Below are 43,529 nucleotides of genomic sequence, written 5' to 3'. Positions count from 1 at the left end.
TATAGTAGAAAGACAAGCAAAAACAGAGAAAGGTGAAATTGAGTACGCTCAATTTCACCTTTCTCACTATTTGAGCTAGTTATGGCCCAGCCTCTATTTTTTTCTTTTTCACGTTACAAACCTAACATTTGCCAAATTAGGATGAACACGGGCCGCATACTAGTATGGGATATCTGGGTAAGTAATTAGAACTTTGTTGAACCCAGTCTTCTTCACCAAGATTGCTCGCCCTAAACCTTTGGTCAGGGGCCCACACATGACACTCTAGACATTGGGCTTCGGAACCTTTTTTCTATCACAACAATGAATAAAGATATTTCTTAGTTGATATCCCTGCTGGACCAACGTATAGTTGTGCATCTTGGCCCATTTTTTAGCGGAATTTGCAGTTGCTGGTATAAATACTTTACTTATTCGTCTATCGTAACAACTTTGCCATAACTTTGTTTCCGTTATGTGAAATCATTCGCAAGCACCTGTTTATCTTTAAAAATAATCATATAATTACAGTGTAAAGATAAATAAAACAAAACACAAAACAAGGGGAGAACAGATCATGTTCAAATTTTTAAGGGAAAACAAGATAGCAGCCATTATTCTTACAGTCTTACGTGTATATTTCGGATATGCCTGGCTTACAGCAGGCTACCATAAATTAACAGGAGGATTTGATGCAGCCGGCTTCCTGAAAGGCGCAGTGGCCAATCCTGTTGCTGGTCCAGATGGAGTCGTGTATGGATGGTATGTAGAGTTCTTGAAAAACATCGCCATCCCTAACGTGGATATTTTCAACGTATTAGTTCCTTGGGGAGAGTTCTTGATCGGTCTTGGATTGATACTTGGATGCCTGACAACAGCAGCTGCATTCTTCGCAATGTTCATGAACTTCAGCTTCTTGCTTGCAGGAACAGTATCTCATAACCCAACCGACATCATCCTGGCAGGCATCATCCTGGCAGCTGGATACAATGCAGCACAATTCGGATTGGATCGTTATGTGCAGCCACTTCTAAAAAAAGTAACAAAGAAAGAGCAGACAACAGAGGGCTAATACCCTCTGTTTTTTTATTCAGCCACGGGGAAGGGGAGTCATTACTAAAATATGAAAATTACAGATAACCGGTGTTCTATATAATTTAAATTACTCCTTTTGAAACAAGGTTGATTCCTTTGACCATGTATTCTGGTATATAAATAGGGTCATCTAAATGTCACCGGATTCGGGCACAACCTGCACAGAATTATGCAAGGAAGAAATACCAGGTTACAAAAGATCCAGGGTTATTATTTATCTGCTTTCTCGTGCAGTCGATGCAAGTGATGATAATAATTAACAAAAATGACTATTTTGTATATTCCATTTTATCCGATAATTTGGTTAAATAGAATTATCGGAACGTAGCTCAGCTTGGTAGAGCACTAGCATGGGGTGCTAGGGGTCGCAGGTTCGAATCCTGTCGTTCCGACCACTGTAATAAACGATTGTTTTCGATTGTGAGAAAATTGTCATTTACCATGGATTTTTTTAAAATCGCTGAAAGCACAGACACATGAGAGAGAATGATTCAGAGCTGTGAACCGTTGATATGGAAAAACCTGAGGGCTTCCTGGAAAGGAGGCCCTCTTTTTCTATGAAAAAATATTGGCTTATTACAATAATAGGACTTTCATCGAACCTCATGATCAAGTACTTCACCGTACCAGCAATCTCCCTCATTCCCACTCCCATCATCATTCATATTAATGGAAAAACCATAGAGAACATGTAAAAACTAAATCACATTTTGTAAGTCATTGACGGGGCAAACTGCGGAGAATAAGATGTGAGAAAAAGAGCCTTTTCCAAATAAATGACAGATAAAAATCACAGAATCCAATTTTGGTAGCGCTATCATTGATTAGTCCGATCCAGAAAACCGGGAAGCATGCTAACCAGCTTCAAATACAAAAATCGATCAAAGGGAGAGGAGAAACAATGAAAAATGTTAAAAAGGGTTATCGATGGCTGATCTTCTTATGCGGTATCTTTTTGGTGTCGTTATTGCCCAACACAAGTTATGCCAAACAACCAGAATCATCTTATTGGTATCCCGAACAATTATTGAATTGGACACCAGAGAACGATCCGGATGCTGTCTTTAACCGCAGCCAAATTCCATTGAGGAAACAGGAAGTGTTATACAAAGTAAATGACAATGCCCAGTCAGAAGCAAGGTTGGTTGCTTTGTCTGCACTCAACCCTACAACAAGCGGTGTACCTTCCCAAGGAGGGAAAGCATTCTTGGCGAATACATTCAGTTATTGGCAATACGTTGACCTTATGGTGTATTGGGCAGGTTCTGCAGGTGAAGGGATCATCGTGCCGCCAAGTGCGGATGTCATTGACGCGGCCCATAAAAACGGCGTGCCAATTTTGGGGAACGTTTTCTTTCCGCCAATTGTGTATGGGGGAAAGGTGGAGTGGCTGAACGAAATGTTAATACAACACGAGGACGGGTCCTTCCCAGCTGCGGACAAGTTGCTTGAAGTTGCTCGCTATTATGGATTTGACGGCTGGTTTATAAACCAGGAAACCGAAGGCGGAGATGCCAATACCGCTCAAAAAATGAAGGATTTCCTTACTTATCTTCAGCAGAATAAGCCAGAAGGCATGCAAATCATGTGGTATGACTCGATGACAAAAGACGGGGGGATTCGCTGGCAAAATGCATTGACAGATCAAAACAGCAGTTTCCTCCAGGACGGGAAAACCCGTGTTTCCGACAGTATGTTTCTAAACTTCTGGTGGCGTGACCAGCAGTCTTCTAATAATAAAGCCCAGGAACTTGGCAGAAGCCCGTATGATTTATTTGCCGGGATTGATGTTGAAGCAAATGGGACAAGCACAAAGATTGCCTGGGATGGAATTTTTCCAGAGGGGAAAGCACCCCTGACATCCTTAGGAATCTATCGACCGGACTGGGCGTTTAAAACGGCGGCCACCATGGAGGATTTTTACCAAAAGGAAAATGAATTCTGGGTTGGAAAGTCCCAAAACCCTGCAATAACTAACGACAACGGTGCATGGAAAGGGATGGCACACTATTTTACCGCTAAAACAGCAATCCAGGAACTTCCTTTTATCACTCATTTTAATACAGGCAGCGGCAAGTTTTTCGCGGCAGATGGAAAAGTGGTAAGCACTCAGTCCTGGAATAACCGCAGTCTGCAGGATATCCTTCCGACATGGCGTTGGCTGAAAGAAGGCTCGCAAACTGTGGACGTGGACTTCGATTGGGATACGGCCTTTTACGGTGGAAGTTCATTAAAGCTGTCAGGAACGATTGAAGCGGACAACCCAACTCATATCAAGCTTTATAAAACCAATTTGCCGATCCAAAAGGATACGGAAATTTCAATGACTTACAAAACAGATTTGAAAAAAACAAATATAAAATTGGGAGTCAGCTTTACAGATCATCCCGAGAAGTTCTCTTTTCTTGAAGTGAAAAAGCAAAGTCATAACCAATGGACTACCGACACATTTAAACTGAAAAAATACAGTGATAAGAAGATAGCAGCCATCTCACTTTGGATTGAAAGTGATAAGGAAGTAAAGGATTTTACGACGAATATTGGAGAAATCAAGATTTATAACAAACACGCAGAACACAATTCCATCCATTCGCCGAACGAAGGAAAGGTAAATAAAATTGAGTTCAACAAAGGAATCTATGCGGACATCCCCCTTTCCTGGAAGCCGTCTGATTCCGATGTGAGCCACTATGAAATTTACCGCAAGCTACCTAACAATGAAAAAGAGTTTGTTGGCGCTACCCCTAACCAGGCATATTACATTTCAAATCTGAAACGGAATGGTAAGGAAAGCAGCACAACATTAGAAATTGTTGCTGTAAGTAAAGAGTATAAACGCAGCAAACCTGAAGAAATTTCGTTTGAATGGCCGGCATATCCGAAGCCGGAAGCAGACTTTGGTGCAGATAAAACTGTTGCGGCTCCAGGGCAGGAAATTCAATTTCTAAATCAGTCAACAGAAGTAACGGAAGAAGTGGAATGGCAGTTTGAAGGTGGAACTCCTGCTGTGAGCCATGAACAAAATCCGATCGTCACCTATGACAAAGAAGGTGTTTACTCGGTTACCCTGATTGCGAAAAACAGCGAGGGTGAAAGTGTCCTGACAAAAAAAGAGATGATTACGATATCTGAAGCAGTTAAGGACATTAAAAATATAGCAATGAATAAGACAGCCAGCGCAAGCGGACAATGTGCTCCGGCTGAAGCGGCAGCTTACGCATTAGATGGCAAAGTAACAGATAACAGTAAGTGGTGCGCATTAGGAAATGCTCCTCACTGGTTAAAGGTAGATCTAGGCGCTCAGTATGCGATTTCAAAGTTTGTTGTTCACCATGCACAAGCGGGAGGGGAACCGCAAGCCTTTAATACACAGGCATTAAGAATTGAAGTAAGCACAGACGGAGAAAACTGGACAGAAGCTGTTAAGGTCACCGACAATACAGTGGCGGTTTCGGAACACAGCATATCTTTAACAAATGGACGCTATGTACGTTTGTGGATTGATAAGCCAACTCAAGGCAGCGACCAGGCCGCAAGAATCTTTGAATTTGAGGTTCATGGATTCCTAGCCCCATAAGAAGCACTGGAAGGGTGTTCGACCTAACGTTGGCAGACAAGCATATTGTGAATGATTGCAAAGTGGCCTGCAACAAGCTACATCCGACATTAAGGAAACAGGTTACAAACTATGACCTCCTAATTCAAGCCATGGACCGTATGAAGCATTTGAAGAAACAATCATAGGAGACCTTCTCATTTGTATTCCTGATAAGGGGGTTAGCACTCCGCAGATTTTGCGCAGCGGAGGGCTAGCCCTTTTGTATGATTTGCATTTTGCTTGTGAAAGAAAGTGTCTTTAAAAAGCCTTCTCAAACCGTCCTCTCCCCTTGAGCTTCCTCTGCAATCAATGGATTAATTTAATATCCACTGTAATAACTTTATGACTTGCCTCCAGTCTATTGCTAGTTTAGGCAGGTTTTTTTATTGTAGGTACGAGGGAATTAAAAATTTTAAAAAATGACAGCGTTTTCTCGCTCTACATACCTTATTTCGAAGGAGGGGATGTCCTATGAAAAAGACTGCCCATATTATCTCCCATTCTCACTGGGACAGAGAATGGTATTTACCTTTTGAGAAACATCGCTATTACTTTATCAAGCTCATGAATAATTTAATCGACCAATTTAAGAAGGAAGGAAATGCATTTGAGTCCTTTCATCTCGACGGCCAAACCGTGCTTTTAGAGGATTACTTCGCCGTTCATCCGGAAAATCGCGAAATCATTAAACAACTGATTGAAGAGAAAAAACTCCATATTGGTCCTTGGTATGTACTGCAAGATGCCTTTTTAACCAGCTCCGAAGCTAATATACGAAACCTGCAGATCGGCTTGAACGATACGAAAGCCTATGGCCATGCGGCAAAAATCGGCTATTTCCCTGATACATTCGGCATTTACGGGCAGGCGCCGCAGATTTTAAGACAAGCAGGGATTGATACAGCTGCCTTTGGACGGGGGGTTAAACCAACAGGATTCAATAACACGGTGTCCGACTCGCCAAACTTTGAATCACCGTATTCCGAGATGATTTGGCAATCGCCTGATGGTTCCAGCGTTTTAGGCATTCTTTTTGCCAACTGGTATTCTAACGGAAATGAAATCCCGGCAGATAAAAAAGAAGCCAACGTGTTCTGGGATAAGAAGCTCCAAGATGCCGAAAAATATGCATCAACAAATCAATTGCTGTTCATGAATGGCTGCGACCACCAGCCACTTCAAAAAACGATACCTCAGGCTATTGAAACAGCAGCCGCCCTGTATCCGGATTATACCTTCAAGCATTCCAGCTTCGATCAATATACAGAGGCATTAAAGGAGTCGCTTCCCGAGAAACTGCAAGTCATTGAAGGCGAGCTTCGCAATCAGCGAACAGACGGCTGGTCTACGCTTGTCAACACCGCATCCAGCCGTATTTACCTAAAACAATGGAACAACTATTGTCAAACACTGCTGGAAAAGGTTGCAGAACCGCTCGCAACCATCAACTTTTTAGCTGGCGGTACCTATCCTCGTGAATATCTCCGCTTTATGTGGAAATCACTGATGAAGAATCACCCCCATGACAGTATTTGCGGATGCAGTGTGGATGAAGTCCATCGTGAAATGGTCACTCGTTTTGAAACGGTTTCGCAAATGGGAGAAGTATTTGTAAGGGAAAATGCGGCTGAGCTTGCTGAAAGAATTGATACATCGGAAACACCGGAAGGCGGAATTCCGCTTGTTGTTATCAATCAAACAGGATGGAAAAAAAATGATGTCATTACCAAGGTAGTCGATCTTGAAAAAGTGTATTTTTCACAGATGCATTTCGAAGATATACCATTCTACCTGCAGGACAAAGAAACACCAGGTTACAAGCTTATCAATGATCAAGGCGAGACCATCGAATGCCAGCTGGGCGACCCTGTAGTTGAGTTTGGTTATGAATTACCAGATGATAAATTCCGCCAGCCGTTTTTTGCCAAGCGGGCCAAACTTTCATTCTTTGCGGATGGGATTCCATCCTTTGGGTATAAAACATTTTACCTAGTGCCGGCAGAGACTCCGGAACAGTTCACAGGGCCAGACAAAATGGAAGAGAAATCTATTGAAATGGAAAATGAATATGTCCATTTACATTTCCATGAAGATGGCAGCTTTGATTTAATACATAAGGAAACCGGGGAGTCATTCCAGCGTCTTGGCATTTACGAGGACACTGGTGATGTCGGAAACGAATATATGTACAAGGAAGCAAAAGGACATGGTGCCATCACCACAAATGGAAAAACAGCTGAATTTAAATTTCTTGAAACAACCAATCTTAGAACCGTACTTGAAGTTACTCAAACGTTATCAATTCCGGCTTCCGCAGATGACCGGTTAGCCACCGAACGCAATCAATTAATCTGGCATAAAGATCGAGTGGCAGGCAGATCAAGTGAAAAGACAACCATCACGCTTCGTACCGTGGTGACACTCGCAAAAGGAATGAAAGGTCCGGCCTTTAGGCTCACCATCGATAACCAAGCAAGGGACCACCGTCTTCGCGTGCTGTTCCCAACAGGACTTAAAGCAGATACACATAGAGCCGACAGTATTTTTGAAATCGTGACCCGCCCTAATATGCCGGAGGAAGAATGGGAGAATCCGAGTTTTTGCCATCACCAACAGCGGTTTTGCAGTTTAGCAGATGACCATATAGGTTTAACAGTGGCAACTGATGGTCTGCAAGAATACGAAATTCTTGCGGATGGGACGATTGCCGTGACCGTGCTTCGTTCGACAGCCGAGCTTGGGGATTGGGGCAACTTCCCGACACCTGAAGCACAATGCCTGGGAATTCAGACAGCAGAGTGGCAAGTACTGCCGCATGAAAAGGATGTGATCCAGTCACAGGCTTATGTAGATGCCTACGAATACAAAGTGCCGATCGTTGCTGTTCAACCAAGCATCCATAAAGGTTTATGGCCGACAACACACCAATTCGTTGAATCAGAAGCAAACGGACTTGCATGGTCATCCATGAAAGTGGCGGAAGAACAAGATGATGTGATGATCCGATGGTTTAATCCAACCCCAGAAAAGATGAGTCTAAAGGTATCCATTAAGGATTACCAATCTTATAAAAGTACGATTCTCGAAGAAAGAACAAATCAGACAGAGGAACAATATAAGGCAGGAAAATCCGAAATTATTACATTAGGTTTTTATCAAAAAGGATAGGAGTGGAATAAATGACTGTTATCATTCCCGAATCAATGCAAAAGCTCATCAATCATGTGAAGGAATTCTTCCCGGAGGATGAAAAATTACAACGGATGTTCGAACAATGCTTTGTTAATACGTTTACAACCACATTGAAAAAAAAGGAAGATGGGAAGACTTTTGTCATTACCGGTGATATTCCCGCAATGTGGCTGCGCGATTCAGCTGCCCAGGTCCGGCCTTATTTGTTGGCGGCAGAAGAGGATGAGGAAATGGCCGATTTACTTGAAGGGGTGATCCGGCAGCAGTTTGCTTTCATTCTGCACGATCCGTATGCGAATGCCTTTAATGAAAGTGCAAATGGAAAAGGGCACCAAACCGATTTGACAGAGATGACGCCACATATCTGGGAACGGAAATATGAAATTGACTCATTATGCTATCCAATCCAGCTTGCGTACCTGTTTTGGAAGTCCACAGGACGAACAAAATTTATTGAGGAAACGTTCCAGGAGGTCATTGAAACGATTCTTCGGGTGTGGCGAATCGAGCAGGACCACGAAAATCTTTCTCCGTATCAGTTTGAACGTGCCGAGGTCCGCCAGTCTGATACGCTAATCCGAGATGGGAAAGGAGGGCTTGTCCAACCAACAGGAATGACCTGGAGCGCCTTCCGCCCAAGTGATGACGCCTGCACATATGGATACCTTGTACCTGCTAATATGTTCGCGGTGGTCGTGTTGGGATATGCATCCGAAATCAGTGATCAGGTACTAAGCCAGCCATCATTGAAGGAGGAATGTTTGACGCTTCGCGACGAAATTCATAAAGGGATCGAGCAATATGCCAAGCTTGATCACCCGATTCACGGTGATCTGTATGTCTATGAAACTGACGGAGATGGCCGTGTGAATTTAATGGATGATGCCAATGTTCCCAGCCTTCTGGCTGCCCCCTATTTAGGCTATCTGCCATATGAGGATGCCGTATATGCCAATACACGTCAATTTCTGTTAAGCCGGGATAATCCTTATTATTACGAAGGCAAATATGCAAATGGAATCGGAAGCCCGCATACCCCCGATCATTACATTTGGCATATTGCACTGGCCATTCAGGGAATGACGACAACTGATGAAAAAGAAAAACAGCAAATTTTGGCTTATTTCAAGAACACTGACGGTGGGACAGAGTATATGCACGAAGGCTTTAATGCCGACAGCCCGGAAGAGTTCACAAGGGATTGGTTTGCCTGGGCGAACACCATGTTCAGTGAATTTGTCTTAAGTTTAACCGGCATAGCGGTGAAAGGCAGTCCTCTTTATCACCATTTGTCGAAGAACAGCAGCGTCGAAGCATAAGAAAACTGGGTTTGAGGGGATGACGGAATGAAAAAAGTACCATGGATGATTGTTGTTTGTGAATGGATATGGAGAGGAATACTGGCCAATTGGTGCTGGTTTGTCTTTACGGTCCTAGGGATGGGGGTTTTGGGCTTTTTCCCTGCGTCTGTTGCCCTGTTTGCGATTGTACGGAAATGGATGAGGAAAGATCGGGATGTCCCTGTCTTGAAGACATTTAAGGAGATTTATTTTAAAGAATGGAAGAGAAGTAATGGAATAGGCCTTGTTTTCTACGGCATTGGCCTTTTCCTTTTCATAGACATCCGGATTGTAGATCAAGCCATGACAGGCTTTTTGGCTAATATTCTTTCATTCTTCTTATACTTTCTGGTATTGGTCCTTTTATTGGCGGTGGGCTACTTCTTTGCCATTTATGTCCATTACGAACTGTCCATCAAGGGGTACATCAAACAGTCATTTCTCTTTGCGCTCACCAGCCTCCCATCCACGATTCTGATTGTCATTGGCCTGACGCTCATTGGCTATCTTATTAATCAATATCCAGGCCTTATCGCGTTTATATCCGCGGTTGCTCCCGCTTTTTGGATGATGAGAGTCTGTCTCACCCGCTTTAAGGCATTGGAAAGACGAGTATTGCAGCATAATTGAATTTAGGAATAACAGGGGGTGTTTTTTTGAAACTGTATTTAAAGGGAGACCTTTCTTCGGTCGAAAAGGGTCTTAAGATTTTATCCAGACATTTAAATATTGAGCTTTCAATGGATGGTCATCCTATTCAAGTAAAGAATGAAAAAGGACGATTAAGGGCAGCCAATCAAAACGGCCAAGGTGAAATTACGTTCGATCAACCGATACACTTCTTCCGGGCTTTAGGTTTATGGGTGGAGAATTATCAGAAAAACAAAGAATTCGATGTATCAGAGATTCCGCAGTTTACAATGAGCGGCGTGATGCTCGATGCGTCAAGAAATGCCGTCCCAACTGTTCCGGAAGTGGAAAATTTGCTGCAAAAAATGGCTGTCATGGGTCTCAGCACACTGATGCTTTATACGGAGGATACGTACGAGGTGAAGGAGCATCCTTACTTTGGATATATGCGGGGACGATATACAGCTGAGGAGTTAAGGGCATGTGATCAGTATGCCAGTCAATTAGGAATTGAAATGATTCCGTGTATTCAAACGTTGGGCCATTTACGGGAAGCGCTCAAGTGGAACTACGCGTCCGACTTTAAAGATACGGACGATATTCTTCTGGTGGATGAGCCTAAGACCTATGAATTCCTTGAAAATTGTATCAGAGCCGTTTCCGACGCCTTTAAGACCAAGCGTATCCATATCGGAATGGATGAAACGTTCCAGCTGGGATTGGGGAGGTATTTGGAAAAGCACGGATTCGAGAATCATATCGCGATCATGAACCGCCATTTGCAAAAGGTTGTGGCAATTACCCAAAAATATGGCTATAAACCAATGATCTGGAGTGATATGTATTTCCCGTTATTCCCAGAGAACAGTAAGTATCGTGATGAAAAAGGCCTGATCCCAACCGATATTCTTGCCGGTATTCCGGATGTGGAGCTTGTGTACTGGAATTATTATCGCAAAGAGGAGGAAATCTATAAAAAGGATTTCCAGCATCATAAGGAGGTTGGACGAACGCCGATTTTTGCCGGCGGGGCATGGACCTGGAATGGAATGGCTCCTAACTATGGCAAAGCAATTGCCACGACTGAGGCGGCGATGTCTGCTTGTAAAAAGGAAGGAATCAACGAGGTCTTCGTTACGCTATGGGGCGATAATGGGGCGGAAACGCCATTCTCAACAGCTTATCCCATCCTGCAATTGTTTGCCGAGCATACCTATCATCAGGAAGTGTCGTCTGAACAAGTGGCCCGGCGCTTTGAATTTTGCTGTGAGGGATACTTTGATGATTTTATGCTTTTGAAGCATTTGGATGAAACACCAGGAGTCATGAAAGATAATATGAATACATCGATGACTTCGAAAGTGACTTTATATCAAGATATTTTAATAGGGTTATATGATGAGAATGTCCGGGGTCTAAACCTTGGGGAACATTATCAGCAGCTGGTCACATTGCTTGAAAAGGCCAGGCAGGTGAATCCAGCATGGGAAGCTCTGTTTGGTTTCTATGGACAACTAGCGAGAGTGTTAGGGGACAAGGCGGAAATCGGCATAAGGATCAAAGAAGCATATGAAAAGAACGATTATGAGCACATGAAAACCATTCTTATTACGTTGGATCAAATCCAATTCAATGTTGATCTTTTAAGGAAAAAGCATCGAGACATCTGGTTTACAGCGTACAAGCCATTTGGCTGGGAAGTGATCGATATTCGTTATGGCGGCGTAATTACCCGGATTGACTCAGCCAAATATCGGATACAGGAGTGGCTTGAGGGAAGGATCACCCGAATGGAAGAGTTGGAAGAAAAACGTCTGCGCCATGATGGGCCGTGGGAAATCGTTGACGGCCTGATCGGCGGCAATATCTATCATCGGATCGTCACCGCAGGCAGCTTTTCATTATAAAAATAGTCATGACGAGGTGAAAACATGTTTTTGACGGAAAGAAAATTTGAAGAACGCATTAAGGAATTAGAAGGATATCGATATCGGGACCTTGTGTCAATTAATGAATTTTTCACACATGAGGATGACGGTGCAATTGGCGCCAACCCACCTGCAGCCTATAATGAACAAAATGTGATGAGTATCGGCGACCACTGGAAAGGCCGCGACCGCTATATTTGGCTTCATGCAGAGATTGATTCTCATTTGCCATATGCTGATCAGCAGGTTGTCGGCCTATTCTCGTTCGGAAAAACCGGCGGGGGCAATAATTCAGGCTTTGAATCCCTTCTATTTGTCAATGGGAAACCCTATCAAGGAGTCGATTCCAACCATGAAGAGGTTCTTTTCGATGACCAAACCGCTAAGGGACCGATCCGTTTGGACTTCAGGCTATGGTCGGGACTTGAGGGTGGAGGGGTTCCAATCGAAAATGAATTTAAACTGCAATTGGCAACGATCGGCTGGCTTGATCGCCGGGTTGATAACCTATATTATACGCTTTTAGCCGCTTTTGAGGTGTTGAAGGAAACCAGTGAGTACGACTCATCCTATATGGTTTTGAAAAAGTTGATTTCTGATGCCCTTCAGCTCATTAATTGGACCGAGCCTGGAAGTCCTGAGTTTTATCAGTCATGTTATATGGCGGAGGAAAACCTTACAGTGGGGATTCAGTCCGTCACCAAATCATCAGATATTACCATCCACACAGTGGGCCATACCCATATTGATGTGGCTTGGCTTTGGCGTTTAAAAAATACAAGGGAGAAGGCTGCCCGTTCCTTTTCAACCGTCTTGCACTTAATGAAGCAATTCCCTGAATATTTATTCCTGCAAACTCAGCCGCAACTCTATGACTATATCAAAACAGATTACCCTGAGATTTACACTCAAATAAAGGAAAGAGTGGCAGATGGGAAATGGGAAGCAGGCGGTGCGATGTGGCTTGAGGCTGACTGCAATATTCCCAGCGGTGAATCACTTGTCCGCCAAATCCTTCACGGAAAAAACTTTTTTAAAGAAGAGTTTGGCATTGATTGCCAGTACTTATGGCTGCCTGATGTTTTTGGCTACAGCTGGGCGCTGCCCCAGATTTTGACGAAGTCAGGAATCAAAACGATGATGACGACTAAAATCAGCTGGAATCAGTATAACCGGATGCCGCATGATACCTTCTACTGGAAAGGAATCGATGGGACGGAGATACTCACGCATTTTATTACCACACCAGAGCCGTGGAATTCCCCGGACTCTTGGTTCTATACGTATAACGGTTACATTACCGCAAAAACGGTGAAGGGTGCTTGGGAAAGCTATCGTGATAAGGATTTGTCCAAAGACTTGCTCCTATCCTATGGGTATGGTGACGGAGGCGGCGGAGTCAACCGCCATATGCTTGAAATGCGGCGAAGATTCGATTCGCTGCCTGGTATGCCAAATGTTAAAACATCTACAGCTGGAGAATTTTTTGACAAGCTTCATCAAAATGTTTCGGAAGCCAATGGCTATATCCATAAATGGGATGGAGAGCTGTACCTGGAGTACCATCGGGGCACCTATACGAGCCAGGCGTTTATGAAACAGATGAATCGCAAATTGGAGCTTTTATACCGGCGTACAGAATTCCTTACTTCATGGCTTTCCGAAAATGGTCAATGGATGGGAAATGAAGAACTGAAAGATGGCTGGAAGATTATTTTGCGGAATCAATTTCATGATATTATCCCCGGTTCATCTATTCATGAAGTGTATCAGGATGCCAAGGAAGAATACAAGGAAGCGCACCAGTTGGCCCAAAACCTAGAGGCTCGTATCGTCCAGAATGGAATTGAACAGGGTGACAGCTCCGTTGTGCTATTTAATACTACGCATAAAAAGGGTAAGAAAAATGTGACGGTGCCTCAATTTGCTGACTTTGAAGGAGGAGTTTGGAAAAACAGTGACGGGGAAATTCTAACCCATCAAAAAAGGGATAACGGCTGGCTCATCGAGGTCGATGCACTTCCATCTTTTGGTGCCAAGACTATATTTTTTGAGCCAGTGGGAACTGTACAGGAGACTAGATCGAACTTTATCTACGACAACCGGAAATTAGAAACGCCGTATTACTTTGTTGAGTGGGATGAATCTGGTCAAATGTCGTCCCTTTTCGATAAGGAAGCCAATCGTCAGGTTCTCGTTGAAAATCAAAAGGGGAATATCCTGCAAATTTTTGAGGATAAGCCGCTTGCCCATGAAGCTTGGGATATCGATATCTTTTATCAAGAAAAAATGGAAGAGATCCGTGATTTAACTACGTTTGAAGTAGTTGAAAATGGTGAATTGACTTTTGCGATACGTGCCAAGTGGACTTATCATCATTCTGAAATTACCCAGCGGATTGTATTTTATCACAATGACCGTCGAATTGATTTTGAAACAACAGTGGATTGGCATGAGAAGCGAAAATTACTGAAGGCAGCCTTCCCTGTGGATGTCCGATCGACCGAAGCCACCTATGATATTCAATATGGAAATGTGAAACGCCCGACCCATTGGAATACAAGCTGGGATATGGCCAAATTTGAAACGGTCGGCCACCAGTGGGCTGACCTTTCTGAACCGGACTATGGGGTAAGTTTGCTGAACGATTCCAAATATGGCTATGACATAAAAGAAAATACCATGCGGATCACCTTACTAAAAGCTGCTGTACATCCTGATCCACAGGCAGATCAGGGGGTACATTCATTTGTTTATTCGCTGTATCCACATATTGGGAAATGGAGACAAGCGAAGACTGTGGAGAAAGCATGGGATTTAAACGATCCTGTCTTTGCTGTCGAAGGGAATTGGGCAATAGAAGAGTCTTTCCTTGAAATGGATTCGGACCATGTCTGGGTCGATGCCATAAAGCCAGCCTATGATGGTAACGGAATTATTATCCGCCTGCATGAATACGAAGGTCGCAGAGGCATGGTTTCCTTAGATGTTCTCAAAGGCCCCACATCGTGGGTGGAGACGGATCTGATGGAAGAACCGATTGGAAAAGAATCTACATCTCCCATCCAGGTTGAAATCAAACCATATGAGATTAAGACTTTTAGAGTTTTAGAAGTTTGACAATCCAAGAGTAAGTGATGAGCAGTGATTGCTTAAAAGAGGTTGTAAGACCGATTCGTTATTAATCGTTGCCGATGGATCTAAAAGAGGATGAAGAGCGGGGCTTATCTGGTCAGAGGGTGAGCGCTCGCTTCTTTCTATTGGAACCGTCTATAGGATAAACAAGGAGTGTACATGGATTCCGTATGGTGAGCGAACTCAAGATCCGATTTAAGTGTTAACTGACTCCTATTAATCAGCTTTCAAGGCGGTATATATTTTTGTATGGTCACCGGGATAAAAAATCGTCCTTCTTGATACGCAAGGAGTTTGCCGGGATGATGTGTAGACAAAACCCTTTAATGCAAAGGAGGAGTCTAATGAAGTTAAAGAAAATTCTAAATAACAACGCTGTCCTAGTAACTGATGGCGATGGAGAGAAGGTTGCGTTTGGAGCTGGCATCGCTTATGGAAAGAAGAAAAATGATCTGATTCATTTTCAGAAGGTCGAAAAGTTGTTTGTCATGAAGGAAAATGAAAAGTTCCAACAACTAGTGAGTCGTATTCCGGAAGAACACTTTATTATTTCAGAAGAGATTATCTCCTATGCAGAACATTACCTTGGCAGCAAACTGAATGAGCACATCCATATTGCTTTAACCGATCATGTGTCATTTGCCATCGATCGCATAAAGCAGGGCATTTATTTGGAAAACAAATTATTAAACGAAATAAAAATATTATATAGACGTGAATATGAAATCGGGCTTTGGGCGATTAGCCGGATTAAGGAAAAGTATGATATTGACATGACAGTTGATGAAGCGGCTTATATAGCTCTTCATATCCACACAATGAAGCCACAGGGAGGTAATTACAGAACTACGATTAGGCAAACCACTATTATTAAAGATATTGTTCAGATTATTATAGAAAACTTTGGGATTTATCTTTCAGAGGATGATTTATCCTACCAACGGTTAATTAGTCATTTGCGCTTTGTCCTATCAAGAGTTAGTCATTGTGAGTTTCCTGTGATGGATAAAGAAATGCTAGGGATGATTCAAAAAAAGTTTCCCTTATCATACAACTGTGCAAAAATCATTGAAGAAAAAATAAACAAACGATATGAATTTAAACTTCCGGAGACAGAATTAGGATTTATTTCCCTTCATATTGAGAGGCTAAGAAAAAAAGCATGACGCTTTCCTTAGGTGTACCGACACTTAATTCCTCACCAAGTATGTAAACGCTTTAAATCTTCTTCGTAGGCTGTTATAGCTGATGGTAGTAATGGCCGATCCTTAAATCCCAAAGAATATAAACGTTAAATTTTTCTTCTAATAGTTTGATTTGGGAGAAAAAGCAAAAAACATAAAGGATTATTATATCATTTCTTTCTTTTACAGTTACAGATTTTGTAACAGTGGTTTCGGTCATTTCAGTTTGTTTATCATTAAGTTCTTTATAAGGCGGATCTTCGACTGGTGATTACAGATACCAAGAAGCAGAAAATAGAGAAGAGGGAGATTGTTTTCATCAAATCTCCCTCTTTTTCGCTTTCTTCTATTTTTTGAACAAATTGTTCTATATCAAATCGATGATAAGCCTAATAAATTCAATCAGTTTATTTACAATTTCTTGGACAAGAGTCTTGGCCTGTTTGTTCCTAGGGGGGTTATTCAGGAGAAATAGAACTTTAATGAAACTTTAAATTGGAAATAAAATGGGTCTATCCCAAGTTTCATTTATCAACTACAATTAATAGGTTGTCTGTACATCTTCGAGGATGTATACGTCCACATAAAAATTAACCATCATAGAGGAGACCATATACACCATGAAAAAACAACTAATTGTAGGAATGATGATCGTAGGTTTATCCCTTACGGCATTAACAGGATGCTTCGCACCGAAACCAACCGAAACAGTGGAAGATTTCATGACCGCTATCCAGGAGAAAGATTTTGAAAAAGCCGCCACCTTTGTTGATCCAAAAGGGTCCGAGGATTTTGATTTTAAATCTATGAGTGAAGAAGCAGAAGCAATCGATGGCTTTGACCCTCAGGTAGTATTCGATGGGATCTCAAATGGCTATAAATTTGAAAACCCTGAAGAAGTGAAAAATGAAGGTGACACCGCGCAAGTTAAAGTGATAGTAACTTCAATCGATTTTGCTGCTGTGATGACCAGTGTAATGGGTGATGTAATGCCTATGGCATTTGGTATGGCCTTCAGTGAGGATGAAGCGGCTGCAGAAAAGGCTATGGATAAAATGATGATGGCTTCTCTTAAGAAGCATTTAAACGCAGAAGATGCGTCCATGGCTACACGTACAGTTACATTGAATTTAAAGAAGGATAAGGATGGAGAGTACAAGATCCTTTCTGATGACCAGCTAATGGATGCGGTCCTGGCAAATGCGTCTGAAATGGAAGAGATTTTCGGACAATAAACAAGGAAGATTCAGCATCGGATCCTTGCCTGGAAAAGAACATGACCAAAGAAAGAATTTGGAGTTATACGATCATGGCAGAAATAAAACAGGGGGCGCCCAAGTATGGCAAGGAAAAAGAAAACTTTAGCACAGAAGCTTTTAAAAATGGCTTTTAAGGAATTAGCGACAGCAGGCAAAAAAGGCGGTTTTAATTCTTGGCGAAGTACTGAAGGGAAATTTAAAAATACTTGGAAAGTTAAATGAGATCTAAACCCCCTCTATTCAGGTACCTATTGGGTCACATTGGAGGAAGAATAAAAAAGAGGGCCGCGAATCGCGGCCTTTCTGCTATATTCATTGGTCCGGGAGTGAAAATAAAGGTTAATGGCTATAGCAAATTTTTGCTTTTTTTTGCCTTTCTTGATAGGAGAAAAACTGTGACATTGACAGTCAAAACAAAGTGGGGCATCGACCACACGAAAGAAGGCATGTTTTGATAAGATAGACCAAGACATGCTCCTTCTCTTTGTTTTATGTCAGGGTACAAAAGCGTGAGTATAGTTTCTTGCACCTACTTTAAGGACATAATCTCATCTCTTAATACATCAGTTGTTGCTAAAAAAGGTTCAGCAAATTCCCGTTTTATTTTCTTCCCGGATTGCGCATGAACTTCGTTTTCAAGGGCTTTAAATCCATTCAGTACCTTCTCTCTATTGTCTTGGTTCTTTTGGATATAATCAACTTTGGCAAGCAAACTGTTCCATATACCTTGATTAGAAATGAAGCCTTGCTCATAAGCCGTTTCTATTTTCTCATCCAAGGTATTTAATTCAGTTTCGATAAATAATTCTTTTCGAACAAGGGCATCTATAGCATTTAGAAGGTTTTCACTTGCTGCATTTACTTCATCTTGCGTTGCTCCATCTGCGGCAAGAACTTCCTTAGCTTTTTCTAAAGCCTGGACAAATGAATTCCAGCTTTTAACGGTATAGTCTGATTCTACTTTTTCAGTTGCATCAGTTATGGCCTTATCAAGGACTGTTTTATCCAGCTTTGGCTTTTCGTATTTCGGTGGTAATTCGACATTCCCTTCAAGTCCCATCACTTCAAACTCATAAATACGAGCTGCCGTATCATTACCTTGTGTTGCTTTGTCAACCATAAGGCGAACGTAACGTCCTTTGGTGGCAGGAACTTGGTCCTTGGTCATTCCACTTTTATTGTCAGTGACCTTGACTAATTCCTTAAAATTCACCCCGTCTGCACTGATGAGGACAGTGTAAGCGGCTGTGTTACTAGCGGATGGCTCCCCACCTTCTTCAGCATGTTTGATTACAATCTCACTTACTAAGTGTATTCCTCCTAAATCAACGGTTAAATTGTGGGTTCCAGAACCATTGCCACACCATTTTGTATTCAGTTTTCCATCAACAGCATATTGAGGTTGTTCCGTTGGAGCACAGGAACGAGATGCTGATGCTGATTTACCTAGGCTCAGGTTAATTGGATCTTTTTTAGCGTGATTGGTAACCGTGATTAAATCTTCTTTAATCACTTCATCCTGGCCAAGCGGGTTTTTTCCCACAAGTTTAACGGTATAAATTCCTTCCTTTTCATAAACCACCGTTGGGTTTTGTTCTGTGCTTTTCTCGACTTTGGCACCTTCAAAGGTCCATTCTATTTCTTCGGTCGTCATTGAACTCGTATTTTGGAACCTTATCGCTTCCCCGGGAGTAACTAAGGTTTTCGAAACCTCAAAAGAAGCAACAGGCAATGGGTCATAATCAAGGGCCTCTTTAATAAATGCTAAAGCCGTCTCTTCCGAAACTCTATTACCGCTATTAAGTGAAGGTAAATTCGCTTCAATTTCATTTTTTAGTTCATTATATTTATCAGTCTCTGAATTTTTTTAGCTATTACCATATCCAATGCCAATTGATCATATTCCCCTAGTAGTCTTAGTTTATTTAAACTAGCCAAAGCCTCACTTAGGGTCTCTTGCGGCAATCCTTCCTTTAATTTGTCAGCTGCCTGGACCATATTAGCAAACTCTTTCGTCAATAGAGTTACTTCTTGGGACGTATCTTGTCTTTTAGACAACTTTAACCAAAATTCATCCATTGTCTTTCGGACCTTTACAGCATCTCCACGTCCGACACTCCATCCGCCAGTCATACGTGATGAATGATCGGCAAACGTTTTCATCTCAGGGGCAAGATCATTAAACAGGAGCTCGATCGACCAATTCCATGATCGATCTGCATCATAATGAGCGGTATTCCAAGAATAATCGGCTCCTGTTGCCAAACTGATTTTAGAAAGATTTGCATGCTCCATAGGGTTCATGGTAAAGAAATCAAGTTTTCCTTCAAGGCTGTTATCAATATCAATTATAGGCCCAAGGGCGAGTTTTGATCTCAAATAATCGGATACCGGATAATTCCACCAGACTCCAATCCGATCTCCATCTGTTCGCATAAATTCCACATTTTCCAATGGAAGTGCTTCTGAAACAACAGCCTGACCTGTCCACATGACCTTGATATCTTTATCAAGAGTCTCAGAGAAGGCCTTTGTATAAGGACTTAAGTCACCAATAGGTCCCATCACGTGAGTGTTATATTCTGTGGGAACCGTGATAAGCGGACTTACATCACTTTTTGTTTTGATAAATTCCTCGTTAAAGCGATTTAATAGGTTTGCTTGTTTATCTCCCTGTTTATTGGCAATGTCATCAAACAAAATGGCAAAGCTTCGCACTCCCATGTCATACAGCGATTCGCTTTTTGCTAACAGGGCGTTAAAATCTTCTTCGCCACTTTGACCATCAAACTCAATATCAATACCAGGAGAGAGGGCGAATACAAAATCCACCTTGTTTTTGTTGGCGGTATTGATTAATTCTTCCATCCGCTTCATCTCATTTTCCGGATAGGGAAGGCGCCATTTTTCACGGTGATAAGGATCATCTTTAGGCGCATAAATGTACGTATTCAGTTTATAGTCTCCATAGAACTCAATCTGGTCTAAGCGGTCTTGGTGGCTCCAGGGGTTACCATAAAAACCTTCTATGATTCCTCTGACACTCATTGAAGGTTCATCCGAAATCATCACGTTTTTCATTTCAATGGTATCATCCTCTTTCTCCGCAAGCTGAATGAGGGTTTTTACACCGTAAAAAGTACCATCACCATCTTTTCCTTTGATTAAGATGGTGCCATTTTTGCTAAATTCATTCTCTCCGGAGTTAACTGCTAAAGTGTAGCCTTGAGCTTTTTGTTCAGCTCCATTCGGCAGTCCCAGCTGATTTTCTAAATTCCTTATCTCTGGATTGAGTTCTCCCTCTTCACCGATAGCAATCGTGGTGGAAGTGTTATCAAATTCTTCATTGATACCAATATGATTTGACTTCAGGAATTCTGTTAAAGTAGTGAGGGCCTCTTGATCTGCAGCCTCTTTCCCTAAAAGGTTTACAGAGTTGCTTAGTATTAGGGACCCGCTTTTAACATCCACTTTCCGAGGCATGGGAACCAACTGTTTGCTAAGATCATTTGGGGGAGATTCCGATTTTGCAAGTACTTCAGATTGACCGTCAAGTGATAAACTGCATGCCATCCCAAAAGCCAAAACCGCATAGACTATTTTTCTCCACATATAAAAACCCCTTTCCATTTTTTAAGCAAATATTAGTAAAAAAATAAATGGTTCAACACGTTCGAACACCTCCTAAACGGGAATAAGGTTTCAATCACTGAGGTATTCATGCCACACTCACTGGTAGGCCAACAAAATAAGGTGATTTTCCAGATATTCGCTTCCTTTGGAAAACACGGTGAAGAAATAAAAAAAGGCATGGGGTGACGAAAGGTACATACCCTTCAATCTACCACCATGCCTAATCGAATTAGTAACATGTGACACATATAAAATTACGTAAAGAATAGCATGTGCACCTTGAGATGTCAACCTATTTAGAAAATTACATTATCAAAAAGAATTACTGTACTACTTTTAATAACTCATTCGTTTGTTAAGTGTTTTAACCTTATAGGGTGGAGGGTGGAAGTAAAGGAGAGTGGAATTTATTTTATAATTACATATTTTCAGAAAATGGTATTATAGACCCTATGAACTTTACGTTACAATATTTATAATTCATCGTAAGGACGAATATCTAATTCGCATGTTACTGACTCGATCAGGCAGGGCGACGCTTTGTAAGGAGAGTTACCTCCTTGCTTGGTGTTGTCCTGTTTTTTTGTCAAGACCGTGTAAACGGTGCCACACCTTAGGGATTGAAGGTTCGTCCAGAATTATTCCAATCTACAAAAGAAGAGGTGGAGAAGGTGGCAAAAAGGAAAGCGTTAAAGGCCGTCATTTCGGCATGTTTGGTGACTGGATTTCTGGTACCGTTGAATGCTCCAGTCACAGGGAATGCAAAGGCAAGTGGGCCGTCCGAAATAATTGTTTCCCCTATCCCGAAATCGTTAGAACAGACAGACAAAGGCTTTCCACTAAATCCAAAAGTAGGCTTAGTTACCGAAAAGGGAACCGATCCTGCAGCTGTTGCTGAATTAAAGCAGCTCCTGCAGAAGGCGGGTGTAACAAGCATCGTAGAGAGTGATATTAAGAACCCTAAGCTCCAGGAGCCTGTCATCATTTGGCTAGGGGAATTCTCCGAGCAGGACGAGTTGAAAACCATTCGGCAGCAGACTGGCATAGAGAATTTGGAAGTGACTAAAAAGGAGGGATATATCGTCGCCTCCAAGCACGGTACCAAGAATAAAAAACATATTGTTATTTCCGGACATGATGAGGCAGGAACGTTTTACGGGACTCAAACCTTTGAACAAATCATTGTCGATCGAAAGGGGACTCATTGGATTCCTGAGGTAGAAATTAAGGACTGGCCCACAATGCCGATCAGGGGCTCAATTGAAGGTTTTTATGGTGCCCCATGGTCCCATGAGGATCGCCTCAGTCAGATATCATTTTACGGGGAGCATAAAATGAACAGCTATATTTATGCTCCGAAGGATGACCCTTATCACCGGGAGAAATGGAAAGTGCCATATCCTGAGGAAAAGATACAGGAGCTTGCCGAACTAGTCCAGACAGCACAAGAAAACCATGTCATCTTTACATTCGCTATTTCGCCGGGGAATACAATCACTTATTCCAGTAAGTCAGATCTTGATGCATTGATCCAAAAGGCCGAAGCCATGTGGGATGTCGGTGTCAGGTCGTTTGCCTTATACCTTGATGATATTGACCCAAGCCTCCGTTCCCCTGAAGACAGGGCAATGTTTGGCGGCGACCCTAACCCGCCGGCAGCAGCGCAGGCGTATTTATTAAATCGCTTTAACGAGGAATTTATAAAAAAACACAAAGGAGCGGAGCGCTTAATCACGGTGCCGACGGACTATTATCAGGCAGGAACCACTTCTTACCGGGAACGCTTTGCAGAGTTGGTCCAGTCGGACATTATTGTTCAATGGACCGGAATTGGCGTTGTTGCTCCAACGATTACGTCACAAGATGCCGATGAAACACATGAGATTTTTAAACACGATTTGTTAATTTGGGATAACTACCCGGTGAATGATTTTGATCGCAACCGATTGTTCCTGGCGCCGCTGACCGGCCGGGATTCGGATTTGACACCTGAACATGGTGTGATTGGGTTAACGGCCAATCCAATGAATGAGGCGGAAGCTTCAAAAATCCCATTGTTTACGGTTGCAGATTATACTTGGAATCCTGAAGCCTATGACCCGGCAGATTCGCTGAAGCGGAGTCTGAAGGAATTCTCCGAAGTAGCCTATGAACCTCTGAAGCTCTTTGTGGAAGCCTCGTATGCTACGAGTCTAAATAACAACCGGGAGCCAATTGCGGAAAGAGTAAAGCCGCTGATCGAGCAATTTTGGATGGCTGAAGAAGCAAAGGACAATCAAGCCGTTTCGACGGCCGGTAAGGCTTTATTACAGGAGTTCAGCAAAATGAGGCAGGCCGTTAAAGAGCTGCGTGATCAAGTGGGTAACGAGAAATTTTTGATAGAGGTCGCCGGGTATTTAAACAAGCTGGAGTTATATGGGCAGGCAGGTGAGACGGCGGTAGACATGGTGCTGGCTCGACAGAGTGGAGATACTGCTAAGGCTGCTCCTAAGCGATTGGAGCTCCAGCAATTGAGGACCGCGATTGACAAAACCCCTCAGAAATTGAGTATAGGCGTGGTTCCAACCTTCCTGGAGCGGGCGATTAACGGGAAAAATCTAGCGGAAGGAAAAAAAGCTGCCGCTTCTTCCAGTGAAGTCAGCTGGCTGACGCTTGATCTTGCCGTGGACGGTAACAACAATACACGCTGGGCCTCCTTGTACACGGATGATCAATGGATCAGCGTCGACCTCGGGCAAGTGTATGCCATTGATAAAGTAAAATTATACTGGGAATCTGCCTATGGAAAACAATATAAAATCCAAGTGTCAAAGGACGGCAGCCAGTGGATGGATGTTTACACAGAGCTAAACAGCAACGGAGAAACCGATGAAATCCAATTCCCTGCCGTCGAAGCTCGTTACGTTAAAATGCAGGGCATAAAACGTTCAAGCAGCTGGGGTTATTCTCTGTACGAATTCAGCGTCTATGAATCACAAAACAAGTAGGGTAACGTTGGGGAAGGGTTTGTTATCACCGTTCTTCTATAATGGACCTTAGGACATATCTATAAACGGGTACTAGGAATTGTTGAGCCGCTTTTTAACCGACTTGGGCCTCCAAGCCGGTTATTTTATTTTGTTGACCCTTTTCGCTCAATGGTTGTTAAAATTCTAAGATTTTTGCACTTAATCCCAAATAAGTCAACTATGAATAGGTCCCTTTTCCCTTTAGAATAAATGTATGGAAGTGCTTACATTACAGAAGGGGGGAGGAGAAATATGAAAAGGATATTAAACGATCTTAATAAAAATCGAGTTTGGCTGCTTATGGTTTTACCTGGAACAATATGGCTTTTGTTATTTTCATATTTACCGATGTTTGGACAAGTTTTGGCTTTTAAAAAGTTCCGGATTGATCCCGATGGTTTTTTTGCAAGCGTCATCAATAGTGAATGGGTTGGCTTGGACAATTTCAAATATTTATTCAGTACCAATGATGCATGGATTATCACCAGGAACACCATATTTTACAATCTCATCTTCATTGTATTAGGTCTGATAACGGCGGTTGCTACTGCCGTCTTGCTCAGTGAGTTAATCAATAAGAGGTTATCAAAGATTTATCAAACTTCTATCTTGTTCCCGCATTTCATTTCTTGGGTTATTGGCAGTTACTTTGTCTTCACTTTCTTGAGTACGGAACACGGTTTGCTGAATCTTATTCTTGGCTGGTTCCATGTTGACCCTATTTCCTGGTATAACGAATCAAAATATTGGCCGTTCATCCTTGTATTTATGAGCATTTGGAAAGGTGTAGGGTACGGCAGTATTGTGTATTTGGCATCAATCGTTGGAATCGACCGGACTTATTATGAGGCAGCAATGATTGACGGTGCTTCAAAATGGAAGCAGATCAAACACGTTACCTTGCCAATGCTTAAACCATTAATGATCATACTGACGATCATGAATATTGGCCGAATATTCAACTCGGATTTCGGTTTGTTCTATCAAGTGCCAAGAGATTCAGGATCACTATATGGAGTTACAAATGTCATTGATACATTCGTCTACCGCGGACTTATGAACCTGGGGGATATTGGAATGAGTACAGCAGCGGGTCTATACCAGTCGGCTGTTGGTTTTATCCTCGTTATCATCACCAACTATATCGTACGGAAAGTAGATGAGGATAGTGCGTTATTCTAATGTTTATTTCTATAGGAAGGGAGGAAAGGTCGCCCGGCGGCTGATTATATGCCAAAACTAGAACAAACCCAATCATCACTGGCTATTCCAAAATCTGCAGAAGGAATTAAAGGCGGAGAGGCTCACATACCCACTAAAAGGTATCGCGATCCACAACATCTGCATCCGGCCGCTAATGCCATTATCAGTGTACTGCTTGGGATCCTCGCCTTTACTTGTGTCTTTCCTTTTCTCTATGTGATCGTCATTTCCTTTACTAGCGAGGAAAGTATTGTAAGGAATGGTTTTGAACTGATCCCGAAGGAATGGAGCATGGATGCTTACCGTTATCTCTGGAGTATGAAGGAGGCATTACTCCGCTCCTATGGTGTTACGATTCTTATTACGATTCTCGGCACCATTATCAGTGTGTTCATGATCACTTTTTATGCCTATGCTATTTCAAGACCGCAATTTAAGTATCGACGATTTTTCACCTTTCTGGCATTCTTTACCATGCTTTTCAGCGGTGGGCTGGTGCCGACTTATATCGTTGTTACCCAATTTCTTGATTTGAAAAATACCATCTGGGCATTGATCCTGCCCCTGGCGATGAATGCGTTTTATATCATCATCATGAGGACGTTCTTCCTAAAATCGGTTTCTGAATCGATTTTAGAATCTGCCAGAATAGATGGGGCAAGTGAATGGAGAATCTTCTTCCAGATTATCTTCCCGTTATCCTTGCCGGGTATTGCAACAGTTGCATTATTTAGTACACTGGGTTATTGGAATGACTGGTTTGCAGCATTGCTTTATATCGATGACCCAAACCTGGTGCCGCTTCAGGCCTTGCTCATGAAAATAGAGGCAAATCTTGAATTCATGAGGCAAAACATGGATGTTGCCATCATGCAGACTAGTTTATTTGATACGATTCCGCAAGAATCCGCCAAAATGGCTATGGTTGTGATCGCCACCTTGCCAATTGCAGTCTCCTACCCGTTCTTCCAAAAGTATTTTATCAGCGGACTGACCATTGGTGGCGTTAAAGAATAATCAACAGAAAGAGGAGAAAAAAATGAAGAAAAAAAAGTTAGGGGTTATTCTCGCATCCGTTCTCGCAGCAGGCACCCTTTTGTCTGCCTGCAGCAGCAAAGACAGTGGCACATCAGAACAAAGCGGTAAAAGTGGGGAAGCATATGAAATTAAATGGTATACCATAGGAACCCCGCAAAAAGATACCGAAAAAGTCTTTACAGAAGTCAACAAGTATACTAAGGAAAAAATTAATGCCACCGTAAAAATGACTCAAATCGACTGGGGTGACTGGGTCCAAAAGTCTCAGGTGATGATCAATTCAGGGGAATCATTTGATATTATCTTTACAAATGGTACCTCCTACGTTCAAAATGCTCAAAAAGGGGCATTCATGGAGATTGATGACTTGTTGGAAAAAGAAGGTAAGGAACTTAAAGAAGTCATCAACCCTGATCTGTTGGAAGGAAATAAGGTTGATGGGAAACTCTACGGAATCCCTGCTAACAAAGAGGTTGTCAGACAAGATGTTTATACGTTCAACAAGCGTCTCGTTGACAAATATAAATTTGACCTGACAAAGGTAAAAACGTTGCAAGACCTTGAGCCGATGCTGAAAACGATTAAGGAAAATGAATCTGGTGTTACACCAATCGCAACCTTTAAAGCGCCTGTACGCTTCGACTATGTCTTTAATAATGAAATGCCTTTCGCCTTCCCATTTGAAGGGGAAACAGACAAAGTGATCAATCCATTTGAATCAGATACCGCCATGGAACAATTTAAAACCATGCATGAGTATTATAAGGCAGGCTACCTAAAAGAGGATGCAGCCACAAGCAAAGACAGCTGGCCAATGGATGTAGAAAACTGGTTTGTCCGCATGGGCGGCTCACAGCCGTATGCTGATTTACTATGGTCCCGTTCTGCCAAGTATGAAGTCGTTTCCGTTCCAGCTGAAGAACCAACCATAATAAATGATTCTGTATCTGGTTCGATTCAGGCTATCTCGGCAACATCAAAAAACCCTGAAAAAGCAATGGAATTTTTGGCTTTGCTTAACACAGACCCGTATCTTCGCAACCTTGTCGATAAGGGAATTGAAGGAACTCATTACAAAAAGAATGACGACGGCACCATTGAAGACCTGCCTGCCCGAATCGACGGATATAACATGCCATCCTACTCTTTGGGCAACCACTTTATCCTGGATCTGTATAAAGAAGATCCTAAAGATAAATGGGAAAAATTCCAGGAATTCAACGCTTCAGCTGTAAAGGCACCATCCCTTGGATTCAAATTTAACAGCGATCCTGTCCGTTCGGAGCTTGCATCTATTACCAACATCTCGAAAGAGTTCTACCCAGCATTGGCAACGGGTTCTGTGGATCCGGAAGAATACCTGCCGAAATTCAATAAAAAGCTAGAAGAAGCTGGCGTTGACAAGGTATTAAAAGAAATTCAAAAGCAATTCGATGAGTGGAAAAGCTCTCAGAAATAAGCAGGGAAAATCAAGCTGGGGCTACTAATCCAGCTTGATTTTATTTCACTCCTTGAACGTATTTCCCTAAGACGGCATGGAAAGATTACTCATCTTCGATCCTTTCCATTGTGTTAAACTTGAACAGTAAAAATGCATAATTGAGGGATCAGACATGAATTTGAAAAGCAGCAGCCGTTTTCATCAAAAAATATTCCATAAACTATTTTTAACATCATCCATTACGATTATTGTAACCGTAATCATTTTGATCGTAACCATCACCAACTATTATTCAAATATCATTATTCAGAAGGAAATTAATGTTAATACAAGGACCATGGAACGGGTGGAAGATTACTTTTCATCCAAAGACTCAAATATTAACAAAGCAATCAGAGATATTTACGTTCAAGGGGATCTGATCGATGACATCTCCTTTGCCCTTCATAACGGATATGGCAAATACTTAGAATATCGCCTAGACAGATTTACGGAGGACCAAACGTATTTTCCTAGTAATCTTGATACCTATTTTAATGGATTTTTTAGTCAGGACAATGATATTAACGCAATAAGCTTACGTTCCTTAGATAATCCGGGCATTGAATATTTGCTCATTAATAATTATCTTCGGTGGAACAAAAGCATCGTGGACACGAAACCCAATTCTTATGAACCCGAACCCATGCCCAGGGGATACTCTGACCTAAGCGGAATGGGCGTGCCACAAGGGCGGAAATTAAAAAATACCATCACAAAAAAGGTAGTCATTAATAACCCGGTCACGATTGAGAAAATAGGTGAGGTCTCCATCTATTACTCTACTGAGCGTTTAGATAAGATGGTCAGTAAGGATGAAGGGGTACCGGCTTCTTTCTTCCTATTAGATGGTGAAGGCCAAATTGTTTACTCCCATAACAAGGGGGTGCCTGATGCTCTTGTTTATCAAGTCAAACAGGAAACGAATGAAACGAAGATCGAGTATGAATCGAAAAAGTATTATATCAATACCATCGCAAACAAGGGAGATTATACATATGTCAGTGTCATGACGGATGAAGGATGGCAAAAATTATCGATCGTCCGGGGAACGATGTGGGTCGTGATCATTTTCCTCATTTTAACAGCGATTTTGCTTTCTTATTCGTTTATGCAAAATTACTCAAAACGCATCAATAATATCGTTTCGACGATTCGCCTTGTAGAAAAGGGAAACCTGGATGCACGAGTTTCGGAATCCAAACAACAAGATGAATTATCGAGAATAGCCACCAATATGAATTCCATGCTTAACGAATTGAATAATTACATTGAACAATTTTACATACTCAATATAAAGCAGCAGCAGGCGGAATTAAAGGCGCTGCAAGCACAGATTAATCCCCACTTCTTATTCAATACACTTGAGGCCATCAGAATGGTAGCGATCTTGGAGGGCTCCAAAACCTCCAGTAAGATGATTTTCCATTTGTCCAAATTATTTCGCTACTCGTTGGAATCAAAAGATATCATACCCTTCTATACGGAAATGGAATACGTCAAACAGTATCTAACATTAATGCAGTTTAAACACCCAGATAAGTTAAAAATCACGCTTAATATTCCTGGTGATGTGGAACAAACACCGGTTCAAAAATTGATCCTGCAGCCAATCATTGAAAATTATTTTGTTCACGGTTTTAAAAAGGACCGGTCCGATAATGAATTAATCATTTGTGCGGCCAATCTGGGTGAGAAAATCGAAATAAGCATAGAGGACAACGGCAAGGGCATGTCAGAAGATGAACTCACAAACCTTGTTCAATATATTAATGGGGAAGAGGGCGATGAAATGAAATCAATTGGGTTGAGAAATATTCATCAACGCTTAAAACTGAGATATGGGAACCAATTTGGACTCTCAGTAAAGAGCAGCAAAAACACAGGAACAAGGGTGACCTTGTCCCTTCCGGTGGATGGGAGTTACCATGTTTAGGGTCCTATTGGCTGATGATGAACCCATTATCACAAGAGGATTGTCAGCCATCCTGGATTGGGAGGATTATGGGTTTGAAATTGTCCATACAGCCGAAAGCGGGGAGGAGGCACTCTCCTATATCAAGCAAAATCCCATTGACATCCTGATAACGGATATATTAATGGGGGAAATGTCGGGCCTTGACTTGATACAAGAGGTAAATGGAATCCGGTCCGAGGTTAAAAGTATTGTCTTAACGGGTTATCAAGAGTTCGATTATATTAAACGAGGGTTGCTATTAGGAATCGAAAATTATCTAGTGAAACCAGTTGATGAAGAGGAATTATTGAAAACTCTTAAATCTATAGGAGGAAAATTAAAGAATGGTGCGGGAGATGGCCGGACACAGGAAGCGACCACGATGTTGGAGAATACGTTATGGAGCTTTCTGACTGGAGAAATAGACCGGCATGATTGCCTTGAAAGATTGGCATTATACAACATCGAATTTAACCAGCCGTTTTACAATGTTTCCATCTTAAATATTGAACATTACCTAATGTCTACTGTTGTAGAGGACATCCGAAACTTTATTGAGGAGCAATACCTGGCACACACTCTCTATAGTCCCAATCAAGAAATTGTGATCATTTTTGGCGGTGCGAATGAAAAGGAATTAGTCAAGCAAAATCAACGGCTGGTTGAAGATCTTGAGAATTCACAACGAGGGACAGGTTTATTCTATTTGGCGATGGGAAAGCCGGTTACTGTAATAGATGAATTAGAAGAAAGCTTAACAACCGCAAGGGAATATAGTTCCCTCCAGTTATATACGGAACCCAACGTGCTTATTTCAAACAAACAAGCACTCAGTCGTCACGAAGAGCTAAAACGGCTTCAGGAATTAAAAGGGAATATCGTTAAAAAACTCGTGAATGCGGAAGAAGAATCGTTGGAACTAATTGATATATTTTTCGATGAGTTAACAGAGACATCAAATATCATCTCACCTCAAGTAGTGAAGAAATATGCATTTGATTTAATTTCATATATCAATTATTCCCTGCAGCCCGAGGATCTTTCCCTTTATACTGCTGTCGTCGAAAAAATCGTCTATAGCTCGGACATCAGGCTGATGAGGGCCATTCTCAAAGAATATTGTTTTGAACTAATCCTTACCATTCACAATCATGTTCATTTGCGAAGCCCGATTGTGCAAAATGTGCTTCAGTATATCCATACTCACTACGACCATGGGCTATCATTAAAAACACTCGGGCAACAGTTTCATGTCAATGCCATCTATCTGGGACAGTTATTTCAAAAAGAAGTAGGGGTTGTCTTCTCTGAATATCTCAATCGCTACCGGTTGGAGAAAGCGAAAGAATTACTGAAAACCACCCATTTTCGGGCGGGTGATATTGGAAAAAACGTAGGGTATTCTGATACCACTTATTTTTATAAGCAATTCAAGAAAATCGTTGGCACAACTCCGAGTGAGTGGAGGAAGATTTAACAGAGGTTGGGCTTGCTAGGCCAACTTACATTTAAGTAAAGCGGTGATAACTATGAAAAATAACTTTTATGATCAAAATATTCACTATCAGTTTCCTGAAACATTTTGGTGGGGAAGTGCAGCATCCGGCCCGCAAACGGAAGGGGCGGCATTGATTGACGGAAGAAAGCAAAGTATATGGGATTATTGGTACAGTGTAGAACCGGAACGTTTTCATAATAGGGTTGGTCCGGAGCATACCTCGGATTTCTATCACCGATTCAAAGAAGATATAAAGTTAATGAAAGAAACGGGCCATAACTCTTTCCGGACCTCAATTCAATGGTCACGATTAATTCCTGATGGGTTTGGGGAAGTAAACGAGAAGGCCGTTGCCTTTTACAATAGTGTTATAGATGAGATGTTGGCTAATGACATTGAGCCGTTTGTGAATTTATATCATTTTGATATGCCGATGTGCATGCAGGAAAAAGGTGGCTGGGAGAGCAGGGAAGTGGTCGATGGTTTTGTAAATTATGCCGAAACATGTTTCCGCTTATTTGGCGGACGTGTAAAGTACTGGTTTACCTTTAACGAACCCATTGTTCCTGTCGAGGCTGGCTATTTATATAACTTACATTACCCTAATGTAACGGATTTTAAAAGGGCCGCAACCGTTACCCACCATACGATTGTGGCCCATGCCAGGGCGGTAGAGGCCTTTAAGAAATTGAATCTAGCTGGCAAAATCGGCATCATCCTAAATTTAACCCCTTCTTATCCAAGAAGCCAGGAATCCGGGGATGTAGCTGCAGCCCATATTTCGAACCTATTCTTTAACCGCAGTTTCCTTGATCCGGTCACAAAAGGAGAGTATCCGTCTGACTTGGTTGAACTTTTAAAAGAGAGAAACCTGCTGCCTGCCGTGGAGGCCGGTGATATGGAGGTTATCAGAAATAATCCAGTTGATCTATTAGGTGTGAATTACTACCAGCCTCGCCGCGTAAAAGCCAGGAAGGAACCCGAGCCAGAGAATGCTCCGTTTATGCCCGAACACCTATTTGATCCCTATATCATGCCAGGACGTAAAATCAATCCTCATCGCGGCTGGGAGATTTGTGAGGAAGTCATTTATGACATCATGGTAGATCTTCGTGACCATTATGGCAATATTCCCTTCTTCATCTCGGAGAATGGAATGGGGGTTGAAGGAGAAGAGAAATTTCGAAACGAAGAAGTAGTCATCGAGGATGACTATCGAATTGAGTTTGTGAAAGAACACTTAAAATGGGTCCATAAAGGAATTCAGGAAGGAGCCAATTGCCTGGGGTATCATATCTGGACATTCATGGATAACTGGTCTTGGACGAACTCCTATAAAAACCGCTACGGATTGGTAGAAGTAGACTTAAAGAATGGTTTAAAACGAACCATAAAGAAGTCTGGCAGATGGTATAAGCAGCTGGCAGTGAACAATGGATTTTAAGCCTGTTGAGCCAAAACTGTCAGCAAGTTATTTTCAGATAAGAATCGACTATAAAAAGTAGATGTATCATAATTTGATCGACTTGCCATCTTGATCAGGTTTTATTTCATTTCCTACATTAAATGCCTTGTTTAATAATTGATACTAGGAGGATTTGCAAATGCTTGGTGCGATTGAAGCGGGAGGGACAAAATTTGTCTGTGCCGTCGGGGACCAAAATGGAAAGGTAGCGGATCGGATTCAAATCCCCACGACCATACCGGGAGAAACCATTCCGAAGGTAATAGACTTTTTTAAACCATATTCGATGGATGCAATCGGGATTGGCTCGTTTGGCCCTATTGATGTCAACAGGGAAAGCCCAACTTACGGACATATCATGTCTACACCGAAACCAGGGTGGAAGGATTATCCGTTAGTGCAAACATTGAAGAACGCGTTTGGTGTTCCCATCGGCTTTCATACAGATGTAAATGCTGCAGCATTAGGGGAAGCAACTTACGGGGCAGCGGAAGGGCTCGACAGCTGCTTATATATCACTGTAGGAACAGGGATTGGAGCAGGGGCAATTGTTCAGGGACAGTTGCTTCAAGGACATTCCCATCCGGAAATGGGGCATATCTTGGTCAAACGTCATCCGGAAGATCCATATCAGGGAAGGTGCCCGTACCATGGCGATTGCCTGGAAGGGCTGGCGGCTGGTCCTGCCATTGAGGAACGCTGGAGTGAAAAAGGAATCCATTTGGCGGACCGGGAGGAAGTATGGAAATTGGAAGGCTACTATATAGCCCAGGCCCTGATGCAATATATTCTAATCCTTTCTCCCAAAAAGATTATCCTTGGCGGCGGCGTCATGAACCAAAAACAAGTATTCCCTCACATCTATCAGTATTTAGAGAAGTTCCTAAAAGATTATGTTCCATTGCCGGAGCTGTCGGAATACATCGTCAGCCCTGCATTAGGAAATGATGCGGGGATTACAGGGTCACTTTTGCTGGCCCATCAGGCATTGACCGAGAAAAGCGGTAGGTAGAATAAATGCTAATTATTCATAAAAAAAGTATTACAGGCGCTGGAGGGTTCCGTTTTCGGGTGCTTTCTGGAGGAATCGGCTGCTAATTTAGCGGCCTTTTTTATTTTTCAAATTAGGTAGTTTAGTACGTCATTATTATATAGCGTAAGGAGATATTTTGAATAAAATCCAAATTCCTTTGACTTTTACTTTGATGTTTAATTTAGGGGAGATTTGCAATCAGAAAGAATCCAAGATTAATCAGTGGGTTTGAAGAGGTTAATAAATCTGGAGTCGTTTAAAGAAGATAAGCACAGGGTATTCAAAAAATGTAACGGGGCGTAGTTAGTGCAATCGAACACAGGTCTGAACTTTTTTTTGTTATCTTTGCCAAATAAGAATTAAACAAGTTAGGAGATGACTTTTTGATGGGAAACCCATATCTAACCGACCCACGTAAGAAATTTTACACGGAAAAGTTCCCGGATCAAGAACAGAACACTCCAGCATTACAAAATGAAATGAGCCCGAAACCTGACTGCGGAGAAGAATCATATAAAGGATACAATCGCCTGGAAGGACGCAATGCCTTGATTACAGGCGGCGATTCCGGGATTGGGCGTGCTGCTGCCATTTCCTATGCTCGCGAAGGCGCCAATGTGGCCATCCAATTCTTCCCTGGTGAAGAAAAAGATGCCAGCGAAGTCAAAGAATTAATTGAAAAAGCAGGCAGAAAAGCATTGCTTCTGCCGTATGACTTGCGCGAAGACGGCGCAGCGACGGAGATTGTTACAAAAACAGTGGAAACCTTCGGCGGATTGGACACGCTGGTATTGAATGCCGCGCAACAAATCGCACAGCCATCCCTAAGTGAATTAACCATGGAACAAGTGCATGACACCTTCAAAGTAAACATCATCAGCATGTTTGAGACCGTAAAAGCTGCCGAAGAACATTTGGAACCAGGAAGCGCCATTATCACCACGACATCGGTTCAGTCTTTTGATCCGTCCTCATCTTTAGCGGACTATGCCGCTACAAAAGGTGCAATAAGCAACTTCACTGTTTCCCTGTCCACGTACTTTGCTTCGAAGGGTGTGCGTGTCAATGGTGTTGCGCCAGGACCAATTTGGACGCCGTTGCAGCTGGATAACGGAAAATTGGAAGGACAAATCCCAGAGTTTGGCCAAGCCACTCCCCTAGGGAGAGCAGGGCAGCCGGTAGAGCTTGCGCCGGTGTACGTTCTTCTGGCCTCCGATGAAGGAAGTTATATAACCGGTCAGATTTATGGGGTGACAGGCGGCAAGCCGATAGACTTGTAATCTTAAGTGTGAATAAAACAGCTTAAGCATAGATAATGAAACGCAATAAATGATATGCCCCCTACAGTTGGTGTTTTGTGTCCAACTTTAGGGGGCATATTTTCGAGAGTAGAAATACACCCTAATGGAATTACCAAAGCGGTCTTCCCCTCGGCGCAACGCAACCTTAAAGAAAAACTCATAAGGTTGCGGCCCAATTGTATGGATAAGTAACCCGTACTATTTTCAACAATTGAAACCTATACATCATACATAATTAAGAAGTAAATGGCAAAAGTGGCGCTGCTACTCTATTTCTGAAGAGTGCCTTAGGAACAAAGCAGATACCTTGAATTTGTAAGCGTTTTCAAATATACTATAATCAGGTCGGATGACATAGGTGGTCATCAAGGTATTCAGCGTAGGTGGGGCTGATACTACTTGGAGCGATAAGCTTCTATTTTTTTCAAAGTTTCATCTTATTTAATGAGCTACACCCCAAATTTTAGACACATTCTAAAACTTGGGGTGCTTTTCTTTTGGAAAATTGTTAAATCACCAAAAGAGCTAAATTTTTAACGATTGCAGGAAATGAAGGATGTATGAATTAAGGCTCCAATTCTCAGTGAAAGCACTTAATGTGTTTTAGAGTTATTCAACAGTGTTCTTTATTTTAACCAATGAATCTATGCTTTTGCCAATAGGATGTAAATATTGGTACTGCTAAAATAATGGAAGGGCTTACAATCATCGTGTTATGACTTAGGTAAAACTAGTTTGTAATGGGAGGTGGAACTTATCTCTAAATCAATCATTTGAGGCCAAACAAGAAAGCTATTGTGAAGTGGCTTTCGGTAAGAACAGAGAGAGATCAAATAACTTCTTTTGTCTAAACGCAAAGCAGTACAGCAATTACAAATAAGGAGGGAAATGGATGTTATCTCGATTGGGAAAAAAGAACAAAACACTGATCGTTACGATTTCTGCGCTTTTTACCTTGCAGGCAAGCTTCTCATCCACAGCCTTGGCCGGGGACACACTGCCGTATACAGGGAGCAGTGCAACCGGATTAAATCAGCCCACTCAGCATGGATATACAGCGAATGACATTTTAGAATGGGAACCGGAAACAGACAAAGACGCTGAAATGCTCAGGTCGAGAGTACCATTACAAGAACGTAACCAAGCATTTGCCGCTACACAGGCCAACCCTGCATTGAGTCCGGATACTCAAATGTTTAATCTGGCTGGCGACTATGGCAATGCATTTATGGACAGTACGGCATATACAAATAAATTTGGCCAATACACGTTTCCGTACTGGCAGTATGTAGATTACTATTCCTACTGGCACGGAATGGCGTCAGCACATGTACCGACAGATTTATATAATCCCAGCCTGCCATGGTATGAAAGATGGTTTGAATTTGGTGTATTGAATATCCCGAATCCGGCTTATACCAATGCAGCCCATAAAAATGGGGTAAAATCCCTTGGGGTTATCTTCTTCTCCAGTAATGACAGGGGGCCGCAAACCTATACACAAATGCTTGTAAAGGATAAGGATGGAAACTTCCCTGTTGCTGAAAAGTTGATTGAAATTGCTCAATATTATGGTTTTGACGGCTATTTCTTTAACCAGGAAGAGAGTTCAGGGGTAGCTGTGAAAGATATTCCCACCTATAAAGAGTTTTTAAAGGTAATGAGGGAGAGCGGTTTATACGTCCAGTGGTACGATTCGGTCCATAACACAACTGGTAGGACGAGATACGAAAACGAATTTACTGCCGTAAATAGTCCATTTGTAAAGGACCCACAATATGGTGATCTTGCGCATTCCATTTTCTTGAATTACCTTTGGGGCAAAGAAAAAATGGTAAACTCAAAAGCCCATGCTGAGAGCTTAGGTTTAAATCCCTTGGAGACAGTGTTTGCAGGTGTTGAAGCGGGCGGCGACCGGTTCAATAAACACCGGAACGATCTCCGAAACAATTTGGACAGTAACGGTAAACCAATGAATAGTATAGCTTTGCTGGGGGCGGACTTTACCCACCATGGCTTAGATGAAGATCTTGGCGGAGAAGATACCATGCGCCGGAGCAACAGCGATTACCAATGGATGTCGTTTATACGTGACCGTGCATGGTGGACCGGCCCCAATCTGGACCCAACCAATACGGGCAGAAATCCAAACGCTTCCCTTTCTGATGTAGCTGCAAAAGGGGAGAATTGGGACGGTGTTGCTGCGTATATTGCTGAACGCAGTGTAATCCAAGGCTCCAACTTTGTGTCCAATTTCAATTTGGGACGAGGGTTGGCATATTATGTCAATGGAAAGGTCAGTAACTCAGAAGAATGGTCCAATATCAATATACAGGATATTCCGGTTACATGGCAGTGGTGGATGGAAACATCAGGAACTCCACTTCAGACGGACTTTGATTTTGGCCCTACCTACAATGCAGGCCAACGATACGATTATAAAAAGGTAGGTGCCTATACCGGCGGTAACTCGCTTGTGGTTAATGGCACATTAGATGCGGAAAACTTCTTACGCCTTTATAAGACGGATTTACAGGTTGAAGAGGGCTCGAAATTTTCCATTACCTATAATAAAACCTCCCAAGATGATTCATCGGTTATGAGTATCGGTTTAATCTTTAAGGATAATCCAGAGAAGGTTGTTAAAGTCGAAGTACCGCAATCCGGTAAAAAGACCGATGGCTGGAATACGGCAAACCTTGACCTATCAAAATATTCAGGCAATGAGATTGCAGCATTTGGCATCGTTTTTGATAACGGAGATGAAGAAAAGATCGAGAATTACCAGGTTAATATTGGACAAGTAAAGGTAAGCGACGGCTCGATTGAGAAACCGAAGGCACCAACAGGGCTTCAGATTACGAAAGCTCTACGTGATTCCAATGAAATGTATATCTCGTGGAATCTGAATGATTATGATGATGTGAAACAATACAATGTCTATAATAATGGAGCTTATGTTGGCGGTATTTATGATGAAGTCTTTTACATCAAGAATTTGAAAGGCTTATCTGGTGAAATCACTGTGACAGCGGTAAGTCAAGATAGTCAAGAAAGTGATCCAGCTGTTGTTCCATATGATTTAACCAAAGGTGCCCATAACATAAAAGCTAACCAAAGCGATAACGGCGATATGGTGGTATCGTGGGAGAATCCTAAGGATGTTCATGGAAAAATCACCGTCGATATTTCTACCGAGTATGACTATGCAAAAGAAGTCAGCAAGACCATCACCGTTGATAGTGGCAACACAGAAGCCAAACTGCCAAAAATGCCGATTAACGGGGATAAATATCATCTGAAAATAAAAATTGGCAACCATGACTGGGTTAGCTACCGCGGAACGTTTATTGACAGAACCATTGAAGCGTATACGGCAGAAAAAGTTACAATCAAAGGGACTTCGGTTACGTGGGAATTGCCAGAGGCGAGGGATTGGCACTACCTGTATGTCTATGAAAATGGTGAAGCCAAAACGTTTAATACTACTTACAGTCAAGGACGAAAACCTTATATCGTTCGCGGACGAACTCATTTAAATGAGCTCACCTTCCAGACTAAATCAACGGACAGCATCCTAGAATTTGTGATAGAAGACTATTCGGGCAACAAAGCCAGTACGGTTGTCAGGATTACCATAGATGACCTTTACGGCGTCATCAACGGATTGGTGGAGAAAGAAGAATTGACCGTATCTGCCGGTGAGCGGTTGACGGATACATTAATGACTGCGAACCAACATTATGACGGCGGTCGTGTGAAGCAGGCTCTAACTCACTTGGAGAAGTTTAAGGAAGAAATTGACCGCAATCAATTGAAAGACGTTTCGGAAGACACAAAAAATATGTTAAAGGCTAGTGCGGACTATCTATTGAGAACATGGTCGAATTAAACGGCTGACAGCGTTATTTTTCATCAAGACTACCTTGTATGGCAGATACGATTACTATCTGCCATACTCTTTGTTTTTTTAGATTACGAGCTTGGGAGGCAGCGACTATGATTTTGCAGAGAATACAGCGATTTATTCAGCATTTATCGAATCACGAGATTCTGGAGTCCATTGAGATCAAAGATTGGCGCGGAAAGCGCGGAGTTTATATTGAACCGGGAAAATATGAATTTGAATCTGAGGATAGCTATCTTGTCAATGAAGGTGACTGGCTAATCGATTCAGGCACAACCATGTTTTTGGAAAAAGAAGTGTTGATCCCAGCTGAGTGGCGGAATCGGCCATTTGGACTGACTTTCCTTCCCGGTGCAAAGGGACGTCGGACTCTTCATGAGGGTTTGGTTTCATTAGAAGGATTGGCCCACCATGGGATTGACCGGAACAGAAGCTACGTTCCTTTTCCGGAAAATGTACGAGGGAAAGAAAAAATTCACATAAAAATAGAGTTGTTCAATTATGCCGGCCAAACGCTTGATGAGTTAAATTATCAGAATGAACCGGCCGAATATGACCCGCCACCCCTAACCCTTCTGAAAGGAAGACTCGATCTCCCAAATACAGCTGTCCAAAGCCTGTTGGCGACCGTGAAGTGTTACTATGAGACGGCGAAATTGCTGCCAGAAGGTGACTTGGGGCGATCCAAGATCATCGAAGCCTTGACAGAGGCTGAACGAAAGATCCTGCTTGAAATGCCGGAAGCCTTAACGAATGGGTCATGGGTCGCTGACATAGAAGAGGACTTAAAGAAAAGACTATCGAATTTACCGTTCAGCAACCATGGCCAAATGTTAATGGTAGGTCAGTCTCATATTGATCTGGCATGGCTATGGCCGATAAAGGAAGCCATTCGCAAGTGCAGCAGAACTTTTTCGACGATGAGTACCCTGCTGGATGAGAATCCGGGCTTTACCTATGCACAGAGCCAGCCCCAGGCTTATGTATTCGTAAAGGAGCACTATCCTGAAATCTATGAAAGGGTGAAAAAGCATATTGCCGAGGGTCGCTGGGAAGTCGTCGGAGGCATGTGGGTGGAGCCCGATTTAAATATGCCATCTGGTGAATCATTAGTCCGTCAGCTTATATATGGGATGAAGTTTTACAAGGATGAATTCGGCGTGCAGCCAAGAATTGAGTGGCTCCCGGATACATTTGGCTATTGTGCTTCCCTGCCGCAATTGTTAAAGGGTGCCGGAATCGACTATTTCATGACAACGAAAATGAATTGGAATGATACTAATCCATTTCCTTATGATCTATTTTACTGGGAAGGGGTCGACGGGACACGGATCCTTTCCTATTTGAATCATGGATTAAATGAATATACACATCCCCAAGAAATCCAGGAGCACTGGAATAGTTTTAAGCAAAAGGATGCCCATCCTCAACAAATGCTTCTATATGGACATGGAGATGGAGGCGGTGGTGTTACACAGGAAATGATTGATTACATTGATCGTTCTAAATCATTGCCTGGCCTGCCGTCCGTAGTTAACAGTACGGCTCACGAATTTTTCGATGCCATCCGCGACGCCCATCCTCCATTACCTTCATGGGTTGGAGATATGTATCTTGAGCTTCACCGGGGAACATATACCACACATGCCCGCAATAAGAAATGGAACCGTCAAGCGGAAGTCCTCTATAGGGATGCAGAAATTTGGAGCAGTATGGCGATTCACTTTGCAGGAGCAAATCTCTCATCATCATTGGAAGATGGTTGGAAACTACTTCTTCTTAATCAATTTCATGACATTATTCCGGGGTCGTCCATTCCAGAGGTTTATGTGAAGTCGGAGGCCGATTACAAGGAAGTTTTTGCTTACGGAGAAGAGGTAAGACACGATGCTTTAAATGCATTGGAAAAGCAAATTAATACGGAAGGCAACGGGGTGCCTGTCATCCTCTTTAATAGTTTATCCTGGATAAGATCCGAAACAGTAAGGATTGTCGGCGGACCTGACTTGGCAGGAAAGGGAGCGGTCAATCAGGAAGGCCAAGAACTTCCAACGGACTGTATTCAAAGAGAGGATGGCCAATTCGAACTATCTGTTTTCGTTCCAGATATTCCCGAAATTGGATATTCAACTCTATGGTTAAAAGATTTGGGGAAACAAGTCATCCAAGAACAAGAGGAAATAGGCCGCGAGTGGGAAACGGACTATTATGTGATGGAATGGAATGAAAAGGGGGAAATCTCCCGTCTATATGACAAAAAAGCTCAGCGTGAAGTCTTGCCTACTGGGGTCGCAGCTAATCAGTTCCAGTTATTCCATGACCGCCCGTTGCTTTGGGATGCATGGGATATAGATCCTCAATTTCAAGACCAGCCGGCGGAAGGTGTTGTCCTTCTTGAGCAAGGCATTCGAAAAGGGACGACCAGGGATGTCATTCGATTTAAATGGCAGTTGGCCCAATCAACGATCGAACAAGACCTGGTTTTATACCACCATAGTAAACGAATCGATTTCCAAACCAAAGTCGATTGGCAAGAGCAGCACAAATTATTAAAGGTTGCCTTCCCTGTCGATGTGGTTAGCAACAAAGCAACGTTTGAAATTCCGTTCGGTTCGGTGGAAAGGGCCACACATACCAATACCAGCTGGGAACAAGCACAGTTTGAAGTATGCGGCCATCGCTTTGCCGACCTCTCCGAAGCCAATTATGGTGTCAGTTTGTTGAATGATTGCAAATACGGTTATGATGTGAAGCAAAATGTCCTGCGATTGTCCTTGCTGCGGGCACCTAAATGGCCTGACGTGGGAGCAGACCAGGGATATCATGAATTTACCTATTCCCTTTTCCCGCATGAAGGTGACTGGAGAGAGGCTGAAGTGGTCAAGCGAGGGTATGAGTTGAATCATCCAACTGTTGTAATCTCTACTACGGCCCATCATGGAAGTCTTCCAAGTACGCATTCTTTCATAAAGACAGAATCTAAACAGGTCATCCTGGATACAGTCAAGCAGTCAGAAGATGGAACGGGGCTCACGCTGAGACTGTATGAATCCAGCGGCGGCAGAGAGAACATTAGCTTAACTATGGCGGGGGAGGTTCTTTCCGCACAGGAAACGAACCTGTTGGAAGAGAGACAGGCGGACATTTCCGTACAAGGAAAACAGCTATCCTCATCTTTGAAGCCATTTGAAGTAAAAACAATTTTATTAAACTTGTCGAAATAAAAAATTACATGAGTCAGGTGGTAAAATGGTAGATTCAAATACGGCAAACGAAACAACATATGATCGAGTTGAAACCTTATTGGCGAACATGACCTTAAGAGAAAAGGTTGGCCAGGTTAACCAGAAGCTGTATGGCTGGGAAGTTTACAGCAAAACAGACACCGGGTACGAACTAACGGAAAATTTTAAAGAGCATGTTCAACGTTGGGATGGAATCGGAGTCCTCTATGGGCTATTCCGTTCCGACCCTTGGTCAGCCGTCAATTTCGAAAATGGGATAACGGAGGAAGATAGTGCTGAAGTGGCCAATATGATTCAACAATATGTAAAGGAACATACAAGATTGGGGATTCCCGTCCTTCTCTCGGAAGAATGCTCCCACGGTCATCAAGGATTAGACAGTATGATTACGCCTGTCAATTTGGGAATCGGTGCGACATGGAATCCCGAATTGCATGAGAAACTGATGGCAGCCGTTGCGGAAGAAGTTAGGGCAAAAGGTGCCCATTTAGCCCTCGTATCAACCCTGGATATCCTCCGTGATCCAAGATGGGGAAGGTCAGAGGAGTGCTTCAGTGAGGATCCTTACCTCGCGTCCCGGTTAACGGAGTCTGTTTTAAAAGGAATGCAGGGCGAACAAGGTGACGTCATCCAGGAGGGGAAAATGGTCCCTGTCTTAAAACATTTTGCGGCCCAAGGAAACGGTACGGGTGGTAAGAATGCAGCCCCGGCAACCATCGGCGAAAGAGAATTAAGGGAGATTCATCTTCCGCCGATGGTTGCCGCCATCCGATCCGGTGCGCTTGCCTGTATGGCAGCCTACAATGAAATTGACGGAATTTCCTGCCATGCCAATGGCTATCTGCTTAATCATATTCTGCGGGAGGAATTCGGATTTAAGGGAGCGGTGATGGCCGATGGCTGTGCGCTCGACAATCTGGTCGCTTTGACCCAAAGCAGGGAAAGAGCAGCTGCTTTGGCCCTTGAAAACGGAGTAGATATAAGCCTTTGGGATGACGTGTATATCACCTTGGAATCTGCAGTCGAAACAGGCCTTGTCAGTGAAGAAAAGCTTAATGAAGCAGTACGAAGGGTATTAACACTTAAATTCAAAATGGGATTGTTTGATCAGCCTTTGTTGGAGTCCCTACAACAACAACAAGATAAGGAACAGGCAAGGAATATCAATCTTGAATCAGCCAGGCAGTCCATTGTCCTGTTAAAAAATGAAGGAATCCTGCCGCTCAGTAAAGATTTTAAAAAAATAGCGATCATTGGCCCTAATGCAGATTCTGTTTATAATCAGCTTGGCGATTATACACCGTTCCAACGGGAAGAAGATGTGATTACGGTTCTAAAAGGGATCAAATCATTGGCCAAAGAGTCTGAAGTAGCTTACGAAAAGGGGTGCGGTATTCGCTCAGGGGATCCGGAAGGACTGG

General features: G+C 42.6%; 25 protein-coding genes and 1 tRNA gene (1 of these 26 only partly in view). 24 read left to right on the top strand and 2 right to left on the bottom strand.

The genetic code is table 11. The features are described 5' to 3' along the window. Positions 1 to 556: 556 nt before the first annotated feature. The 12 genes from EV146_RS04685 (at position 557) to EV146_RS26785 (ending at position 17,562) form a co-directional block, all read left to right on the top strand. Positions 557 to 1,051 carry a DoxX family protein gene (locus tag EV146_RS04685; protein WP_132002536.1) on the top strand — a complete coding sequence of 165 codons (495 nt, stop codon included), beginning with the start codon at positions 557 to 559 and terminating at the stop codon, positions 1,049 to 1,051. A 341-nt stretch (positions 1,052 to 1,392) separates the two neighbouring features. After that, a tRNA-Pro gene (locus EV146_RS04680) sits at positions 1,393 to 1,469 on the top strand. Positions 1,470 to 1,586: 117 nt separating this feature from the next. Then, positions 1,587 to 1,769, top strand: coding sequence for a hypothetical protein (locus EV146_RS26790; RefSeq protein ID WP_158287002.1), 183 nt, complete (start codon positions 1,587 to 1,589; stop codon positions 1,767 to 1,769). Between the two features lie 206 nt (positions 1,770 to 1,975). Then, positions 1,976 to 4,651, top strand: a complete 2,676-nt coding sequence (locus EV146_RS04675) for an endo-beta-N-acetylglucosaminidase (protein ID WP_132002533.1) — start codon at positions 1,976 to 1,978, stop codon at positions 4,649 to 4,651. Between the two features lie 492 nt (positions 4,652 to 5,143). Then, positions 5,144 to 7,840 (top strand): alpha-mannosidase, encoded by a 2,697-nt coding sequence (locus EV146_RS04670; protein WP_132002530.1) that lies wholly within the window; start codon positions 5,144 to 5,146, stop codon positions 7,838 to 7,840. 11 nt (positions 7,841 to 7,851) lie between these two features. Beyond that, positions 7,852 to 9,183, top strand: coding sequence for a glycoside hydrolase family 125 protein (locus EV146_RS04665; protein ID WP_132002527.1), 1,332 nt, complete (start codon positions 7,852 to 7,854; stop codon positions 9,181 to 9,183). A gap of 27 nt (positions 9,184 to 9,210) precedes the next feature. Further along, entirely contained in the window at positions 9,211 to 9,834 is a 624-nt protein-coding gene (locus EV146_RS04660) for a YesL family protein (RefSeq protein WP_132002524.1), read from the top strand. A 26-nt stretch (positions 9,835 to 9,860) separates the two neighbouring features. Next, positions 9,861 to 11,741: a beta-N-acetylhexosaminidase gene (locus EV146_RS04655; RefSeq protein WP_132002521.1), complete on the top strand. Its 1,881-nt coding sequence runs from the start codon at positions 9,861 to 9,863 to the stop codon at positions 11,739 to 11,741. A 24-nt stretch (positions 11,742 to 11,765) separates the two neighbouring features. Then, positions 11,766 to 14,882, top strand: a complete 3,117-nt coding sequence (locus tag EV146_RS04650; protein WP_132002518.1) for an alpha-mannosidase — start codon at positions 11,766 to 11,768, stop codon at positions 14,880 to 14,882. A 359-nt stretch (positions 14,883 to 15,241) separates the two neighbouring features. Further along, complete coding sequence (locus EV146_RS04645; protein ID WP_132002515.1) at positions 15,242 to 16,063, top strand: PRD domain-containing protein; 822 nt, start codon at positions 15,242 to 15,244, stop codon at positions 16,061 to 16,063. Between the two features lie 638 nt (positions 16,064 to 16,701). After that, positions 16,702 to 17,316, top strand: a complete 615-nt coding sequence (locus EV146_RS04640; protein WP_132002512.1) for a hypothetical protein — start codon at positions 16,702 to 16,704, stop codon at positions 17,314 to 17,316. A gap of 105 nt (positions 17,317 to 17,421) precedes the next feature. Further along, positions 17,422 to 17,562 (top strand): hypothetical protein, encoded by a 141-nt coding sequence (locus EV146_RS26785; protein ID WP_158287001.1) that lies wholly within the window; start codon positions 17,422 to 17,424, stop codon positions 17,560 to 17,562. Positions 17,563 to 17,869: 307 nt separating this feature from the next. On the opposite strand, the gene EV146_RS04635 is transcribed toward EV146_RS26785, so the two are convergent. Together EV146_RS04635 and EV146_RS04630 are read right to left on the bottom strand one after the other, a co-directional pair. Continuing rightward, complete coding sequence (locus tag EV146_RS04635) at positions 17,870 to 19,072, bottom strand: discoidin domain-containing protein (RefSeq protein WP_158287000.1); 1,203 nt, start codon at positions 19,070 to 19,072, stop codon at positions 17,870 to 17,872. A gap of 101 nt (positions 19,073 to 19,173) precedes the next feature. Beyond that, the gene (locus EV146_RS04630; RefSeq protein ID WP_158286999.1) at positions 19,174 to 20,952 is read right to left on the bottom strand and encodes a glycoside hydrolase family 84 protein; all 1,779 of its coding nucleotides are present in this window, start codon (positions 20,950 to 20,952) and stop codon (positions 19,174 to 19,176) included. Between the two features lie 692 nt (positions 20,953 to 21,644). Between EV146_RS04630 and EV146_RS04625 the strand changes: the two genes are divergently transcribed. The 12 genes from EV146_RS04625 to EV146_RS04570 all read left to right on the top strand — a co-directional run. Beyond that, complete coding sequence (locus tag EV146_RS04625) at positions 21,645 to 23,960, top strand: glycoside hydrolase family 84 protein (protein WP_158286998.1); 2,316 nt, start codon at positions 21,645 to 21,647, stop codon at positions 23,958 to 23,960. 273 nt (positions 23,961 to 24,233) lie between these two features. After that, positions 24,234 to 25,163 (top strand): ABC transporter permease, encoded by a 930-nt coding sequence (locus EV146_RS04620; protein ID WP_132002500.1) that lies wholly within the window; start codon positions 24,234 to 24,236, stop codon positions 25,161 to 25,163. A gap of 48 nt (positions 25,164 to 25,211) precedes the next feature. Beyond that, positions 25,212 to 26,201: a carbohydrate ABC transporter permease gene (locus EV146_RS04615; protein WP_132002497.1), complete on the top strand. Its 990-nt coding sequence runs from the start codon at positions 25,212 to 25,214 to the stop codon at positions 26,199 to 26,201. Positions 26,202 to 26,223: 22 nt separating this feature from the next. Beyond that, positions 26,224 to 27,681, top strand: coding sequence for an ABC transporter substrate-binding protein (locus tag EV146_RS04610; RefSeq protein ID WP_132002494.1), 1,458 nt, complete (start codon positions 26,224 to 26,226; stop codon positions 27,679 to 27,681). A gap of 154 nt (positions 27,682 to 27,835) precedes the next feature. Next, positions 27,836 to 29,638 carry a sensor histidine kinase gene (locus tag EV146_RS04605; protein WP_132002491.1) on the top strand — a complete coding sequence of 601 codons (1,803 nt, stop codon included), beginning with the start codon at positions 27,836 to 27,838 and terminating at the stop codon, positions 29,636 to 29,638. Next, complete coding sequence (locus tag EV146_RS04600) at positions 29,631 to 31,136, top strand: response regulator transcription factor (RefSeq protein ID WP_181215822.1); 1,506 nt, start codon at positions 29,631 to 29,633, stop codon at positions 31,134 to 31,136. Before EV146_RS04605 ends, EV146_RS04600 begins: the two co-directional genes overlap by 8 nt. A 52-nt stretch (positions 31,137 to 31,188) precedes the next feature. Further along, entirely contained in the window at positions 31,189 to 32,601 is a 1,413-nt protein-coding gene (locus tag EV146_RS04595) for a glycoside hydrolase family 1 protein (protein ID WP_158286996.1), read from the top strand. A 160-nt stretch (positions 32,602 to 32,761) separates the two neighbouring features. Further along, on the top strand, positions 32,762 to 33,634 hold the full coding sequence (locus tag EV146_RS04590; RefSeq protein ID WP_132002484.1) for an ROK family protein: 873 nt from the start codon (positions 32,762 to 32,764) through the stop codon (positions 33,632 to 33,634). Between the two features lie 407 nt (positions 33,635 to 34,041). Next, positions 34,042 to 34,935, top strand: coding sequence for an SDR family oxidoreductase (locus tag EV146_RS04585; RefSeq protein WP_132002646.1), 894 nt, complete (start codon positions 34,042 to 34,044; stop codon positions 34,933 to 34,935). 913 nt (positions 34,936 to 35,848) lie between these two features. After that, positions 35,849 to 38,848: an endo-beta-N-acetylglucosaminidase gene (locus EV146_RS04580; RefSeq protein ID WP_132002481.1), complete on the top strand. Its 3,000-nt coding sequence runs from the start codon at positions 35,849 to 35,851 to the stop codon at positions 38,846 to 38,848. Between the two features lie 107 nt (positions 38,849 to 38,955). Then, positions 38,956 to 42,087 (top strand): alpha-mannosidase, encoded by a 3,132-nt coding sequence (locus EV146_RS04575; protein WP_241993803.1) that lies wholly within the window; start codon positions 38,956 to 38,958, stop codon positions 42,085 to 42,087. A gap of 25 nt (positions 42,088 to 42,112) precedes the next feature. Next, a protein-coding gene (locus EV146_RS04570) for a glycoside hydrolase family 3 N-terminal domain-containing protein (protein ID WP_132002478.1) crosses the window boundary here: on the top strand, positions 42,113 to 43,529 show its 5' portion. 869 nt of this gene lie beyond the right edge of the window; only the first 1,417 of its 2,286 coding nucleotides appear in the window; it begins with the start codon at positions 42,113 to 42,115; the stop codon falls past the right edge of the window.

The organism is Mesobacillus foraminis (genome assembly GCF_004340465.1).
In the GTDB taxonomy this organism is placed as follows: domain Bacteria; phylum Bacillota; class Bacilli; order Bacillales; family Cytobacillaceae; genus Mesobacillus_B; species Mesobacillus_B foraminis.
Note: the sequence above shows the minus strand (reverse complement) of the source record. Positions and strands in the feature narration are given on the sequence as shown.

Excerpts from the sequence above, each read along its gene's own strand:
- EV146_RS04610 (WP_132002494.1), top strand. The coding sequence starts at position 26,224 with ATGAAGAAAAAAAAGTTAGGGGTTATTCTCGCATCCGTTCTCGCAGCA.
- EV146_RS26785 (WP_158287001.1), top strand. The coding sequence starts at position 17,422 with ATGGCAAGGAAAAAGAAAACTTTAGCACAGAAGCTTTTAAAAATGGCT.
- EV146_RS04665 (WP_132002527.1), top strand. The coding sequence starts at position 7,852 with ATGACTGTTATCATTCCCGAATCAATGCAAAAGCTCATCAATCATGTG.
- EV146_RS04640 (WP_132002512.1), top strand. The coding sequence starts at position 16,702 with ATGAAAAAACAACTAATTGTAGGAATGATGATCGTAGGTTTATCCCTT.
- EV146_RS04585 (WP_132002646.1), top strand. The coding sequence starts at position 34,042 with ATGGGAAACCCATATCTAACCGACCCACGTAAGAAATTTTACACGGAA.
- EV146_RS04615 (WP_132002497.1), top strand. The coding sequence starts at position 25,212 with ATGCCAAAACTAGAACAAACCCAATCATCACTGGCTATTCCAAAATCT.
- EV146_RS04670 (WP_132002530.1), top strand. The coding sequence starts at position 5,144 with ATGAAAAAGACTGCCCATATTATCTCCCATTCTCACTGGGACAGAGAA.
- EV146_RS04685 (WP_132002536.1), top strand. The coding sequence starts at position 557 with ATGTTCAAATTTTTAAGGGAAAACAAGATAGCAGCCATTATTCTTACA.
- EV146_RS04660 (WP_132002524.1), top strand. The coding sequence starts at position 9,211 with ATGAAAAAAGTACCATGGATGATTGTTGTTTGTGAATGGATATGGAGA.
- EV146_RS04620 (WP_132002500.1), top strand. The coding sequence starts at position 24,234 with ATGAAAAGGATATTAAACGATCTTAATAAAAATCGAGTTTGGCTGCTT.
- EV146_RS04600 (WP_181215822.1), top strand. The coding sequence starts at position 29,631 with ATGTTTAGGGTCCTATTGGCTGATGATGAACCCATTATCACAAGAGGA.
- EV146_RS04575 (WP_241993803.1), top strand. The coding sequence starts at position 38,956 with ATGATTTTGCAGAGAATACAGCGATTTATTCAGCATTTATCGAATCAC.
- EV146_RS04630 (WP_158286999.1), bottom strand. The coding sequence starts at position 20,952 with ATGTGGAGAAAAATAGTCTATGCGGTTTTGGCTTTTGGGATGGCATGC.
- EV146_RS04605 (WP_132002491.1), top strand. The coding sequence starts at position 27,836 with ATGAATTTGAAAAGCAGCAGCCGTTTTCATCAAAAAATATTCCATAAA.
- EV146_RS04675 (WP_132002533.1), top strand. The coding sequence starts at position 1,976 with ATGAAAAATGTTAAAAAGGGTTATCGATGGCTGATCTTCTTATGCGGT.
- EV146_RS04580 (WP_132002481.1), top strand. The coding sequence starts at position 35,849 with ATGTTATCTCGATTGGGAAAAAAGAACAAAACACTGATCGTTACGATT.
- EV146_RS04595 (WP_158286996.1), top strand. The coding sequence starts at position 31,189 with ATGAAAAATAACTTTTATGATCAAAATATTCACTATCAGTTTCCTGAA.
- EV146_RS04650 (WP_132002518.1), top strand. The coding sequence starts at position 11,766 with ATGTTTTTGACGGAAAGAAAATTTGAAGAACGCATTAAGGAATTAGAA.
- EV146_RS26790 (WP_158287002.1), top strand. The coding sequence starts at position 1,587 with ATGGAAAAACCTGAGGGCTTCCTGGAAAGGAGGCCCTCTTTTTCTATG.
- EV146_RS04590 (WP_132002484.1), top strand. The coding sequence starts at position 32,762 with ATGCTTGGTGCGATTGAAGCGGGAGGGACAAAATTTGTCTGTGCCGTC.
- EV146_RS04645 (WP_132002515.1), top strand. The coding sequence starts at position 15,242 with ATGAAGTTAAAGAAAATTCTAAATAACAACGCTGTCCTAGTAACTGAT.